Source organism: Pseudomonas nabeulensis (assembly GCF_004682045.1).
In the GTDB taxonomy this organism is placed as follows: Bacteria; Pseudomonadota; Gammaproteobacteria; order Pseudomonadales; family Pseudomonadaceae; genus Aquipseudomonas; species Aquipseudomonas nabeulensis.
The window spans coordinates 1-49659 of record NZ_QUZT01000052.1; the positions used below are offsets into that span (position 1 = coordinate 1).

52 protein-coding genes are annotated in these 49659 nt (G+C 60.9%); 24 read left to right on the top strand and 28 right to left on the bottom strand.

What is annotated here, in order from left to right; translation table 11 throughout:
- Positions 1–65: 65 nt before the first annotated feature.
- Entirely contained in the window at positions 66–1034 is a 969-nt protein-coding gene (locus DYL61_RS22860; protein WP_135310221.1) for a polyprenyl synthetase family protein, read from the bottom strand.
- A gap of 239 nt (positions 1035–1273) precedes the next feature.
- Here DYL61_RS22860 and rplU point away from each other — a divergent pair, with 239 nt between their 5' ends.
- From rplU to DYL61_RS22895, 7 genes are all read left to right on the top strand, one after another.
- Positions 1274–1588 (top strand): 50S ribosomal protein L21, encoded by a 315-nt coding sequence (gene rplU, locus DYL61_RS22865; RefSeq protein ID WP_007950961.1) that lies wholly within the window; start codon positions 1274–1276, stop codon positions 1586–1588.
- A gap of 34 nt (positions 1589–1622) precedes the next feature.
- On the top strand, positions 1623–1880 hold the full coding sequence (rpmA, locus tag DYL61_RS22870) for a 50S ribosomal protein L27 (RefSeq protein ID WP_003176049.1): 258 nt from the start codon (positions 1623–1625) through the stop codon (positions 1878–1880).
- Positions 1881–2073: 193 nt separating this feature from the next.
- Positions 2074–3297, top strand: a complete 1224-nt coding sequence (gene cgtA, locus DYL61_RS22875; protein ID WP_135310222.1) for an Obg family GTPase CgtA — start codon at positions 2074–2076, stop codon at positions 3295–3297.
- A 111-nt stretch (positions 3298–3408) separates the two neighbouring features.
- Positions 3409–4527, top strand: a complete 1119-nt coding sequence (proB, locus tag DYL61_RS22880) for a glutamate 5-kinase (RefSeq protein ID WP_105697923.1) — start codon at positions 3409–3411, stop codon at positions 4525–4527.
- A 15-nt stretch (positions 4528–4542) separates the two neighbouring features.
- A complete protein-coding gene (locus DYL61_RS22885) occupies positions 4543–5007 on the top strand; it encodes a CreA family protein (RefSeq protein WP_034100556.1) in 465 nt (154 codons plus the stop codon).
- A 101-nt stretch (positions 5008–5108) separates the two neighbouring features.
- Complete coding sequence (locus tag DYL61_RS22890) at positions 5109–5591, top strand: glutathione peroxidase (RefSeq protein ID WP_135310223.1); 483 nt, start codon at positions 5109–5111, stop codon at positions 5589–5591.
- A gap of 226 nt (positions 5592–5817) precedes the next feature.
- Positions 5818–6921 carry an NADH:flavin oxidoreductase gene (locus DYL61_RS22895; protein ID WP_135310224.1) on the top strand — a complete coding sequence of 368 codons (1104 nt, stop codon included), beginning with the start codon at positions 5818–5820 and terminating at the stop codon, positions 6919–6921.
- On the opposite strand, the gene DYL61_RS22900 is transcribed toward DYL61_RS22895, so the two are convergent.
- A complete protein-coding gene (locus tag DYL61_RS22900) occupies positions 6890–8092 on the bottom strand; it encodes a glycosyltransferase family 4 protein (RefSeq protein ID WP_135310225.1) in 1203 nt (400 codons plus the stop codon). The genes DYL61_RS22895 and DYL61_RS22900 overlap by 32 nt on opposite strands.
- A gap of 54 nt (positions 8093–8146) precedes the next feature.
- Positions 8147–8896, bottom strand: a complete 750-nt coding sequence (gene cysZ / locus DYL61_RS22905) for a sulfate transporter CysZ (protein WP_105697919.1) — start codon at positions 8894–8896, stop codon at positions 8147–8149.
- A gap of 282 nt (positions 8897–9178) precedes the next feature.
- Here cysZ and trxB point away from each other — a divergent pair, with 282 nt between their 5' ends.
- A complete protein-coding gene (trxB, locus tag DYL61_RS22915; RefSeq protein ID WP_135310226.1) occupies positions 9179–10141 on the top strand; it encodes a thioredoxin-disulfide reductase in 963 nt (320 codons plus the stop codon).
- A 125-nt stretch (positions 10142–10266) separates the two neighbouring features.
- On the opposite strand, the gene DYL61_RS22920 is transcribed toward trxB, so the two are convergent.
- Genes DYL61_RS22920 through DYL61_RS22945 form a run of 6 tightly spaced genes read right to left on the bottom strand, consistent with a single transcriptional unit; the run spans position 10267 to position 13195 of the window.
- Positions 10267–10608 carry a HopJ type III effector protein gene (locus DYL61_RS22920; RefSeq protein WP_135310227.1) on the bottom strand — a complete coding sequence of 114 codons (342 nt, stop codon included), beginning with the start codon at positions 10606–10608 and terminating at the stop codon, positions 10267–10269.
- Positions 10601–10897, bottom strand: a complete 297-nt coding sequence (locus DYL61_RS22925) for a DUF1244 domain-containing protein (RefSeq protein WP_065908484.1) — start codon at positions 10895–10897, stop codon at positions 10601–10603. Before DYL61_RS22925 ends, DYL61_RS22920 begins: the two co-directional genes overlap by 8 nt.
- Positions 10898–10912: 15 nt before the next feature.
- The gene (folX, locus tag DYL61_RS22930) at positions 10913–11290 is read right to left on the bottom strand and encodes a dihydroneopterin triphosphate 2'-epimerase (RefSeq protein WP_105697916.1); all 378 of its coding nucleotides are present in this window, start codon (positions 11288–11290) and stop codon (positions 10913–10915) included.
- Positions 11291–11292: 2 nt separating this feature from the next.
- Positions 11293–11847, bottom strand: coding sequence for a GTP cyclohydrolase I FolE (gene folE, locus DYL61_RS22935; protein WP_135310228.1), 555 nt, complete (start codon positions 11845–11847; stop codon positions 11293–11295).
- 20 nt (positions 11848–11867) lie between these two features.
- Entirely contained in the window at positions 11868–12578 is a 711-nt protein-coding gene (gene folM, locus DYL61_RS22940) for a dihydromonapterin reductase (protein WP_135310229.1), read from the bottom strand.
- A 56-nt stretch (positions 12579–12634) separates the two neighbouring features.
- Positions 12635–13195, bottom strand: a complete 561-nt coding sequence (locus tag DYL61_RS22945) for an antibiotic biosynthesis monooxygenase (protein WP_135310230.1) — start codon at positions 13193–13195, stop codon at positions 12635–12637.
- A gap of 209 nt (positions 13196–13404) precedes the next feature.
- On the opposite strand from DYL61_RS22945, the gene DYL61_RS22950 reads away from it, so the two are divergent.
- On the top strand, positions 13405–14364 hold the full coding sequence (locus tag DYL61_RS22950) for a MerR family transcriptional regulator (protein WP_135310231.1): 960 nt from the start codon (positions 13405–13407) through the stop codon (positions 14362–14364).
- Positions 14365–14366: 2 nt separating this feature from the next.
- Here the strand turns inward: DYL61_RS22950 and DYL61_RS22955 are convergent, their stop codons facing one another.
- Together DYL61_RS22955 and DYL61_RS22960 are read right to left on the bottom strand one after the other, a co-directional pair.
- Positions 14367–14972 (bottom strand): hypothetical protein, encoded by a 606-nt coding sequence (locus DYL61_RS22955; protein ID WP_105697911.1) that lies wholly within the window; start codon positions 14970–14972, stop codon positions 14367–14369.
- 59 nt (positions 14973–15031) lie between these two features.
- A complete protein-coding gene (locus DYL61_RS22960) occupies positions 15032–15499 on the bottom strand; it encodes a PAS domain S-box protein (protein ID WP_135310232.1) in 468 nt (155 codons plus the stop codon).
- Between the two features lie 130 nt (positions 15500–15629).
- On the opposite strand from DYL61_RS22960, the gene DYL61_RS22965 reads away from it, so the two are divergent.
- Entirely contained in the window at positions 15630–16085 is a 456-nt protein-coding gene (locus tag DYL61_RS22965; protein ID WP_105697909.1) for a flavodoxin, read from the top strand.
- Here the strand turns inward: DYL61_RS22965 and DYL61_RS22970 are convergent.
- A complete protein-coding gene (locus tag DYL61_RS22970; protein ID WP_135310233.1) occupies positions 16066–16962 on the bottom strand; it encodes a LysR family transcriptional regulator in 897 nt (298 codons plus the stop codon). The genes DYL61_RS22965 and DYL61_RS22970 overlap by 20 nt on opposite strands.
- A gap of 98 nt (positions 16963–17060) precedes the next feature.
- Between DYL61_RS22970 and DYL61_RS22975 the strand changes: the two genes are divergently transcribed.
- The 4 genes from DYL61_RS22975 (at position 17061) to DYL61_RS22990 (ending at position 19943) form a co-directional block, all read left to right on the top strand.
- Positions 17061–17432 carry a CidA/LrgA family protein gene (locus tag DYL61_RS22975; protein ID WP_105697934.1) on the top strand — a complete coding sequence of 124 codons (372 nt, stop codon included), beginning with the start codon at positions 17061–17063 and terminating at the stop codon, positions 17430–17432.
- On the top strand, positions 17422–18108 hold the full coding sequence (locus DYL61_RS22980; RefSeq protein WP_105697907.1) for an LrgB family protein: 687 nt from the start codon (positions 17422–17424) through the stop codon (positions 18106–18108). The genes DYL61_RS22975 and DYL61_RS22980 overlap by 11 nt, the downstream gene beginning before the upstream one ends.
- A gap of 150 nt (positions 18109–18258) precedes the next feature.
- A complete protein-coding gene (locus tag DYL61_RS22985) occupies positions 18259–19041 on the top strand; it encodes a class II aldolase/adducin family protein (protein ID WP_135310234.1) in 783 nt (260 codons plus the stop codon).
- Positions 19041–19943 (top strand): alpha/beta fold hydrolase, encoded by a 903-nt coding sequence (locus DYL61_RS22990; RefSeq protein WP_135310235.1) that lies wholly within the window; start codon positions 19041–19043, stop codon positions 19941–19943. Before DYL61_RS22985 ends, DYL61_RS22990 begins: the two co-directional genes overlap by 1 nt.
- 148 nt (positions 19944–20091) lie before the next feature.
- Here the strand turns inward: DYL61_RS22990 and DYL61_RS22995 are convergent, their stop codons facing one another.
- The 4 genes from DYL61_RS22995 to DYL61_RS23010 form a co-directional block, all read right to left on the bottom strand.
- Positions 20092–21774, bottom strand: a complete 1683-nt coding sequence (locus tag DYL61_RS22995) for a ShlB/FhaC/HecB family hemolysin secretion/activation protein (RefSeq protein ID WP_135310236.1) — start codon at positions 21772–21774, stop codon at positions 20092–20094.
- Between the two features lie 186 nt (positions 21775–21960).
- Positions 21961–23544 (bottom strand): collagen-like triple helix repeat-containing protein, encoded by a 1584-nt coding sequence (locus DYL61_RS23000; RefSeq protein ID WP_135310237.1) that lies wholly within the window; start codon positions 23542–23544, stop codon positions 21961–21963.
- Positions 23545–23845: 301 nt separating this feature from the next.
- On the bottom strand, positions 23846–24694 hold the full coding sequence (locus DYL61_RS23005; RefSeq protein WP_135310238.1) for a MaoC family dehydratase: 849 nt from the start codon (positions 24692–24694) through the stop codon (positions 23846–23848).
- Positions 24695–24696: 2 nt separating this feature from the next.
- Complete coding sequence (locus DYL61_RS23010; RefSeq protein WP_135310239.1) at positions 24697–26040, bottom strand: 3-oxoacyl-ACP reductase; 1344 nt, start codon at positions 26038–26040, stop codon at positions 24697–24699.
- Between the two features lie 113 nt (positions 26041–26153).
- Here DYL61_RS23010 and DYL61_RS23015 point away from each other — a divergent pair, with 113 nt between their 5' ends.
- Together DYL61_RS23015 and DYL61_RS23020 are read left to right on the top strand one after the other, a co-directional pair.
- On the top strand, positions 26154–27431 hold the full coding sequence (locus DYL61_RS23015; protein WP_135310240.1) for an acetyl-CoA C-acetyltransferase: 1278 nt from the start codon (positions 26154–26156) through the stop codon (positions 27429–27431).
- A gap of 124 nt (positions 27432–27555) precedes the next feature.
- On the top strand, positions 27556–28455 hold the full coding sequence (locus tag DYL61_RS23020; protein WP_135310241.1) for a PA4780 family RIO1-like protein kinase: 900 nt from the start codon (positions 27556–27558) through the stop codon (positions 28453–28455).
- Between the two features lie 163 nt (positions 28456–28618).
- On the opposite strand, the gene cueR is transcribed toward DYL61_RS23020, so the two are convergent.
- From cueR to DYL61_RS23035, 3 genes are all read right to left on the bottom strand, one after another.
- Positions 28619–29020, bottom strand: coding sequence for a Cu(I)-responsive transcriptional regulator (cueR, locus tag DYL61_RS23025; protein WP_135310242.1), 402 nt, complete (start codon positions 29018–29020; stop codon positions 28619–28621).
- Positions 29017–31218, bottom strand: a complete 2202-nt coding sequence (locus tag DYL61_RS23030; protein WP_135310243.1) for a heavy metal translocating P-type ATPase — start codon at positions 31216–31218, stop codon at positions 29017–29019. Before DYL61_RS23030 ends, cueR begins: the two co-directional genes overlap by 4 nt.
- Positions 31219–31284: 66 nt before the next feature.
- Entirely contained in the window at positions 31285–31665 is a 381-nt protein-coding gene (locus DYL61_RS23035; RefSeq protein WP_105700099.1) for a hypothetical protein, read from the bottom strand.
- Positions 31666–31812: 147 nt separating this feature from the next.
- Between DYL61_RS23035 and DYL61_RS23040 the strand changes: the two genes are divergently transcribed.
- Both DYL61_RS23040 and DYL61_RS23045 read left to right on the top strand, forming a co-directional pair.
- Positions 31813–32004, top strand: a complete 192-nt coding sequence (locus DYL61_RS23040; RefSeq protein ID WP_105700098.1) for a heavy-metal-associated domain-containing protein — start codon at positions 31813–31815, stop codon at positions 32002–32004.
- Positions 32005–32089: 85 nt separating this feature from the next.
- A complete protein-coding gene (locus tag DYL61_RS23045; protein ID WP_135310244.1) occupies positions 32090–33283 on the top strand; it encodes a multidrug effflux MFS transporter in 1194 nt (397 codons plus the stop codon).
- Between the two features lie 8 nt (positions 33284–33291).
- On the opposite strand, the gene DYL61_RS23050 is transcribed toward DYL61_RS23045, so the two are convergent.
- Positions 33292–33474 (bottom strand): hypothetical protein, encoded by a 183-nt coding sequence (locus DYL61_RS23050; RefSeq protein ID WP_105700096.1) that lies wholly within the window; start codon positions 33472–33474, stop codon positions 33292–33294.
- 146 nt (positions 33475–33620) lie between these two features.
- On the bottom strand, positions 33621–34634 hold the full coding sequence (locus DYL61_RS23055; RefSeq protein ID WP_135310245.1) for a zinc-binding alcohol dehydrogenase family protein: 1014 nt from the start codon (positions 34632–34634) through the stop codon (positions 33621–33623).
- A 112-nt stretch (positions 34635–34746) separates the two neighbouring features.
- Here DYL61_RS23055 and DYL61_RS23060 point away from each other — a divergent pair, with 112 nt between their 5' ends.
- The 3 genes from DYL61_RS23060 (at position 34747) to DYL61_RS23070 (ending at position 37982) form a co-directional block, all read left to right on the top strand.
- Positions 34747–35688 (top strand): LysR family transcriptional regulator, encoded by a 942-nt coding sequence (locus DYL61_RS23060; protein WP_135310246.1) that lies wholly within the window; start codon positions 34747–34749, stop codon positions 35686–35688.
- A gap of 122 nt (positions 35689–35810) precedes the next feature.
- Positions 35811–36506, top strand: coding sequence for an ArsR/SmtB family transcription factor (locus DYL61_RS23065; RefSeq protein ID WP_135310247.1), 696 nt, complete (start codon positions 35811–35813; stop codon positions 36504–36506).
- A gap of 105 nt (positions 36507–36611) precedes the next feature.
- Positions 36612–37982 carry an MFS transporter gene (locus DYL61_RS23070; protein ID WP_135310248.1) on the top strand — a complete coding sequence of 457 codons (1371 nt, stop codon included), beginning with the start codon at positions 36612–36614 and terminating at the stop codon, positions 37980–37982.
- Positions 37983–38110: 128 nt separating this feature from the next.
- Here the strand turns inward: DYL61_RS23070 and DYL61_RS23075 are convergent, their stop codons facing one another.
- On the bottom strand, positions 38111–39064 hold the full coding sequence (locus tag DYL61_RS23075) for an adenosine deaminase (RefSeq protein ID WP_105700091.1): 954 nt from the start codon (positions 39062–39064) through the stop codon (positions 38111–38113).
- Between the two features lie 193 nt (positions 39065–39257).
- Here DYL61_RS23075 and DYL61_RS23080 point away from each other — a divergent pair, with 193 nt between their 5' ends.
- On the top strand, positions 39258–40349 hold the full coding sequence (locus DYL61_RS23080) for a calcium:cation antiporter (protein WP_135310249.1): 1092 nt from the start codon (positions 39258–39260) through the stop codon (positions 40347–40349).
- Between the two features lie 124 nt (positions 40350–40473).
- Here DYL61_RS23080 and DYL61_RS23085 read toward each other — a convergent pair whose 3' ends face one another.
- The 6 genes from DYL61_RS23085 to DYL61_RS23110 form a co-directional block, all read right to left on the bottom strand.
- Entirely contained in the window at positions 40474–41832 is a 1359-nt protein-coding gene (locus DYL61_RS23085; RefSeq protein WP_135310250.1) for an 8-oxoguanine deaminase, read from the bottom strand.
- A gap of 250 nt (positions 41833–42082) precedes the next feature.
- On the bottom strand, positions 42083–42769 hold the full coding sequence (locus DYL61_RS23090) for an SDR family oxidoreductase (protein ID WP_135310251.1): 687 nt from the start codon (positions 42767–42769) through the stop codon (positions 42083–42085).
- A gap of 37 nt (positions 42770–42806) precedes the next feature.
- Positions 42807–43388 (bottom strand): IMPACT family protein, encoded by a 582-nt coding sequence (locus DYL61_RS23095; protein ID WP_135310252.1) that lies wholly within the window; start codon positions 43386–43388, stop codon positions 42807–42809.
- A gap of 12 nt (positions 43389–43400) precedes the next feature.
- A complete protein-coding gene (locus tag DYL61_RS23100; protein WP_105700086.1) occupies positions 43401–44060 on the bottom strand; it encodes a TetR/AcrR family transcriptional regulator in 660 nt (219 codons plus the stop codon).
- Between the two features lie 87 nt (positions 44061–44147).
- On the bottom strand, positions 44148–45542 hold the full coding sequence (locus DYL61_RS23105; protein WP_135310253.1) for a uracil-xanthine permease family protein: 1395 nt from the start codon (positions 45540–45542) through the stop codon (positions 44148–44150).
- 80 nt (positions 45543–45622) lie between these two features.
- The gene (locus tag DYL61_RS23110) at positions 45623–46543 is read right to left on the bottom strand and encodes a LysR family transcriptional regulator (protein WP_105700084.1); all 921 of its coding nucleotides are present in this window, start codon (positions 46541–46543) and stop codon (positions 45623–45625) included.
- A 125-nt stretch (positions 46544–46668) separates the two neighbouring features.
- On the opposite strand from DYL61_RS23110, the gene aptA reads away from it, so the two are divergent.
- Together aptA and DYL61_RS23120 are read left to right on the top strand one after the other, a co-directional pair.
- The gene (gene aptA, locus DYL61_RS23115) at positions 46669–48018 is read left to right on the top strand and encodes an omega-aminotransferase AptA (protein WP_105700083.1); all 1350 of its coding nucleotides are present in this window, start codon (positions 46669–46671) and stop codon (positions 48016–48018) included.
- A 39-nt stretch (positions 48019–48057) separates the two neighbouring features.
- Positions 48058–49551: a CoA-acylating methylmalonate-semialdehyde dehydrogenase gene (locus tag DYL61_RS23120; protein ID WP_124528143.1), complete on the top strand. Its 1494-nt coding sequence runs from the start codon at positions 48058–48060 to the stop codon at positions 49549–49551.
- Positions 49552–49659 lie beyond the last annotated feature (108 nt).

Sequence of the window (49659 nt, forward strand, 5' to 3'; positions counted from 1 at the left end):
CCGTGTTGCTCCTGTCATCTCTTAACTGACTGGCATTAGGGCAAGCCCCTTCCCACAGGTATTTCTTAGTGCGTACGGGCTACCGCAAACTCACTCAGCTCAACCAAGGCATCCCGGTATTCGCTGGCTGGCAAAGCTTCGAGGCAGGTAATCGCACGCGCCACGTAATCCCGCGCCAGTTGTGCGGTGTACTCCAGGGAGCCCGAGGCCTCCACGGCGTCCCGAATGGCCTCCAGGTCTTCGATCCCGCCTTTCTGGATCGCCTTGCGCACCAGTGCCGCCTGTTCCGGCGTGCCTTCGCGCATGGTGTAGATCAGCGGCAAGGTCGGCTTGCCTTCGGCCAAGTCGTCACCGACGTTCTTGCCCAGGGTTTCGGCGTCGCCACGGTAGTCGAGCAGGTCGTCCACCAGTTGGAATGCCACGCCCAGGTGATCGCCAAAGGTGCGCAGGGCTTCGGCCTGTTCGGCGGTGGCGCCACACAGCGCAGCGGCACTATGGGTAGACGCTTCGAAGAGCATCGCGGTCTTGCCGCGAATCACTTCCATGTAGGTTTCTTCGGTGGTGCTGGCGTCGCGGACCTTGGACAGTTGCAGCACTTCGCCTTCGGCGATGATGCGCGTGGCCTGTGAAAGAATCTTCATCACCGGCATCGAGCCCAGCTCGACCATCATTTCGAACGAGCGCGAATACAGGAAATCGCCCACCAATACGCTGGGAGCGTTGCCCCACATGGCGTTGGCGGTCTCGCGGCCACGGCGCATGCCGGACATGTCGACCACGTCGTCATGCAGCAGGGTGGCGGTATGCAGGAACTCGATGGTTGCAGCCAGCAGGCGCAAGTCATCGCCTTCGCGCCCCAGGGCCTTGCCACACAGCAACACTAATAAAGGACGCAGGCGCTTGCCGCCCGCCGACGTAATATAGTCGCCAATTTTGGAGACCAGCGGCACTTTGGAAGTCAGCTGCTTCTTGATGATGCCGTCGACGGCGCTAAAATCGTCCGCGACCGCGCGGTAGAAAGCTTGGGGTTGCATCAGCGACAGACGCTCCAGAAGGGTTGCGCGGCATGCTAGGACCCTGACCCCCGGGTGTCAAGGCGCGATGGACGGCTACTTGCAACCCTACAAAGCCTTGCGTACAATCGCGCACCCTGAACTTCCTGGGCAGCACCTGCCTTACGCAATTGCATTCGGGACGTCCATCCCATGCAGCCATGCCAGCCAATACCTTTTCTTATAAAGCGCTGGGTGAGCAGGATTATCGGAGAAATACCATGTCGTACGCAGTAATTGTTACTGGTGGCAAGCAATACAAAGTCGCCCCAGGTGAATACCTGAAGATCGAGAAACTGGAAGTCGCTACTGGCGAATCCGTTACTTTTGATCGCGTTCTGTTGGTCGCCAATGGCGATGACGTGAACATCGGCGCTCCAGTTGTTGCTGGCGCTACCGTTGTGGCTGAAGTGATCTCCCAAGGTCGTCACGATAAAGTCCGCATCATCAAGTTCCGTCGTCGTAAGCACCACATGAAGCGTATGGGCCACCGCCAGTGGTACACCGAGATCAAAATCACCGGTATTCAGGCTTAATTTCAGCCTAATTCCTCACTAGGAGAATTGACTCATGGCACACAAAAAAGCTGGTGGTAGTACCCGTAACGGTCGCGACTCAGAAGCCAAACGCCTTGGCGTTAAGATGTATGGCGGCCAGAAAATCATTCCGGGCAACATCATCGTGCGTCAGCGCGGCACCCAATTCCACGCCGGTTACGGTGTAGGCATGGGTAAAGATCACACCCTCTTCGCGAAAATCGAAGGCGTGATCAAGTTTGAAGTAAAAGGCGCTTTCAACCGCCGTTACGTGAGCGTTGTCGCAGCTTAATTGCGAGATCGCTGGAAAAGCCCTGTCTTGCGACGGGGCTTTTTCGTTTGTGGAGTGAGTCTCTTGCAAAGCTGTTTGTGATGGGCTCAGGCGCTGGATTTGCGGTCGCTGATTGAGGTCGCTGCGCTCATTTTTGCAAGAGTCTTATGTCTTGGTTTCTTAAGCTCGTCCATGCGACGAGAGGCGTTTTGTTATGAAGTTCGTTGATGAAGTTTCCATCCGAGTAAAAGCAGGCGACGGCGGTAACGGTTGCATGAGTTTCCGTCGCGAAAAATTCATCGAAAACGGTGGTCCCAACGGCGGTGACGGTGGTGACGGCGGTTCCATCTACATGATGGCCGACGAAAACCTCAACACCCTGGTCGACTACCGTTACACCCGGCACTTCGATGCCGAGCGTGGCTCCAACGGCGGCAGCACCGACTGCACCGGTAAAAAAGGCGAAGACTTGGTACTGCGCGTACCAGTCGGCACCACGATCATCGACTCGGCCACCCAGGAAGTGATTGGCGACCTGACCAAGGCCGGCCAAAAACTGATGGTAGTGCAGGGCGGCTGGCACGGTCTGGGTAACACCCGATTCAAGTCCAGTACCAACCGTGCGCCGCGCCAGACTACCCCGGGCAAGCCGGGCGAGCAGCGTGACCTCAAGCTGGAAATGAAAGTACTGGCGGACGTGGGCCTGCTGGGCCTGCCGAACGCCGGTAAAAGTACCTTCATCCGCTCGGTCTCGGCCGCCAAGCCGAAAGTCGCCGATTACCCGTTCACCACCCTGGTGCCAAACCTGGGCGTGGTCAGCGTCGATCGCTGGAAAAGCTTCGTAATCGCCGACATTCCCGGCCTGATCGAAGGCGCTTCCGATGGCGCCGGCCTGGGGATTCGCTTCCTCAAGCACTTGTCCCGCACCCGTTTGCTGCTGCATCTCGTCGACATGGCGCCGCTGGATGACACCAGCGCACCGGACGCCGCCGAAGTGATCGTCAGCGAACTGACCAAGTTCAGCCCGTCCCTGGCCGAGCGTGATCGCTGGTTGGTACTGAACAAGTGCGACCAGATCCTCGAAGAGGAACACGAGGAACGCGTCAAGGAAATCGTCGAGCGCCTGGAGTGGGAAGGCCCGGTCTACGTGATCTCGGCCATCGCCAAAGAAGGCACCGAGCGCCTGACCCGCGACATCATGCGCTACCTCGAAGACCGTGCCGACCGCCTGGCGGCCGACCCGGTATTCAAGGCAGAACTGGCCGAACTCGACCAGCGCATCGAAGACGAAGCCCGCGCCCAGTTGCAGGCGCTGGACGACCAGCGTGCCCTGCGCCGCAGCGGCGTGAAGTCGGTCCATGACATCGGTGACGACGATTGGGACGAAGAAGACGTGGATGATGAAGATGGTCCGGAAATCATTTACGTGCGTGACTGATCCGTTGCAGTAAACTTGAACGCCGCTCTCTTTAGAGCGGCGTTTTAGTATCCGGGTTTAACGTTATGGGCCGCGCTGGGTCGCGCAGCCCTCACTCTAAGGTTGAAGATGATGCGGAGCAAAGTCACAGGTGCGCAGCGCTGGGTCGTGAAGATCGGAAGTGCGCTGCTGACGGCGGATGGCAAGGGGCTGGATCGCGCAGCCATGAGCGTCTGGGTGGAGCAGATGGTGGCCTTGCACGAGGCCGGTGTCGAGTTGGTGTTGGTGTCGTCCGGGGCAGTTGCTGCCGGGATGAGCCGCCTCGGCTGGACCGCGCGACCCAGCGCGATGCACGAACTGCAAGCCGCTGCCGCCATCGGCCAGATGGGCCTGGTGCAAGCCTGGGAATCCAGCTTTGCCGAACATGGCCGCCACACCGCGCAGATCCTGCTGACCCACGACGACCTGTCCGACCGCAAGCGCTACCTCAACGCCCGCAGCACCCTGCGCGCGCTGGTGGAGCTCAAGGTTATCCCGGTGATCAACGAAAACGACACCGTGGTCACCGACGAAATCCGCTTTGGCGACAACGACACCCTGGCCGCGCTGGTGGCCAACCTGGTGGAAGCCGACCTGCTGGTGATCCTCACCGACCGCGACGGCATGTTCGACGCCGACCCGCGCAACAACCCCGACGCCCAGTTGATCTTCGAAGCCCGCGCCGATGACCCGGCGCTGGACGCGGTGGCCGGCAGTGTTGGCGGTGCCCTGGGCCGTGGTGGCATGCAGACCAAACTGCGCGCAGCACGCCTGGCTGCGCGTTCCGGCGCCCACACCATCATCGTTGGCGGGCGCATCGAGCGCGTGCTGGACCGCCTCAAGGCCGGTGAGCGCATCGGTACGTTGCTGTCGCCGGAGCGGGGCATGCTGGCGGCGCGCAAACAATGGCTGGCCGGTCATTTGCAAACCCGTGGCACCCTGGTGCTGGACGATGGCGCGGTCTCGGCCTTGTCCCAAGGCAACAAGAGCTTGCTGCCGGTCGGCGTCAAGTTGGTACAGGGCAGCTTCCGCCGTGGCGAGATGGTGGTGTGTGTGGCACCCGACGGTCGCGAAATCGCCCGCGGCCTGGCCAACTACAGCGCCCTCGAAGCACAGAAAATCATTGGCCAGTCGTCTGACGCGATTGTGAGCCTGTTGGGTTATATGGCGGAGCCGGAACTGGTGCACCGCGATAACCTGATCCTGGTCTAACCAAAGGAATACCCGATGCGCGTAATGAAGGGATTACTCGGCCTGCTGTTGGCCATGCCGTTGTTGGCGTCTGCCGAAGAAGTCGGCCAGGTGTCGACGGTGTTCAAGTTCGTCGGCCCCAACGACCGAATCGTCGTTGAAGCGTTTGACGATCCGAAGGTCGACGGTGTGACCTGCTACCTGTCCCGCGCCAAGACCGGCGGCGTCAAAGGCGGCCTGGGCCTGGCCGAAGACCGCGCCGAAGCCTCGATCGCCTGCCGTCAGGTTGGCCCGATCCGCTTCAAGGGCGAACTCAAGGACGGCGACGAAGTATTCAAGGAGCGCACCTCCCTAGTGTTCAAGACCATGCAGGTGGTGCGCTTCCTCGACAAGAAGCGCAACACCCTGGTTTACCTGGTGTACAGCGACCGCCTGATCGAAGGCAGCCCGCAGAACGCAGTGACGGCGATTCCGATTTTGCCCTGGCCGACCGCTCAGTAACTTGCAGGCGGGTTTTGCAATCGGCGTCTATGATTGCACGCTTGCGGGTTGTACTCTCGGTGAGCCGCTTTGCTAAGAACATGGGATATCTGGAGTTCGTCATGAGTGCTTTCCACGACCTGAAACTCAAAGCTTTGGACGGACAAGAGCTGCCGCTGGCGCCTTTCAAGGGGCAAGTCGTGCTGGTGGTGAATGTGGCTTCCAAGTGTGGTTTGACCCCGCAATATGCGGCGTTGGAAAACCTTTACCAGCAGTACAAGGACCAGGGGTTCACCGTGCTTGGCCTGCCATGCAACCAGTTTGCCGGGCAAGAACCAGGCACTGAGGATGAGATCCGTGAGTTCTGCAGCCTTAACTACGGCGTGACCTTTCCCCTGGGCAGCAAACTCGAGGTCAATGGCCCTGATCGCCATCAGCTTTACCGTTTACTGGCGGGTGAGGGGGCGGAGTTTCCAGGGGATATCACCTGGAATTTCGAGAAATTCCTGCTGGGCAAGGATGGCCGTGTGCTGGCGCGTTTCTCCCCACGCACTGCACCGGACGATCCCGCTATCGTCCAGGCCATCGAAAAAGCCCTGAGCTGAACCTATCTCCTTGTGGCGAGGGAGCTTGCTCCCGCTGGAGTGCGAAGCGCTCCCAGCATTTTGGGGCCGCTACGCAGCCCAGCGGGAGCAAGCTCCCTCGCCACGAGTTTGCTTCAATCGAAGACTCTTGCTTTTACCCCTTAATCACCCAGATCAATAGTGCTGTTCAGCCCTGCATGAGCTCCATATTATCCACGTCATAAACTCGCCTTCGTGGAGCCTACCCATGCCTGTCCAAGCCTTGTTCAAACCCTTCCAGCTCGGCGCATTGCAGCTGTCGACCCGTGTAGTCATGGCACCCATGACCCGTTCGTTCTCGCCGGGTGGCGTGCCTAATTCCAAAGTCATCGAGTACTACCGCCGCCGCGCTGCGGCAGGTGTGGGCTTGATCATCACCGAAGGCACAGTGGTCGGCCATCAAGCCTCCAACGGTTACCCGAACGTTCCCCATTTCTACGGCGAGGCCGCGCTGGCCGGTTGGAAGAAAGTCGTCGATGCAGTGCACGCCGAAGGCGGCAAGATCGTCCCACAACTGTGGCATGTGGGCAGTGTGCGTCGCATCGGCACCGAGCCTGACGCCAGCGTGCCCGCCTACGGCCCGATGGAAAAACTCAAGGATGGCAACGTGGTCGTCCACGGCATGACCACCCAAGACATCCAGGACGTGATCAACGCGTTCGCCCAAGCCGCCAAGGATGCCCAGAGCATTGGTATGGACGGCGTGGAGATCCACGGCGCCCACGGCTATCTGGTCGACCAGTTCTTCTGGGAAGGTAGCAACCAGCGTACCGACGAGTACGGCGGCAGCCTGGCCAACCGTTCGCGTTTTGCTATCGAACTGATCCAGGCCACGCGCGCCGCCGTTGGTCCGGACTTCCCGATCATCTTCCGTTTCTCGCAATGGAAGCAGCAGGACTACACCGCGCGCCTGGTGCAAACCCCCGAGGCGCTGGGTGCGTTCCTCAAGCCGTTGTCTGATGCCGGCGTGGATATTTTCCACTGCTCCACTCGCCGTTTCTGGGAGCCGGAGTTCGAAGGTTCCGACCTCAACCTGGCCGGCTGGACCCGCCAACTCACTGGCAAGCCAACCATTACCGTGGGCAGCGTCGGCCTGGACGGTGAGTTCCTGCAATTTATGGTCAATACCGACAAGGTGGCGCAGCCGGCCAGCCTGGAGAAACTGCTGGAACGCCTGAACAATGATGAGTTCGACCTGGTGGCGGTGGGCCGTGCCCTGCTGGTGGACCCGGAATGGGCGGTGAAAGTACGTGAAGGCCGCGAGGGCGACATCCTGCCATTCAGTCGTGAGGCGTTGACGAGCCTGGTGTAAGGGGCAAAAGGGCGGGCACCGGGTGCCCGTCCTTGCACACGCCGCGCAACTGCCGTTCGAACTGCTCGATAATCGCCGGCCAGCCCTGGCGGCTGGCATGCTGGCGTGCGTTGAGGCGCATGCGGCGCAAGCTTTCGGCGTCCTCCAGCAGCCAGTTGGCGGCATCACAAAAGGCGTCCTCATCGCCTGGCATCGCCAGCACACCGTTATAGCCGTGGCGAATATGCTGGGTTGCAGCGGCCTGGTCATAAGCCACCACGCCCAGGCCCGAGGCCATCGCTTCCAGCACCACATTGCCAAAGGTTTCGGTGAGGCTGGGGAACAGGAACACATCGCCTGATGCGTAATGTCGCGCCAGTTCCTCGCCGCGCTGGGTGCCGCAGAACACCGCGTCGGGCAGCTCCTGTCCCAGCTGCTTACGTTGCGGGCCGTCACCGACGATGATCAGTTTCAGCTGGCGCTGTGGATAAGTACTTTGCAGCGAGTCAAAACAACGCTTGAGCAGGCCCAGGTTCTTTTCCTGCGCCAGCCGGCCGACATGCAGCACCGCAATATCCTCGTTGCCCAAGCCCCAGCTTTCCCGCAGTGCATTGTCGCGTTTGGCGGGGTGGAACAACTGGCTGTCCACCCCGCGCGCGAGCAAGTCCAAGCGCTCGAAGTGTCGGCGCTCCAGCTCCAGGTGCTGGCTGGCACTCGGCACCAGGGTCAGGCTGGAGCGGTTATGAAACCAGCGCAGATAGTGGGTCACCACCCGGCTCAGCAAGCTCAGGCCGTATTGATTCGAGTACTGCTGGAAATTGGTGTGAAAGCCGCTCACCACACCGATCCCCAGGCGTCGCGCGGCGCGCAAGGCTGATAGACCCAGTGGTCCCTCTGTGGCGATGTACAGCACATCCGGACGCTGGCGGGTCCAGCGCCGCAGCAACTTATGCATCGATGACTGGCCCCATTGCAGGCCGGGGTAACCCGGCAGTGGCCAGCCACGACAGAGCAACAATTCATCGTCGCTGGGACGGCTTTGGTCTGCGTTCTGGCGCGGGCGCACCAGTTCTACCTGATGACCGCGTGCGCGCAAGCCGTCGCACAGGCGACCAAGGGTATTGGCCACCCCGTTGATCTCTGGCGGGAAGGTTTCGGTAATCAAGGTGATGTGAAGCGAGGCTGTCGTCATGACCCACAGTGTCGCTGTGGGCCATGTCGTCATTGTGTCATTGGGATGATGGATTTATGACTTGGCCAGCGTCTCGGCACCTTGCTCGCGCACCCAGAACAACGTCGCCCCGGCCACCGCCGCTGGCATCATCAGCAAGTTCACCACCGGCACCAGCAGCACCAGGTAGACGATGCCGCCGAAGCTCATGCTCTGCCAGCGTTTCTGGCGCAGCCAGGCGAGCATTTCGTTCCAGCCCAGTTTGTGGTTGTCCGCCGGATAGTCGATGTACTGGATCGCCATCATCCATACGCCAAACAACAGCCACAGCGGTGCGGCGATCAGGTTGACCACCGGAATGAATGACAGGATAAACAGGCCGATGGCCCGTGGCAGAAAGTAGCCCAGCTTGCGCATTTCCCGCGCCAGGGTACGCGGGACCATGGCGATCAGCTCGCCCCAGCTGAAGGCCGGAAAATCATCGGTGCCACGCACCACCACTTCGACTTTCTCCGAGAGAAAGCCGTTGAACGGCGCGGCGATGATGTTGGCGAGCATGGTAAAGGTGAAAAACACCATCAGCACCACCAGCACAACGAACAAAGGCCACAGCAGGTAATTCAGAAAGCCCAACCAACTCGGCAACGTCGGCATCAAGGTATCGACCCACAGGCTGAACTGATGGCCGGCGAAATAGATCAAGCCGACGAACAGCACCAGGTTGATCACCAACGGCAGCAGCACAAACAGGCGCAGGCCTGGGCTCAACACCAGTTTGAGGCCTTCACGCAGGTATTGCGGGCCGGAAAGAGCGGGGGCGGGCATGGAGGACTCCGAGCAAAGGGACGAACGCGCCGACCTTACCGGCTTTGAACCGTGGGTGAAAGCGGCGACATCAGTGGTAACAAAGGCGTCGATCAACCACGCCGACTGCATAGAGACCACCTATGAGCTGGATTGTTATTCCGTATTTCCTTAATCTTGCCCCCCTCTATACGCTGCACCCATTATTTTCAGGGCCTGCGAGTTAAAGCCTTCCCCAAGTGCTTCGTGGTCCCTTTTTTATTCCAGCCGCCTTGTGGTCCGGGCGGTCGACAGGAGTGAGTCATGTCTGATACCCGTCATTCGCGAGTGATTATTCTCGGTTCCGGCCCTGCCGGTTACAGCGCTGCGGTCTACGCGGCCCGGGCCAACCTCAAGCCGTTGCTGATCACCGGCATGCAGGCGGGGGGTCAATTGACCACCACCACCGAAGTCGACAACTGGCCGGGCGACGTCCACGGCCTGACCGGCCCGGTGTTGATGGAGCGTATGAAAGAACACGCCGAGCGCTTTGAAACCGAGATCGTCTTCGACCACATCAACAAGGTCGACTTCTCCAAGAAGCCTTACAGCCTGACCGGCGACAGCGGCGTGTACACCTGTGACGCACTGATCATCGCTACCGGCGCCAGCGCTCGCTACCTGGGCCTGCCATCCGAAGAAGCGTTCATGGGCAAGGGCGTTTCCGCTTGCGCGACCTGCGACGGTTTCTTCTACCGCAACAAGCCAGTGGCAGTTGTCGGTGGCGGCAACACCGCTGTGGAAGAAGCGCTGTACCTGGCCAACATCGCCAGCACCGTGACCCTGGTTCACCGCCGCGAAACCTTCCGCGCCGAGAAGATCCTGATCGACAAGCTCCACGCCCGTGTGGCGGAAGGCAAGATCATCCTCAAGCTCAACGCCACCCTGGATGAAGTCCTGGGCGACAACATGGGCGTGACCGGTGCTCGCCTGAAAAACAACGATGGCAGCTTCGACGAGCTGAAAGTCGACGGCGTGTTCATCGCCATCGGCCACACCCCGAACACGTCGCTGTTCGAAGGCGTGCTGGACGCCAAAGACGGCTACCTGGTGGTGCAAGGCGGTCGTGAAGGCAATGCCACGGCGACCAACCTGGAAGGTATCTTCGCTGCCGGTGACGTGGCTGACCACGTGTACCGCCAGGCCATCACCTCGGCCGGCGCCGGTTGCATGGCGGCACTGGATGCCGAGCGTTACCTCGATGGCCTGCAGAACGCATCGTTCTAAGCAACACCGCAAAACAAATGTGGGAGGGGGCTTGCCCCCGATAGCGGTGGGTCAGTCACTGATATTTAGACTGACACACTGCAATCGGGGGCAAGCCCCCTCCCACATTTTGATTTATGCCCGGCTTAGGATTTGCGGGTCAGCGGCTGTGCGGTGAACTTTACACCGGCCAGTCCATGGGCGATCAATGCCCGGATATTGCCGTGGTCGCTGCCTTCCGGCGTCGCCACTACCGAACGGTAATGCTCCCCAAACGCCAGCAACGCTTCCTGGTCGCTCAACCCTTCCAACAAGGCCAAACCCAAGGTCTTGCACGACCCTTCGTTTTGCCCGGCAGCGTTTTCCACGCCACCATTGGTAAAGGCTTGCGGCTGGTAGTCATAACCTGCGGCAATAAAAGCCAAAGTATCGGCAAACACATGTTCGCCGCTGTTCAGGCTGGCACGCAGGGCTTTCAAATCAGTCATGGGTTTTTCCTTTGGCGAACGCCGCCTGTTGGTCGGCGCTGGCTTCTTTCTGGTATTGGGCTTTCCACTCGGCGTACGGCATGCCGTACACCACTTCGCGGGCGTCATCGAGGCTCAGCTCGATATGGCGCTCATCGGCCTCGGCCTTGTACCACTTGGACAAGCAGTTACGGCAGAAACCGGAGAGGTTCATCAGGTCAATGTTCTGCACATCCTTGCGGCTGTCCAGGTGGGCCACCAGCCGGCGGAAGGCGGCGGCTTCGAGTTCGAGGCGTTGTTGGTCGTTCATAGGGCTCACGCAGGTTCAGGATTGACGGCTGGCCGCCAGGGTAATTGACACCGATTCGGCAAAGCGCAGCGCATGGGGCTTGTCCACTTCGACTTCGGCGTACAGCACTGATTCATTGCTCATCACCAGGTCCAGCAGTTCCTGGGTCAGGCGCTCCAGCAGCGCAAAGCGGTTGCCTTCGACGTGGGCAATGATCGCCTTGGTGATGGTGCGGTAGTTCAGCGCATGGTCGATATCGTTGTCGCGCACGGCTTCCTGGGCGGCATACAGGATGGTCAGGTTGATCAGCACGTCCTGCTTGTTGAGGATCTCGTCCTCGTTGATGCCGATATAGGTGCGCAGGCACAGGTCCTTGACCCGGATGCGCGCCATGCCTGGTTGAAGTTGTGGCATTGCTACTTGCTCCGTCCGATCAGTTGCAGGAACTCCATGCGCGTGGTGTTCGACTCGCGGAACGCGCCGAGCATCACCGAGGTGTTCATGGTTGAATTCTGTTTCTCCACGCCGCGCATCATCATGCACATGTGCTGGGCTTCGATCACCACCGCTACGCCGGCCGCCTGGGTCACGGACTGGATGGCGTCGGCGATTTGCCGCGTGAGGTTTTCCTGGATTTGCAGGCGCCGCGCATACATATCGACGATGCGCGCCAGCTTCGACAGGCCCAGTACTTTACCGGTCGGAATATAGGCGACATGGGCCTTGCCGATAAAGGGCAGCAGATGATGCTCGCACAGCGAGTACAACTCGATGTCCTTGAGGATCACCATTTCGTCATTGTCGGAGGTGAACAGTGCGCCGTTGACGATCTCGTCCAGGCTTTGTTCATACCCGTGACACAGGTACTGCATCGCCTTGGCGGCACGCTTGGGCGTGTCGAGCAGGCCTTCGCGTTCCGAGTCTTCGCCCAGGCCTTTGAGAATCTCGCGGTAGTGGTGGGGCAGGGTCATACAACATCCTCACAAACGGCTTACTTGATATGCCGCCCGCCGTTGACGGTCAGGGTGGTACCGGTGACATAAGGGTTATCCAACAGGTAGCGCACGCTCTGGTAGATCACTTCCGGGCCTGGCTCAATGCCCAACGCCGACTTGGCCAATACCTTGGCGCGATAGTCCGCGTCGTCGCCCTCGTTGAACATCACCATGGCCGGGGCAATGCCGTTGACCTTGACCGACGGCGCAAACTGCGCGGCAAACGACAGCGTCAGGCTGTCGAGCCCGGCCTTGGTGGCGCAATAGGCGATGTGCTGGCGGCTGCCCTTGCGCACCACGTCATCGCTGATATGCACGATGTCGGCGGGGCAGGAGCGTTGCAGCAAGGGTGAACAATGCAGGTTGATCAGGTACGGCGCAAGCAGGTGCACGCTGAACATGTCGGTAAACGCGCGGCTTTCTTCGCCAGGTGTTTCCGCGATCCAGGCTGAGGCGTTGTGGATGATCGCGCGCAAACTTTGGGTGTGGGTGTTCAGCTCGGCGATAAACGCCAGGATCCCGGCCTCGCTGGAAAAATCGGCAAACACCCCGATCGCGCCGCGTTCGCGCAGGGCCTGCACGCCAGGGCGTTCACTGCGGTAACTGAAAATCACCGGGTGCCCATCGTCCAGCAGGCGCTGGGCACAGTGCAGGCCGACACGCTGGCCGGCGCCGGTGATCAGGATCGGGGCGTTCGTTGCAGTCATGGGGGGCTCGATTCGCTGGCAGGCTCAAATCATACCAGCGACCGGCCCCCCTGTACTCACGCGGCGGCTTCGGTGGCCTTGCGTGGTGTGGGGGCGGGGTGCAGCCAGTTGGCCAGCAGGTGGGTCGACAGCGGGATGAACAGGTAGACCATCAGTGGCGTAAGGGCCAGGGTGCTGACGAACACGCGGGGGACCAGCTCCAGCTCACCGAGCAGTGGCCCCAACACAAAGTTGAAGATCAGCGACACCGGGAAAAACGCCAGCCAGATGGCCACGGCTTGTTTCCAGCGTGGCGGGCGTGCGCCGGCGGCGCCAAACCAGCCATCGATACCACTCACACGATGTTCCGACGGGTCGGCAAACAGCTCGCTGCCACGGCTCAGCCAGGCGCTGCGGGAGGCGGAGAACTCCCAGGCATGCAGGGTCTTTTCATCGGCAAAGCGGAAAATAATCTGGAATTCATCATCATCGGGCGGCGGGGCGAGTACGCCTGAACCCAGGTAGCCGGGAAAGTCGGTGGCCAGTTGCTCGCCTTCGCGCAGCCAGGCCATCAATTCTTCGTAGCGACCCTTGGCCACGCGGCGCGCAACCATCAGGGTGACGGGAGAGGTAGACATTATGTATCTCCAAATACGGGTGCGCTGGACCGGGTAGGTGGCGCACGAACATAGCGGCGGGGTGGTGCCGCTATGAAAAAACAGGCAAGGATTATTCCTGTTTTACAGAAATACGCCAGTGGCATTGGTCCGAAGACGGCCGGCCTTGAAAAAGACAGGTCTAAAGGCGTTAAATGGGGCCCCAGTTGCCGTTGGTTTTTTGGTCTCCAATGCCCGTCATTACTGCTCCGACTGATAGTTCTTCGCATCTGGAATCAACTGATCCCGATGAGCTGTTCCCCATTCGTGAAGTCTCCAGATTGACAGGCATCAATCCTGTCACCTTGCGTGCCTGGGAGCGTCGTTATGGGCTAATCCAGCCCACACGCACCGAAAGTGGGCACCGTCTCTACTCCAAGTCCGATATTGAAACCGTCCATCGCGTGCTCGATTGGATCGAACGGGGTGTGGCCGTCAGCAAAGTGGGCAAGATCCTCGCCCGTGACGATCAACAGGCCCAAGCGGTACGCGCCGAGCGTGACGTGCTCGGCGACACTGAGTGGTCCCAGTGGCAGGCGCGGTTAAGGCAGGCCATCAGCGCCTTTGATGACCGTCGACTGGAGAGCCTGTACGGTCAGATTTTTGCGACCTACCCCCTCAGCGTGGCGTTCCAGGACATCCTGATGCCCCTCTGGCAAGAGCTGTTGCGTCATCAAGGGCGCTTTGGCCAGGCCAGTGAGTGGCTGTTTTTTGATGCCTTCCTGCGCGTTCACGCCTGGCAGCGCTTGCAGTTGGCCAGTGATTCGTCGCTGCCACGGGTCTTGTTGGCGCCCATGCCGGGCGAGTGCCGCAAACTGGAGTTGTTGGTGGCCGCCTTATTGATGAGCCGGGATGACTTGGCCGTGAAGGTCCTGCCAATGGGCCAACCGTTTGATGAGTTGACGCTGGTCTGTGAAAAGACCCAGCCCCAAGGGTTGATCGTCTTTTCCAACCACTCGCCCAGCCATGACCTGGCTGAGCGCCTCAATCGCCTGGGGATGACACTCAACTGCCCGTTGTTCCTGGCGGGTGATGCTTCGGAATTGGTCCAGGGCAACCTGGCCGGTTCCTCAATCGGTTGCCTGGGCAATGAGGGGCGGATGATGCAGCGTCGCTTGCAACAATTCTTGAGCGGCGGGCTGGATACCTGATCTCAAGCGTGCACTTCGGGGTGTACCAGGCGGTGTTGATGCAGGATGAACTGGCGCAGGCGCTCGGTTTCGTCCGCATCTGCCTGGCTTAGCCGATAGGCAAACAGGCCGCGCGCGGTTTCACGCTCGAAGGTCCCGCGCAGCGCAATGCGCTCGTAGCCCGATGGGCTGAACCACAGCGAGAAGGTCTTGGGTGGTTTGACCCGGCCACGAATCTCCAGCAGCACGCCCTTGAACGACACTTCATGTACCCACAGCGCACTGGCGTGGCCCTTGATGTTTTCCAGGGCCACAGGTGCCTCGAGTGCCAGGCGCCAGGGGCGGATCATCGGGCCGTCTTCGAAAATCGTCGGCACACCCAAACGCAGGTGCACCGCATGAAACTCGTCTTCCACCAGGTGCAGGGGGAAGGTGAGTTGCTGGTTGTCGAACTGCGCCTGGATGGTGACGTGGTCGTGGGCGGCCAGCCGGGTGAGCAAGTCGCGGAGCTGCGCGCCGCCGTTGACGGTCAGGCTCGACGACGCGTCCCGCAGGTTGAGCTGCGGGTTGTGGTGCATCATCTGAATGAAATCCAGCTCGTCCTGCGTCAGAAGTGCGTCGCGTTGCATCGCTCTTGCTCAATGGAGGGGTGTTAAAATGCCATTATCCCCTCTAATGACCGTATTTTCTAAATTTTGTTAGATCCACTCGTCGCTTTGAGTGCCGCCAACTCGGCCTTGAGCTGGGCCAATTCGGTCTCTAGTTGCGCCACGCGTTGCTGGGCCTTGACCTGCAAGGTCACATCTTTTTGCACGCCGACGAAATACGTCTGTTTGTCCGCCTCGTTGTACACCGATGACAACGACAACTCGTTCCAGAAATGGCTGCCGTCCTTGCGGTAATTGCGCAGGATTTCGCGGCAGGCACCGCCACTTTCCAGCGCTTCTCGAATCGCCATCAGGGCCGGCTGGTCGCGGTCGCCGGACTGTAGGAAACGGCAATCCTGATAGAGGATCTCATCCAGGGTGTAGCCCGTCAGCCGTTCGAATGCCGGGTTGACGTAAATCAGCGGCTTGTCCTTGCCCTCGCGTTCGGCGACGACGATCCCGTCGTTGGAAGCATTGACGACCAGTTGCATCAGCTTGGCGTTAATCATTGAGCGGTCCATGGCTTGTTTTTAGGAACCTGGAGTTTATGGCAAGTGTTGAATGTTGCGCGGCGCGTACCGAAATATTTGCCCCAGCTGCTAATATCCCACGCTTTCGCTCAACTACAGGATCAGATTGATGAAAGTCGCCATCCTTTCCGGCTCGGTCTACGGCACGGCAGAAGAAGTTGCCCGCCATGCCGCCGGTATCCTCACTGCGGCCGGTTTCGAGGCCTGGCACAACCCCCGCGCGACGCTGGCGGATGTGCAAGCCTTTGCCCCGCAGGCGTTCCTGGCGGTGACCTCCACCACCGGCATGGGAGAGCTGCCCGACAACCTGCAACCGTTGTATTCGACCCTTCGCGATCAATTGCCCGCTGCCTTCCGTGGCCTGCCCGGTGCGGTGATCGGCCTGGGCGACGCCAGCTACGGCGACACCTTCTGCGGCGGTGGCGAACAAATGCGCGAGCTGTTCGGCGAGCTGGGTGTGCGCGAAGTGCTGCCCATGCTGCGCCTGGACGCCAGCGAAAGCGTGACCCCCGAAGCCGATGCCGAACCCTGGTTGGCCGAACTGGTCACTGCACTGCGCGGTTGACCGGACACTCACGCAGCAACGCCAGCCAGGCCTGGGCGGCTTTCGACAGATAGGCGCCCTCACGCCAGATAAACGCAATGTCCCAGCGCAGGTAGTCAGGCGCCTTGAGCGTCAGGCGTACCACCCCCGGTCGCACCAGCCCACGGGCGACCACGCTGGGCAACAGCACCACGCCTTGGCCCGCCGCGACCAGCGCCACCAGAAAATCCGCCTGGCCACTGCGCCCGACTTCCCTGGGGGTAAAGCCCAGCCCTTGGCAGGCCTGCAGCAGCCGGTCGTTCAGCACAAAACTGCGTTGGTACATCAAGAACGGCGTGTCGGCCAATTCTTCCAGGCGCACTTGGGCGTTTTCCGCCAGTGGATGGTCCATCGGCAGCAGGGCGTCCAGCGGTTCGTCGCAGAAGGCTTGCCAGGCGAAGGCCGGGTCGCTGGGCATCAGGCTGCCGCCCACATCCAGTTCGCCGTTGAGAATCGCCTGTTCAATGGTGCGACTGCCGCCTTCCAGGAGCTGAATAGTGACCTTGGGATAGCGCCGCCGATATTCGGCAAACAACCCTGCGAACAACGTATCGCCCGCCAGCAACGGCAAGCCCAGGCGCAGCTCGCCGCGCGTCAGTTGCTGCATATCGTCCAGCTCGCTGAGTAATTCGCCCTGCAAGCGCAGCATGGCTTCGGCACGTTGCAACACCACCTCGCCCGCAGCGGTCAGGCGGATCTGCGAACCCGTGCGTTCCAGCAACGGAGTGCCCAGGCTCTGTTCCAACTGCGCCACTTGCTTGCTGACGGCGGACTGGCTGATATGCAGGGTCTTGCCCGCTTGGGTAAAACCGCCCCGGTGGATGACTTCGACAAAGCTGCGCAGCTGTTTGAATTCCATGATCACAATTCCAGTTTGGAATGGCTGGCAGTCTAACAATTCGCTGTGGGGATGGGAGGCGGCCCATTAAAATGAGTGCCTGCGAGGACCCAAAGCCCATGAAACGTTTCACCCGTTTGTTGATTGAATTGGTTGTGCTGCTGGCTATCTACCAGCTCGGTTGCCAACTGGCCGTCTGGCTGGCGTGGCCGATCCCGGGCGGCGTAGTGGGGTTGGGATTGCTGCTGGCGAGCTTCGCCACCGGCCTGGTCAAGCCGGCGGCCCTGCAATTGGGCGCCGGTGTGTTGATGGCCGAAATGTTGCTGTTCTTTATTCCCGCGCTGATGAGCCTGTTGGACTACGGCGGCCTGTTGCGCAATGACGGCTGGCGCATTCTGCTGGTGATTGGCTTGAGCACGTTGGCCGTGATGCTGGTGACCGCGTTCACCGTGGAATTGGTGTGCCGTTGGAGGCTGCGCCGTGAAGCTTGAGCTGATGCCGGTGTTCTGGCTCGCCCTGACTCTGGGCGCATACGTGTTCAGCCGCTGGATCTACCGCCGCACCGGGCGCTATCTGCTGTCGCCACTGATTCTGGTGCCCGTGTTGCTGCTGGCGGTGGCCGTGCCGATGAACACCGCCTACGCCGAATACGCGGCGGACACCCATTGGCTGATGCTGGTGCTGGGCCCGGTGACCGTGGCATTCGCCGTGCCGATCTGGCAACAACGTCGCTTGTTGGCGCGGCACTGGTCGGCGTTGCTGCTGGGGATGGTCGCGGGCAGTGTGGCGTCCATCGGCACCTCGTTTGGCCTGGCCAAGGCGTTGGCGCTGGACAGTTCGGTAACGATGTCCCTGGTGCCGCGCTCCATCACCACGCCGTTCGCCATGCCGGTCTCGTCCGACCTCGGCGGCGTACCGGAACTCACCGCCGTGTTCGTGATGTTCACCGGGGTCTTCGGCGCCATGCTCGGCGGTGTGCTGCTTAAATGGCTGCCGCTGCGCACACCCCTGGCGCGCGGTGCGTTGTTTGGCGTGGGCGCCCATGGTGCGGGCGTCAGCCGGGCGCGGGAAGTGGGCGGCGAGGAAGGCTCGGTCGCGGGCCTGGTCATGGTCCTGACCGGCCTGCTCAACCTGTTCGCCGCGCCTTTATTGGCGGCGCTTCTCTGACGCGGTTTACACAGATTTAAACTATTCTCAACGCTGACTCGTACGGTCATCAAGCTGGCTGCCAAGGCAACTACGGCAGTCAGGGCGTCTGACTAGACTGGCCCATCACTTAAAAAAACAATAAGAACGTGCGCCAAGGAGGTCATTGCCGTGAGCCTAGCCCCGGTTCTATCGTCACAAAATATCAAGGATCAGGTCAGCGCTGCCGAGTGGCAGACCCGCGTCGACCTGGCGGCCTGTTATCGCCTGGTGGCGCTGCATGGCTGGGATGACCTGATCTTCACCCATATCTCGGCCAAGGTGCCGGGCACCGAAGATTTCCTGATCAACCCCTACGGGCTGATGTTCCACGAAATCACCGCGTCGAGCCTGGTCAAAGTCGACCAGGCTGGCAACAAGCTGATGGACAGTCCCTACGAGATCAACCCGGCGGGCTACACCATCCACAGCGCGATCCATGAAGTGCGCCACGATGTGACCTGCGTGCTGCACACCCACACCGCATCGGGCGTTGCCGTGGCGGCGCAGAAACAGGGGGTGTTGCCCATCAGCCAGCAATCGATCTTCGTGTTGTCGAGCCTGGCGTATCACGCCTATGAGGGCGTGGCGCTGAATCACGAAGAGAAGGCCCGCTTGCAGGCCGATCTGGGTGAAAACAATTTCCTGATGCTGCACAACCACGGCCTGCTGACCTGCGCCGGCACCATCGCCGACACCTTCCTGATGATGTTCACCTTCCAGCGCGCCTGTGACATCCAGGTTTTGGCACAAAATGGCGGTGCGGAGTTGATCCCTATCGGGCCGCAGATCCTGCAAGGCGCCAAGGCCATGGTGGCCGCCGTCACCAAAAGCGCACAAGGCATGGGCGGCGCGCTGGCCTGGCCGGCGTTGCTGCGTAAATTGGACAGCCTCGATCCTGGGTATAAAACCTGATGCCACTCGCCGAGATCCCCCTTCGAGCCTGGCGCAAGCGTGGCCAGGATTTTGTCTTTCGTGGCCGTACCATTCGTTACTGGGTGGCGGGGCAGGGCGAGCCATTGTTGCTGATCCACGGCTTCCCCACCGCCAGTTGGGACTGGCATTACCTGTGGCAACCCTTGGCCCAGCGCAATCTGGTGATCGCCTGCGACATGCTGGGTTTTGGCGACTCGGCCAAGCCGTTGGACCACACGTATTGCTTGCTGGAACAGGCTGATTTGCAACAGGCGTTGCTGGAACACTTGGCAGTGGACCAGCCGGTGCATGTGCTGGCCCATGACTACGGCGACAGCGTCGCCCAGGAACTGTTGGCCCGGCACTATGAAGGTCGCTTCCAGATGGCCAGTTGCGTGTTTCTCAACGGTGGGCTGTTCCCCGAAACCCATCGCCCCGCGCTGGTGCAAAAACTCCTGCTCAGCCCCTTGGGTTGGATGATTGGCCGCGCGTTCGGCCGCAATGCCCTGTCCAACAGCTTTAGCCAGATCTTCGGTCCCAACACTCGGCCGAGCGAAAGCGCCCTGGATGATTTCTGGAGCCTGATCAACGGCAACGACGGCACGCGGATCCTGCACAAACTGATTGGCTACATCCCCCAGCGTCGGCGCCTGCGTGATCGTTGGGTGCAGGCGATGCAACGGGTTGAGGTGCCGCTGCGGGTGATCGACGGTGAAGTCGACCCGATTTCCGGTGCCCACATGGTTGAGCGTTACCGTGCGTTGGTGCCCCATGCCGATACGGTGCTGCTGGCCAATATCGGCCATTACCCGCAAATCGAGGCGCCGGTGCAGGTGCTCAAGCATTATTGGGCGTTTCGCGAGCGGATCGATCAGGCTGTGATGTGTAGGGCGTACATGTAGTGAGCGGGCTTGCCCCGCGCTGGGGGGCGAAGCCGCCCTAAACCCTGGTACCGCGGTGCTCCATACAGACCGCGTTGGATGGATTTGGGGCGGCTGCGCCACCCAGCGCGGGGCAAGCCCGCTCACTACAAGGCTTTGTGCAGTGGGGTCAAAGCTGGTAGCTGAAACTCAGCGAATACCGCGGCCGCCGGTCGAAGTTATCCAGTGCCACATCCGACATTGGTTTGGCCGCTTCCAGCGCAATGTTGTAGTACTTGGCATCGCCAAAGCGCAGGCCCACGGCGGCCGAGGACAGGTCGTTGCCTTTGACGGGCAGGTCGTTGTACCAGGTCTTGGCTCGGTCGAAGACCACGTAGGGTTGCAGGATCTTCACCCACTCGCCGGCGCGGTTGTAGCTGTAGTTGACCTCGTAGGCCGCCCCCCAGCCCTTGTCGCCCGAGCCTTGATCATCCGGGTAGCCTCGGGCGAAGTTCTGCCCGCCGAAGGTCGCGCGTTCGCTGTCGGGCAAGTTGTCATTGCTCCAGTACAACGCAGCGGACAGCACACCCTGCCATTTGTCGAAGAACTTATTGCTCTGCACGCCGGACAGGCGCACGCGGAAAAAGTCCAGGTCGGGCTTCAGGCCGCCGAAGTCGGAACGGGTCGTGGCGCCCATGCCATTGATGCCTTGGTACACACCCGCGCTGAGGATGCGCAGCTGGGTGGTGTCGGCCTTGCGCCAGTCACCTTCGACGGCAAGGGCTCGCAGGTTGGTTTCCAGGTCGAAGCGCTGCGGGAAGCCTTCGAGTTTATAGCGGGTGGTCTGGTCGACCGCATACAGGCGCGTCCCCAGGCTCAACGACTCAAGCGGTGAGGCAATGAACGGGTGGGTGAGGCCCACGGAGTATCGGTCGATTTCCTGGTGCGGCGTGAGTTCGAAGCCATCGCCCAGTTGCAGGCTGGTACGTGGGTCGGCGCGATAGCGTTCGCCCGACAGCACCACTTGAGTGCCCTCGCTGTTGATGAACTGGCTGTAGGCCGCACGGTAGTAGTGTTCCTTGTCGTTACCCGGTGGAAACAAGCCGCTGATGCTCAACTGCTCGCCCATGGACGTCCACGAATTGCTGGTGGCCGTGAGCAACGCCTGGGTGCTGCCACGGCTGGATTCGGTGAGGCTCATGCTGGTGGTGAATGGCTTGCGGCTGGCGGTGATCTGCATATGGGTGCCGCCGTCGGTGGTGCCGGGCGGTGGCACCTGGGCCTGCAGGGTCACCCCGGGAATCGCGCCCATCAGCGTGGTGTAGCGCTCGAAGGTCTTGCGGGTCAGGGGGCGTTCGGCCTTGAGCTTTTCCGCCAGTTTGTCGACGTAGGCCGAGACGGAGCCGATATCGCCCTGCACTTGGTAATCGCGGATATAACCCTCCACCAGCACCACGTGCACCAGGCCGCCTTCGAAGGTTTGTTGCGGCAGGAACGCGTAGGACAACAGGTAACCGTCCTGTTGGTAACGCCGGGTGATGTTGCGCGTGGCTTCGATCAGTTGCGCCAGGTTGGTCTCATGGCCGATCAAGGGTTCGAAGACCTGGGCCATTTCCTTGAGCGGGTACACCGTGCCGCCGTCGATCTGTAGCTTGCGGATGGTCACTTTGGTGTCCATCAACAAGGGTTGCCCTGCGGTCGGTGATGGCGTGGGCAACTGAGTTTCTGGAGCAACCGGGCGGTAGGCGTCGGCGGGCAGGTTGGGCACCGGCAGGGTGCGGATGGTGTCGTTGCTATTGAGGAAGCTGGGTAGGGTATCGGCGCAAGCGTAGGTACTGAGGGTAAGCAACAACAACGGCGTCAAAGCGCGCATAGGACACTCCATGGTCGAAACTGCAGCAGCGTTTTGCAGGTGCCCGCCGGGCTCTGGGGCGCGGTTCGGGGGTTTGCTGGGGCTTTGCAGGCGCCCATAAAAAAGACGAGAGGCTTATTTAAGGTCTCTCGTCTCAACCAAGCGTAGGCGCTGTAGGTGAGGCCGTCTAATCGGCCAGGTGCAATTCTATTTTTTGCCGGTCAGGCCACCGAGCACGCCGCCCAGCAGACCACCGTTAGTGCTGGTGCCGGCACTGGCCCCGGCGGAGGCAGATGCGCTACCTCCCAGGTTCAGGCCGCCACCGAGCAAACCACCCCCGGTGCTGGTGCCGCCGGTGACCAGGCCACCGACCGAGGCTACGGTGCCGCCGACTGCGCTGACGGTGCCGCCCAGGGCATTGGTGATCGGGTTGGCGTTGGCACCGGTGATGGCGCCGCCGAGGTTGCTGACCGCGCCGCCGACGTTGGTTACCAGGCCGTTGACCGGAGCGCCCAGGCCAGTGGCCCCGCCGATGTTTTGGGTCAGGCTGGTCACACCGCTGGTGACAGGATTGAGAGCCGTGCCAATGTTAGTGGTCAATGCGGCAATCGGTGCACCCGCTGCAGTGTTGGGGACGCCGCTGCCACCCAGTAGAGTGCCCAGGGATGCCACGGTATTGCCTGCGTTGCCGCCGGCGACGCCAGTGGCACCGACCACGCCGCTGGTGCTGCCCGCAGTCAGGCCGCTGCTGGCGCCGCCGATGATGCCGCCGAGCAGTTCAGGCAAGCCCAGTTGATTGGTGCCGCCACTTCCGCCAGTGCCGCCTGTGGTTGGGTTGACGTAGCCGCCAGCCGTGCCGACAACGGTGCCGACGCCATTGAGCACGTTACCGACTGCGCCGGTGACAGGGTTGCCGCTGCCACCCGCACTGGCAACTTGATTGCCGAGGCCGTTGACGGTATCGCCGACTTTATCCAGCAGGCCGCCTACAGGGGCGCCAAGGCCGGTCGCGGAGCCGACTTTACCGGTGGTGTTTTCCAGCAGGGACACCACCGGCACCAGGACTTTCGAGCCGACGGCGTCGGTCACCGAACCTAGTGGGCCGGTGGTGCTGGCGGTGCTCAGGGTGTCGCCGAGCATGGTCACGGCATTGCCGACCTTGCCCACCACGCCGCCAACTACCGGTGCGACGCCGCCGACAACCGGTACGCCGCCCAACAAGGTCGCGACGTTATTACCGGTGACGGTCACCCCATCGCCAAGGTCAGCCACGCCGTTGGCCACGCCAGCGACGGTTTTGCCCAGTGCATTGCTATCTGTTCCCAGCGAGCCCAGGCCGTCCGACAGACCGGTGCCGATGCTGCCGACGGCGGTGCCGGTCGCGGTGACCAAGCCACCTGCGGTTGCGCCAACGATGGGCAGGCTGCCGAGGGTGGTACCCAGGCTGCCGACGGTGCCGCCGACGCCGGTCACGGTATTGCCGAGGGTGTCGACAACCGTTGCAGTGACCAGCGGAGTCGTGGTGGTGCCAGGGTCAGTGACGCCGCCACCTGTTCCACCGCCTGTGCCGCCACCTGTTCCACCACCTGTGCCACCGCCGGTACCACCGTCCGTGCCGCCACCGGTACCGCCGCCGGTGCCACCACCCGTACCGCCGCCTGCGGCTGTATCAGTCGAAGCCGAGCCACCACTGTGATGCCCGCCGCCGCCGCTGCTGCAACCACCGAGCGCCAACGCTACTGCCAGGGCCAATACGCTACTTGCTTTCCAAAACACGATTTGAGTTTTCATGATTGAGATCCTTGCACCTGTACAACCTGGGTTGTCTTCAAACACTCCCTACTTCTTGGGGTAGGGATGTGTTTGTCCGTGAGGTCATATGAATCCCGGGCGCGCTTTCCCACCATTCTCAACTTGGTATTAACGATTTATATACGGGTGTTGAATCACCGCTTTGGGACTAATACCAACGGTGTAAAGAGAGGATGTATCAAGATGTATATATATTAAAAATCAATAGGTTAAATAAAATAGCGGGCTTGAAAAAGCCCGCTATTACTTAGGGTGTATATATACAATTAATCAGTATGTTTCAGGCGATGGGCTGCCACGTGCCTGCCATATGTTCAATATCACCACTGCCCTTGAGCAGTAATTCGCCACTGGAACCGGCGGCGCTGGCCAGTAACCTGACTTCGCTGGGCAGCCGCACCGGCTTGCGAAACGCCACGGCAATTTCAATATTGGCGGCGGGCAGGTGTTCGCCCAACGCGGCAAGGGTGTGCGCCTTGTTCCACAGCCCATGGGCGATGGCCTGGGGGAAGCCAAACAGCTTGGCGGTGAGGGCGCTGAGGTGGATCGGGTTGTAGTCGCCGGAGACTCGCGCATACCGGCGACCGATATCGGCGGGGGCGTGCCAGCGGGTCAGTTCGCTGACGTGGGTGGGCGTGGGTTGCGCGTCATCCGTGGCTTCACCTGGCAGCTTCACGCCACGGCAGAGCATGCGGCTCTCTGCTTCCCAAAGCAGGCCGAGGGAATCTTCGGCCGTGGTCACCAAATCGAACGTCGCGCCCTTGGGGTGCGGCTTGAGGTTCTGCGCATGCACGCCAACGGTCAGCTCGCTCACACCACCGAGCGGGCGGTGGATGCGAATGCGGTTGCTCAGGTGGATCAACCCCAGCAGCGGGAACGGGAAGGTTTTGTCGGTGAGCAACTGCATCTGCAAACCGAAGGCGAGGATATGGGGGTAGGTCGGCGGCAGGATCGGGCTGTCGGCAAACCCGCAGACCTTGCGATACGCCGCCACGGCCTCGGGGTTGATCGGCACCCGGCAGCGCAAGCCTTGTTCGGGCAAGGTGTCGCCGGTGATCTTGCGCTTGACTGCTGCGCGCCAATACAGCGGTAGCAACGACGGCGGTGTACCTAAGGTTTTCCATTCCATGTTTACGCTCCCAAAAGACTTTGCCCACACACCCGCAGGGCTTGTCCGCTGATTGCGCCGCTACCCGGTTGACCGAGCCAGGCCACGGCCTCGGCAACGTCTTGCGGCAAACCGCCCTGGCCCAGGGAACTCATGCGGCGCCCGGCCTCACGCAGGGCGAATGGAATATGCGCGGTCATCTGGGTTTCGATAAAACCGGGCGCGACTGCGTTGATGCTGATGCCGCGCTCTTTGAGCAACGGTGCCCAGGCGTGTGCCAGGCCAATCAATCCGGCCTTGCTCGCCGCATAGTTGGTTTGCCCGCGGTTACCGGCAATGCCGCTGATGGACGCTAGCAGCACCACGCGAGCGTTGTCGTGCAGGGTGCCGCTGTCCAGCAGGGCTTTGGTCAGCACTTGCGGAGCGTTGAGGTTCACCGCGAGCACCGCGTCCCAGTATTCCGGGGTCATATTGGCCAGGGTTTTGTCGCGGGTAATGCCCGCGTTGTGCACCAGCACGTCGAGGCCATCGGGCAGGTGTTCGATCAACTGGCTGGCGGCATCTTCGGCGCAGATATCCAGCACCACCGTGCGTGCACCCAGGCGTGCAGCGAGGGCTTCGAGGTCGGCCCTGGCTTGGGGCACGTCCAGCAGAATCACCTCGGCCCCGTCGCGGGCCAGGGTTTCGGCGATGGAGGCGCCAATGCCACGGGCGGCGCCGGTGACCAACGCCTTGCGCCCGGCCAACGGGCGGGTCCAGTCCTCGACGGGCGTGGCGCAGGCCTCCAGGCGAATCACCTGGCCAGAGATGTAGGCGCTTTTTGGTGAGAGGAAGAAGCGCAATGCGCCTTCAAGCTGGTCTTCGGCGCCGTCGCCCACATAGAGCAATTGCAGCACGCCGCCGTTGCGCAGCTCCTTGGCCAGGGAGCGACTGAACCCTTCGAGGGCGCGTTGGGCACTGGCGGCGAATGGGTCGCTGAGACTTTCAGGCGCACGGCCGAGGATCACCAGGTGCGCGCTGTTATCCAGGTTTTTCAGCAGCGGTTGGAAGAACTCGCGCAGTTGCTTGAGCTGGTCGGTGTGCTGCAGGTCGCTGGCGTCGAACACCACGGCCTTGAGCTTGGGGCCGTGACCGGGAATCCACGTCGACGTTTCGCCGCCATAGCTGTAGGTCGCATCTGTCAGTTTGTGGGCAAACGCCTGCACCTTGACTACCAGCGCACCACCGCCCAGCAGCAGTGCGCCTTCCACCGGGCGCAGGCGCCCGGCTTGCCAGCGTTCCAGGCGTACCGGCGACGGCAGGCCAATGGCGGCGACCAGGCGATGGCCGAGGCTTGAGTTGGCGAAGTCGATATAACGGTCAGACATGGAACGCTCTCCGAAGGCTGGGGTTCAAAGGGTTGACCACCCCGGGGCGGTAGTCGTTCGATCAGCCTAGGCTAGGCTCACAGATTCAGCCCACAACAAACAGGGAGCATTCCATGACTCAATTGCGCCGCGTAGCGATCATCGGCGGTAATCGCATTCCTTTTGCCCGCTCCAACGGCCCGTACGCCACGGCGAGCAACCAGGCAATGCTGACGGCGGCGCTCGAAGGCTTGATTGAACGCTATAACCTGCACGGCCTGCGCATCGGCGAGGTGGCTGCCGGTGCGGTGCTGAAACACTCCCGTGATTTCAACCTGACCCGTGAATGTGTGCTGGGCTCGCGCCTGTCGCCGCAGACCCCGGCCTATGACATTCAGCAGGCCTGCGGCACCGGGCTTGAAGCGGCGTTGCTGGTGGCCAACAAGATTGCCCTGGGCCAGATCGAGTGCGGGATCGCCGGCGGCGTGGACACCACGTCGGACGCGCCCATCGGTGTGAATGAAGGGCTGCGCAAGATCCTGCTGCACGCCAACCGCAGCAAATCCATGGCGGACAAGTTGAAAGTGCTGCTGCAACTTCGGCCCCATCACCTCAAGCCGGAACTGCCGCGCAACGGCGAGCCCCGCACCGGATTATCCATGGGCCAGCACTGCGAGTTGATGGCGCAGACCTGGCAGATCCCCCGCGCCGAGCAGGATCAGCTGGCGCTGGAGAGTCACCAGAAAATGGCCGCCGCCTACACCGAAGGCTGGCACAACGATTTGCTCACGCCGTTCCTGGGCCTGACCCGCGACAACAACCTGCGCCCGGACCTGACCCTGGAAAAACTCGCCGCGCTCAAGCCTGCGTTCGAACGCAGCGAAAAAGGCACGCTCACCGCCGGTAACTCCACGCCGCTCACTGACGGTGCGTCGTTAGTGTTGCTGGGCAGTGAGGCGTGGGCCCAAGAACGTGGCTTGCCCATCCTGGCCTATCTACGTGATGGCGAAGCGGCGGCGGTGGATTTCGTCAACGGTGCCGAAGGCCTGCTGATGGCGCCGGTGTACGCCGTGCCGCGTTTGTTGGCGAGGAATGGTCTGACACTGCAAGACTTCGATTACTACGAGATCCACGAAGCCTTCGCTGCCCAAGTGTTGTGCACGCTCAAGGCCTGGGAGGATGCGGATTACTGCAAGACGCGCCTGGGTCTGGATGCGCCATTGGGGTCCATCGACCGCGCTCGGCTGAATGTGAAGGGCAGCTCACTGGCGGCCGGGCACCCGTTCGCCGCCACCGGCGGGCGCATCGTCGCCAACCTGGCCAAGTTGCTGGAGGCGGCGGGCAAGGGCCGGGGGCTTATTTCCATCTGTGCGGCGGGCGGGCAGGGGGTGACGGCGATCATTGAACGCTGAAACTGGCATATTGGATGCATTCTTAAGCGATCAACGGTCGGTAGCCCCTCCCACCGGCGAGCCGATTGCCGTATAACGAGTGCCATACGCGTATTTGGTAATAAAGGACCCACAATAAAAGCTGATGAAGACTCCTAAACGCATTGAACCCCTGATCGAAGACGGTCTGGTCGACGAAGTGCTGCGCCCTCTCATGAGTGGTAAAGAAGCAGCTGTTTATGTGGTGCGCTGCGGCAATGAATTGCGTTGCGCCAAGGTTTACAAGGAGGCGAACAAACGAAGTTTTCGTCAGGCGTCCGAATACCAGGAAGGCCGTAAGGTCCGTAACAGCCGTCAGGCCCGTGCCATGGCCAAGGGCTCCAAGTTCGGTAAGAAAGAAACCGAAGATGCCTGGCAAAACGCCGAAGTGGCGGCGTTGTTCCGCCTGGCCGGTGCGGGCGTACGCGTGCCCCAGCCGTTCGACTTCCTCGAAGGCGTGCTGCTGATGGAACTGGTGGCCGACGAGTACGGCGATGCCGCACCGCGCCTGAACGACGTGGTGCTGGAGCCTGATCAAGCACGTGAATACCACGCCTTCCTGATCTCCCAGATCGTGCTGATGCTGTGTACCGGCCTGGTGCACGGCGACTTGTCCGAGTTCAACGTACTGCTCACGCCAACCGGCCCGGTGATCATCGACCTGCCCCAGGCGGTGGATGCGGCGGGCAACAACCACGCGTTTAACATGCTGGAGCGGGACGTGGGCAACATGGCTTCCTACTTCGGACGCTTTGCCCCGGAGTTGAAGAAGACGAAGTACGCCAAGGAAATGTGGGCGCTTTACGAAGCCGGCACCTTGCACCCGGCCAGCGTGTTGACCGGTGAGTTCGATGAGCCGGAAGAGCTGGCGGATGTGGGCGGCGTGATCCGCGAGATTGAAGCGGCGCGGCTGGATGAAGAACGTCGCCAGGCGATTCGGGCAGCGGATGATGCGCCACAAAGCAAAGTCCCGGACGAGCCACCGCCACCGCCGTGGATGCAGTGATCTTCAGGCCAACTCAGACCTAAAGAGTCAGTGGAGATCAAAATGTGGGAGGGGGCTTGCCCCCGATTGCAGTGGGTCAGTTGGAGATGAAGTAACTGAACCACCGCTATCGGGGGCAAGCCCCCTCCCACATTTGGTTTTGCATGTATTCAGATAGATTCCATCAGGCGCAGCAAACGCCCGACGCCAACTCCTTGAGAATCGGGCAATCCGGCCGATCATCCCCCTGGCAGTGCTCCACCAGATCCTGCAACGTATCGCGCAACTGCCCCAGCTCGAGGATTTTCTGGTTCAGTTCCTCGATATGCTGGCGCGCCAAGGCCTTCACATCGGCGCTGGCCCGTTGCCGGTCTTGCCACAAGGTCAGCAGCTTGCCGACTTCTTCCAATGAAAAGCCCAAATCCCGTGAGCGTTTGATAAAGGCCAGAGTGTGCAAGTCATCCTGACCGTACACGCGGTAACCACTGTCGGTACGGTGTGCAGCCTTGAGCAAACCGATGGATTCGTAGTAGCGAATCATCTTGGCGCTCAGCCCGCTGTGGCGGGCGGCTTGGCCGATATTCATGGGCGTTGATCCTCCAAATCCTTGGGTTTCCAGGTCTTCAACAACAATGCATTGCTCACCACGCTGACGCTGGACAAGGCCATTGCCGCGCCCGCCAGTACCGGGTTGAGCAGGCCGAAGGCAGCCAGGGGGATGCCGATCAAGTTATACACAAAGGCCCAGAACAGGTTCTGGCGGATTTTTGCGTAGGTCTTGCGGCTGATCTCCAGGGCGGCCGGGACCAGGCGTGGGTCGCCGCGCATCAGGGTGATGCCGGCGGCGTGCATGGCCACGTCGGTGCCACCGCCCATGGCGATGCCGATATCGGCGGCCGCCAGAGCCGGGGCGTCGTTGATGCCGTCGCCGACCATGGCCACTATCCCGGTTTTTTTCAAGTCGGCGACCGTGGCGGCTTTGTCGGCAGGCAAGACTTCGGCGTGCACATCGTCGATGCCCAATGCTTCGGCCACCACGCGGGCGCTGCCGCGATTGTCGCCGGTGAGCAGGTGGCTGCTGATGTGCTGGGCCTTGAGTTGCTCAACCGCTTCCAGCGCGCCGGGCTTGAGGGTGTCACCAAACGCGAACAGCCCCAACACACGGGGTTGTGCGCCTTGTTCGATCAGCCAGGACAAGGTGCGGCCTTCGGCTTCCCAGGCGTTGGCGGATTCGGCCAGGTCGCCAGGGTTCAAGCGGCTTTCCTCCAGCAGGCGGCGGTTGCCCAGGGCCAGTTGCCGACCGTCCAGGGTGCCGGCGATACCACGCCCCGTCAGGGATTGGCTGGCGCTGACATCGGCCACGCTCAGTCCCTGTTCTTCGCACGCATCCAAAACCGCCTTGGCCAGCGGGTGTTCACTGCCGCGTTGCAACGCACCGGCCTGTTGCAACAGCAAGGCGTCGTTGCCATCCACCGCGACTTGATGGGCGATCTTCGGCGCGCCGGAGGTGAGGGTGCCGGTCTTGTCGAAGACCACGGCGCTCACTTCATGGGCGCGCTCCAGGGCTTCGGCGTCCTTGATCAGGATGCCGTAGCGAGCGGCAACGCCGGTGCCGGCCATGATCGCGGTCGGCGTGGCCAGGCCCAGGGCGCAGGGGCAGGCGATCACCAATACGGCAACGGCGTTGATGATTGCGGTCTCAAGCGACGCGCCGTACAGCCACCAGCCCACCAGGGTGATCAGCGCCAGTACCAGAACCGCCGGAACGAACACCTGGCTGACTTTATCCACCAGCTTCTGGATCGGCGCCTTGGCGGCCTGCGCGTCTTCCACCAGGCGGATGATCCGCGCCAGTACGCTTTCGGCGCCCAGGGCGAGCGTGCGTACCAGCAAGCGGCCCTCGCCATTGATGGCACCGCCGGTGACCTTGTCCCCTGGTTGTTTCGGCACCGGCAGGCTTTCCCCGCTGATCAAGGCTTCGTCGGCATGGCTTTGGCCGTCCACCACTTCACCGTCCACCGGGAAGCGCTCGCCGGGCTTGACCATGACCAGGTCACCCAGCTTCAACGCAGTGATCGCGACCTCTTCTTCGCGGCCTTCGATGACTCGAATCGCCCGCTCCGGCCTTAGTGCTTCAAGGGCACGAATGGCACTGGCCGTCTGGCGCTTGGCGCGGCTTTCCAGGTATTTGCCCAGCAGCACCAAGGCGATCACCACCGCCGAGGCTTCGAAGTAAAGATGCGGCATGCTGCCGGCGGGCGCGGTCAGCCATTCATAAATACTCAGGCCATAGCCCGCGCTGGTGCCGATGGCGACCAGCAGGTCCATATTGCCCGCCCCGGCGCGCACGGCTTTCCAGGCGGCTATATAGAAGCGGGCACCGAAGATGAATTGCACGGGGGTCGCCAGGGCGAATTGCACCCAGGCCGGTAGCATCCAGTGCAGGCCGAAGGGTTCCACCAGCATGGGCAGCACCAACGGCAGCGCCAGCACGATTGCCAGCAATAAAGCCCAGCGCTCGCGGTGCAGGCGCTGGGCTTGGTTGGCATCGGTGGCGGTTTCGCTTTGGGGCAGGCTGGCGGTGTAGCCCGCCTTGTCGACGGCGGCGATCAGCACGCCGGGGTCCATCCGGCCCAGCACTTCGACATGGGCGCGTTCGTTGGCCAAGTTGACGCTGACGCTTTGCACCCCCGGCACCTTGCCCAGCGCGCGTTCGACGCGGCCGGCACAGCTGGCGCAGGTCATGCCGCTGATGGGCAGGTCAAAGGTGGTCGATCCATTCATGGGGCAGTCCTCCAGAAGACGTTGCCCCTAGGATCAACCTTGACCTGTGGGGAAGGTCAAGCGCCTTTAATATTCCAGCGCGGCGGCCTTGAGGTACATGCCGTCCGGTCCTTGGGCAATGCGCAACTTGCGCACATCCCCGGCCTTGAGCGTGATGTTCTGCGCCGGAGGCGCCAGCATGCCCGGCAAGCAACCAGGGGATTGGCCCGGCAGCAGTTTCAGGCGCAAGGACAGGTTGCCCGCCGGCAAATTGAACGAAGTGGCTTGTTCCTGGAACAGCCGGCCCGCCAACTGGTCATTGAGGTACAGGCCGATTTCGCAGTTGGTGGGGACTTCCAGGCGTTCGCGGGAAATGATCAGCACCGCGTAGTCTTCCGCCGCGCTGACGACAGGCGCAGCGGCAGACAAACTCATCAGGCCCGCAAGGGCAAAAATCGACCAGCGCATGGCGAATGCTCCATGGTTCGTATCCAAGATGGGTGAAGCTTGGCCGACCCGGCCTGCGAATACCAGCCCGGCCGAAGATGACAGAACTTGACCTTGCCATCGTGGCAAGGTCGACAGTGCACCCAACCTCATCAAAGGAGTCATGTCATGCAAGTATTCAACGTTGAAGGAATGACCTGCGGCCACTGTGTTCGGGCCGTGACCCAGGCAGTGCAGAGCCAGGACCCGGCAGCCGAAGTGAAGGTTGACCTGGCGGCCAAGCAAGTCAGCGTGCAAAGCCAGCTGAGCGCCGAAGTGATTGCCGGGCTTATTCGCGAAGAAGGCTACACCGTCGTCTGATTTTTAATAGTTAGCGAGCTAACTTAATGTTCAAGGCACCCAAGCGCGGCTAGACTGTCGGGCTGCTGTCCTACTTGGGTGCCTGATGAACCTCCGCATTATTTTGATCCTGGGCGCCTTGAGCGCCTTTGCGCCGTTGGCGATCGACTTTTACCTGCCGGGTTTTCCGGCGATGGCCGCCGCGTTTGCCACCGACGAAAAACACATCCAGCGCACGTTGGCGGTGTACTTCGCGGGCCTGGCTATCGGCCAGTTGATCTACGGCCCGCTGGCCGACCGTTTTGGTCGACGCGTGCCGCTGCTCAGCGGCGTTACCTTGTTTACCTTGGCGTCGTTTGCCTGCGCCTATGCGCCGTCCCTGGAATGGCTGACCGGCGCGCGCTTCGTGCAGGCCCTGGGCGGCTGTGCGGGCATGGTGATTTCCCGCGCGGTGGTCAGTGACAAATGTGATGCCGTGGGTTCGGCCAAGGTGTTTTCCCAGTTGATGCTGGTGACCGGCCTGGCGCCGATCCTGGCACCGCTGGCGGGCGGGGTGATGGTTGGACTATGGGGCTGGCAGTCGATCTTCCTGGCGCTGACAGTGTTCAGCGTGATGGCCGCCATCGCTGTGGCGGTCGGATTGCCGGAAACTTTCCCGGCCCATCAGCCGCGTCAGCCGCTGTCCGGTTCGCTGCGCCGCTACGGGGCGCTGTTGTCGGACCGGGTGTACCTCGGTTACGCCCTCACCGGCGGTATTTCGATTGCCGGGATGTTTGCCTATATCGCCGGTTCCCCCTTCGTGTTTATCCAGCTCTACGGCGTGCCTGCCGAGCATTACGGTTGGCTGTTTGGCTCCAACGCCGCGGGCTTTATTTTGGTGGCACAGGTCAATGCGCGTTTGCTCTCCAAGCGTGGCCCGGCGTTTTTGCTGTCACGCAGCGTGTGGGTCTACCTGGCGGCGGCGCTGACATTGCTCGGCATCGCCGCATTGCGCACCGAGGCGTTGTGGCCGTTGCTGGTACCGCTGTTTATCTGCATCGCCAGCCTGGGTTGCATCCTGCCCAACACCTCGGCATGTGCCATGAGCGGGCAGGGCGCACGGGCCGGGAGCGCTTCGGCGCTGCTTGGCTGCATTCAGTTCGGCGTGGCAGCGGGAGCGGCGTCGCTGGTGGGTGTATTGCACGACGGCACCGCGATGCCGATGGCGATGGTCATCAGCCTGTGCGGTGTGTTGGCGGTGACGATTGCGGTGTCGACCCAGCGCCTGCAACGGGCAAGGGCCGCGCAGGCGCAGGTCTAGGACACAGATCAGCCAGCGGCAGAACGTTGCTGGCTGAGAGGGAAGCGGTGGGGCGCCTGGATGCGGGCTTGCAGGGTGTCGGCAAAGGCGCGGGCCTCGGCCTCGGTGCGGAAGGTGAACGCGTCGCCGTCGAGACGAACCTGCCATTTGTTGCCCGGGGATTTTGCTAACGCTTTTATCAGGATCTTCATTGCTGACCTCCTTACGTAAAAGAAACGCGGCAAAGGCGGCCAATATAAACCCGAATACGTTCACAAATATGACGAAGATCAACTCTCGGACTAGCGGTGTCGTCCATTACCCACATGAATAATGGACGACACTGACAGCGGTTTTGTCAGAACCCTTCCAGCACGATCTTGCCCTTGGCCTTGCCGCTTTCCAGCAGTGCGTGGGCACGGCGCACGTTCGCGGCATTGATCACACCGAAGTGCTCGCCCACGGTGGTTTTCAAGGTGCCGGCGTCGATCAGCTCGGCCACGCGGTTGAGCAGGTTGTGCTGTTCGATCATGTCCGGGGTCTCGAACATCGAGCGGGTGTACATGAATTCCCAATGCAGCGACAGGCTCTTGCGCTTGAGCTTGCTCACGTCCAGCGCCTTGGGGTCGTCGATCAGCGCCAGCTTGCCTTGGGGTTGCAGGGCTTCCACCAGTTGGTCCAGGTGAAGGTCGGTCTGGGTCAGGCTGGCAACGTGAGTGACCTGCGCCTGCCCGGCGGCTTTCAGCGCTTCGCTCAGCGGTTGGCTGTGGTCGATCACCAGGTCGGCGCCCAGTGCCTTGGTCCATGCCTGGGTTTCCGGGCGCGAGGCGGTGCCGATTACTTTCAACGCGGTGAGTTGGCTGGCCAACTGGGTCAGGATTGAACCCACGCCCCCGGCGGCGCCGACGATCAGTAGGCTTTGACCTTCATCCTGTTTGCCTTCACGCACTTGCAGGCGTTCAAACAACAGTTCCCAGGCGGTGATAGCCGTCAGCGGCAATGCTGCCGCGTCGGCAAAACCGAGGCTTTTTGGCATGTGGCCGACGATACGTTCGTCCACCGTGTGCAGTTCGCTGTTGCCGCCCGGACGTACCAGGGAACCGGCGTAGAACACCTTGTCGCCGGCCTTGAACAAGGTCACTTCGCTGCCGACGGCTTTGACCACCCCGGCCACGTCCCAGCCCAGCACCTTGGCGGCGCCGTTTTCCGGGGCGACGTTCTGGCGCACCTTGGTGTCCACCGGGTTGACCGAGATGGCTTTGACTTCCACCAGCAGGTCGCGTGGGCCGGCAACCGGTTCCGGCAATTCGATGTCTTGCAGGGCGTCGGGATTGCTGATGGGCAGGGATGCGTAGTAGGCAATGGCTTTCATGAGGGCTCCAGATCAAAACGGGTTGGGCAGATCATTGGCTATTTCCTACGAGGATAAAAGCGGCTAAAACAGCAGGCTGTTTCAATAATTTTTTGATAATTGGTGAAGATGCATGCTGCGTTTTGACGATTTGCAGTTGTTTGTACGCGCTGCTGACCTGGGCAGTTTGTCGGCGGCGGCGCGGGTGATGGACCTGTCGCCCGCCGTGGCCAGCGCCGCGCTCAAGCGCATCGAACACCAGTTGGGTGCCCGTTTGCTGGCGCGCTCCACCCGCAGTCTGCGTTTGACGGCTGAAGGCGAAGGTTTTTTGCAGTACGCCCGCGCGGCGTTGAGTTCACTGGATGAGGGGCGCCGTTTATTGGCCAGCGGCCAGGACCATGTCAGCGGCGTGCTGCAACTGTCGGCCCCTTCGGATTTTGGTCGCAACCACCTGTTGCCGTGGTTGGACGAGTTCCAGCGCGACCATCCGCAACTCTCCGTGCGGCTCTTGCTGGGCGATCGGATCGCTGACCTGTTTCGCCAGCCGGTGGATATCGCCCTGCGCTACGGCGAGCCCGAGGATTCCAGTTTGATCGCACTGCCCGTCGCACCGGACAACGTGCGCGTACTGTGCGCCGCGCCCAGTTACCTTGCACGTCACGGAGAGCCTCGGCACCTGGAACAACTCGCTCAACACAATTGCCTGCTCTATATGCTCGGCAGCCGAGTGCATGACCACTGGACCTTTCACGACGGCAGACGGGACGTCAGTCTGACCGTCAGTGGCGACCGATTCAGCGACGATGCCGATGTGGTGCGCCGCTGGGCGGTGGCCGGGGTGGGCATTGCCTATAAATCCTGGCTGGATGTCAGCAGCGATGTGCTGGCCGGCCGCTTGCGCGTGGTCCTGCCGGAACTGCGTGGCGAGCGTACGCCGCTCAATCTGCTGTGTGCCCACCGTGCCCAGTTGAGCAAACCCATCAACCTGTTGCGGGAAATGCTCGTGTCCCGCTGTACGACATTGACCGCGCAGTGGCCGGAGCGACTGCGCGCTGGCCATTTGCCTTTTGCATAAACGGAAGTTTCACTCAATACCTGTCCCTATCTGCGCTGTAGGACCACGCGGAACCGGCGTTTTGCGCTCCTATACTTTGTCGCCAATCACCGCAGACAAACGATTTAACAGGGAGTGAACAGATGGAAGAAGCACCTTGCATCAGTCAGATCGCCAGTTTACTTGCCGAGCCCAAACGTGCCGCCATGCTTTGGGCCTTGATGGACGGTTCTGCCAAGTCGTCCGAGGAATTGGCAAGGTTCGCCGGGTTGACGCCGGCATCCGCCAACGCTCACCTGGCGCGATTGACCGGCAGCGGCTTGCTGCGTACCGAAGGCCAGCGTAGCGAGCGGCTGTTTCGCATGGCAGCCCCGGATGTCAGCGCTGCCATCGATGCCTTGGCCAGCACAACAGTGGCCAGTGCCATACGCAGTGCGCCGGACGCTGCGCAACCGGTATTGGCGGCGCCGTCGTCATTGCGACGCGCCCGGTTGTGTCATGGTCATCTCGGGGGCGAGTTGGCGGCCGGGCTGTATCAACAAATGTTGGCGGCGGGGTGGATCGAGCGTTACGACCAACGTGTTGAGGTGACGGTCAAGGGCGCACAGCACTTGGCGGGCCTGGGGATTTTCATCCAAGCGCTGGCAAGGCCATTGGTGTGCAATTGCTTCGACTGGAGCCAGCGGCATCCACACCTCGGCGGTGCGCTGGGTGCGGGGTTGCTGCAACTGTTTTTACAGTCGAACTGGATCTCCGTGATTCATGGCTCGCGAGCGCTGGAAATCAACGATGTCGGTGAGTTGGAAATCGCTCGATTGGCCACGCCCGAGCAAGCTTAGCTGCCGTGGCGTCGCTCACAGTTTCGATCAGGTCGCATCCAGCAATAACGTGGGATAGCCATGCCGCACACTCGCCAAGGGGATTTTTCACACGGGGGATGCGGCATGGGTATGCAAGGCTATAGCGCAGCGGAACGGCTGGAACGGTTGCCCATCAGCGGCTACCACCGAATCATTTTCATCATCATTGCCCTGGCGTTTTTCTTCGACTCCATGGACTTGGCGATGATGACCTTCCTGTTGGGCTCGATCAAAACCGAGTTCGGGTTGAGCACGGCCCAGGCCGGGTTGCTGGCCAGCTCGAGCTTTTTCGGCATGGTGGTGGGCGCGTCCTTGTCTGGGATGCTGGCCGACCGCTTCGGCCGAAAACCGGTGTTCCAGTGGAGCATCGTGTTGTGGGGCATCGCCAGTTACCTGTGCTCCACCGCGCAGACGGTGGAAACGCTGACGCTGTTCCGCATCCTGTTGGGAATCGGCATGGGCATGGAGTTTCCGATTGCCCAGTCGATGCTGTCCGAGTTGATTCCGGCCAAGGGCCGTGGGCGGTACATCGCCCTGATGGACGGCTTCTGGCCGTTGGGTTTTGTGGCGGCGGGGGCGCTGTCGTATTTCTTGCTGCCGGTGATTGGCTGGCGTGACATCTTCCTGGTGTTGGCGGTGCCGGCGGTGTTTGTGCTGGCAATACGGTTCTTTATCCCGGAGTCACCGCGCTGGTTGGAACAGGCCGGGCGGCATGACGCGGCGGACAAGGTCTTGCAGGGCATTGAGCAGAAAGTCCGTGACTCCATCGGCCGTAACGACCTGCCGGAACCGATCCGTTTGCCACGGGTGGAGAGCACGCCGGGCAATTTCTTCTCGGCATTTCAGCAGCTGTGGTCGGCGCAATACCGCCAGCGCACGCTGATGATCTGGAGCGTGTGGTTCTTTGCTTTGCTGGGCTTTTACGGGCTGACCTCGTGGTTGAGCGCGCTGTTGCAGCAATCGGGTTTCGCTGTGACGCAGTCGGTGTACTACACGGTGATCATTTCCCTGGGCGGGATTCCCGGCTTCCTGATGGCGGCTTGGCTGGTCGAGCGTTGGGGGCGTAAACCGGTGTGCGTCGTGACGCTGCTGGGCGGCGGGGTGATGGCGTTTCTGTATGGGCAGAGCGCGGTGTTTGGCGGCAACGTGGGCTTGTTGATCACGTCGGGCCTGTTGATGCAGTTCTTTTTGTTTGGCATGTGGGCGGTGTTGTACACCTATACGCCAGAGCTGTATCCCACGTCGGCACGGGCGACGGGGTCCGGGTTTGCCTCGGCGATTGGCCGGGTCGGCTCGTTGTTGGGGCCGTTGGTGACCGGGTTGGTGTTTCCGATTACCGGGCAGGGTGGGGTGTTTGCTTTGGGCGCGCTGTGTTTTGCGGTAGCGGCGCTGGTGGTGTGGGTGTTTGGGATGGAGACGAAGGGCAAGACCTTGGAAGAACTCACCGAGGTTTAACAGACAGCCTGGAGTAAATGTGGGAGGGGGCTTGCTCCCGATGGCAGTGGATCAGTCAATAGATCTGTGACTGATATACCGCTATCGGGAGCAAGCCCCCTCCCACATTTTGAACCGGGTTTAGCCAGTTACGGCTTTACCAACCGCGCATCCAGGCTGTTCTGCGCCAGGCGTTTGGCCTGGTCCTGGGTCATGCCCAGTGCGGTGTGCAGCGCGTGGAAGTTCTCGGTGACATAACCGCCGAAGTACGCCGGGTCGTCCGAGTTCACCGTGACTTTCACACCACGCTCAAGCATATCGAGGATGTTGTGCTGGGCCATGTCGTCGAACACACACAGCTTGGTGTTGGACAATGGGCACACCGTCAGCGGGATCTGCTCATCAATGATGCGCTGCATCAAGCGCTCGTCTTCGATAGCACGCACGCCATGGTCAATCCGCTGGATTTTCAGCAGGTCGATGGCTTCCCAGATGTATTCGGGCGGGCCTTCTTCACCGGCGTGGGCCACGGTCAGGAAGCCTTCGTGACGGGCGCGGTCGAACACACGTTGGAACTTGCTCGGCGGGTGACCCATTTCCGAACTGTCCAGGCCCACGGCCACGAACGCGTCACGGAACGGCAGCGCCTGGTCCAGGGTTTTTTCGGCCTCGGCTTCGCTCAAGTGGCGCAGGAAGCTGAGGATCAAACCGCTGGTGATACCCAGTTTCTGCTCGCCATCCTTGAGTGCTGCGGCGATGCCGTTGAGCACCACTTCGAACGGCACGCCACGGTCGGTGTGGGTCTGCGGGTCGAAGAAGGGTTCGGTGTGGATCACGTTCTGTTCTTTGCAGCGCAGCAGGTAGGCCCAGGTCAGGTCGTAGAAGTCCTGGGACGTGCGCAGCACATCGGCGCCCTTGTAGTACAGGTCGAGAAACTCTTGCAGGTTGTTGAAGGCATAAGCCTTGCGCAGGGTTTCGACGTCGTTCCACGGCAGCGCAATCTTGTTGCGCTCGGCCAGGGCAAACAGCAGCTCAGGCTCCAGCGAACCCTCCAGGTGCAGGTGCAGTTCAGCCTTGGGCAGGGCGTTGAGCCAATCGTACATTTTTAAAATCTCATCAGGTGCAATGGCGGCATTCTACAGGCCATGGCTGAAATAATTGGCAAAACCTGACCAGCAGGATCGTTTTGCTTTTATTCATGCAAGGGCCGCGTGAACTAAGGTGTAACGAAACGTTAGCAACGTGCCGTAGTCTGTACCCCATCAATGACTGATTAGCTGTTTGATAAGGCCCGGAATGCTCACATCCCTCAAGCAAGAAAAATTCATGCTGCTGGCGCTGATTGCCGCCATCGCCGCGTACCCGTTGGAGCACTGGATGCTCAACAGCGGGCAGGGCGTGGCGCTGCTCGGTGGCGTAGTGCTGATCGTGTTTATCGTGGTGGCGTCGATGCGCGTGGCCCATCACGCCGAGCAATTGGCGGAAAAGGTCGGAGATCCTTACGGCACCATGATCCTCACGCTGGCCGCCGTGCTGGTGGAAGTGGTGATCCTGGCGATCATGATGAGTAACGAGCCGTCGCCTACGTTGGTGCGCGACACGATTTATTCGGCGGTGATGCTCGATATCAACGGCATCCTCGGCCTGGCTGCGTTGATGGGTGGCATTAAACACGGCGAACAGTCCTACAACGACGATTCGGCGCGCAGCTATAGCGTGATGATCCTCACCGCCATGGGCGTGTCGATGGTGGTGCCGGAATTTATCCCCGAGGCCGACTGGAAAATTTATTCGGCCTTCACCATTGGCGCGATGGTGGTGTTGTACACCTTGTTCCTGCGCATGCAGGTCGGGCCTCACAGCTATTTCTTCAGCTACAGCTACCCGGAGAAGCGCCGCAAGAAACAGCCGGAAGAAGAGCCGGCGCCGCCGGTGAACCTGGCGTTCTCCATCGGCACGTTGGTGTTTGGCGTGATTGTGATTGGCGCATTGGCCGAGGTGATGTCCAAGACCTTGGACCTGGGCCTTGAAGGCACGGGCGCACCGCCGGTGATCACTGCGGTGGTGGTCGCAGCCATTTCGGCAGCGCCCGAGATTCTGACCGCATTGCGTGCTGCGTTGGCTAACCGTATGCAATCGGTGGTGAATATTGCATTGGGCGCATCGTTGTCGACGGTGATCCTGACGGTGCCGGTGATGGAGGCCATGGCACTTTACACAGGCCAGCCGTTCCAGATGGCGATGACGCCGGTGCAGACGGTGATGGTGTTTATTACGCTGATTGTGAGTGCGATCAACCTGAATGATGGTGAGACCAATGCCATTGAAGGGATGACGCATTTTGTGTTGTTTGCGACGTTCATTATGTTGTCACTACTCGGTCTATAAGCATCGTAGAAACAAATGTGGGAGGGGGCTTGCCCCCGATAGCAGTGGATCATCCAATGAAGCTATTGGCTGACACACCGTCATCGGGGGCAAGCCCCCTCCCACATTTAGAGCAGTGTCAGGCTCAAGTCCCTGCGATCAATGCTCTAGCCGCTTGCGTGTGATCGGCGATCAAACCTTTCAAGTCCAGGCCCTCGACCTGGCCATCAATCACCCGCCATTTACCTGCCACCATCACCCGATCCGCACGATCCGCACCGCAGAGCAACAGTGCCGAAATCGGATCATGACTGCCCGAGAACCGCAGTTCATCCAGCTTGAACAGCGCCAGATCAGCCTGCTTTCCTACGGCCAACTCACCGATATCTGTACGCCCCAGTAACTGCGCCGAACCTTTCGTCGCCCAGCCCAACACGCCTTCGGGTGTGATCTTCTGCGCACCGTAACGCAGGCGCTGGATATACAGGGCCTGGCGGGTTTCGAGGATCATGTTGGACGCATCGTTGGACGCGGAGCCATCCACCCCCAGCCCGATAGGCGCCCCGGCGGCGAGCAGGTCCAAGGTCGGGCAGATGCCGGAAGCCAAGCGCATGTTCGAACTTGGGCAATGGCAGATACCCGTACCGGCGGCACCCAGTCGGGCGATTTCATCCGGGTTGAAGTGAATGCCATGGGCCAGCCAGGTACGCGGGCCGAGCCAGCCGACGCTGTCGAGGTAATCGACGGTGCGCAGGCCGAAACGCTGTAGGCAAAAGTCTTCCTCGTCGAGGGTTTCTGCCAGGTGCGTGTGCAGGCGCACGTCGAGTGTGTCGGCCAGTTCGGCGCTGGCGCGCATGATTTCCGGGGTGACAGAGAACGGCGAGCAGGGTGCCAGGGCAATCTGGATCTGCGCGCCGTCGCCACGTTGGTGGTATTCGTGGATCAGGCGTTGGCTGTCGTCGAGGATCACCTGGCCTTGTTGCACGGTCTGTTGCGGTGGCAGGCCGCCATCGGCTTCGCCCAGGCTCATGGAACCGCGAGTGAGCATGGCGCGCATGCCCAGGTCGCGCACGCTTTGCACCTGTACATCGATGGCATTTTCCAGGCCGTCGGGGAACAGGTAATGGTGATCGGCTGCGGTGGTGCAGCCCGAGAGCAGCAATTCGGCGAGTGCCACTTTGGTCGCCAGGGCGAGTTTTTCCGGGGTAAGGCGTGCCCAGACCGGGTACAGGGTTTTCAACCAGGGGAACAGCGGCTGATTGACCACCGGCGCCCAGGCGCGGGTCAGGGTTTGGTAGAAATGATGGTGGGTGTTGATCAGGCCCGGCAGCACCACATGCTCACGGGCATCGAACGTTTGCGCGCAAGGCTGTGCGGGTTGCTGTCCCAGGCCGAGCACTTCGGTGATCACACCGTCTTGCAGCACCAGGCCGCCACGGGCGTCGAGGCCATTGGCAGTGAAAATCGCGAGGGGGTTTTTTAACCAGATACGGGTCGCAGGCATTGGCCGGCTCCTCTGAATGATGGGTTCAGGTTTGCCAGCTCAGTGTTGCCCTGTCTGCTGATCCAGGGTCGCCGGTGAGGGCGAGGGCTTAGATTACGTGTAGTTCTGAGTCTCGTCCATCTATAGGAAAGTTGGCGCAATCTATGTGGGAGGGAGCTTGCTCCCGATGACGGTGTGTCAGCCAATAAATTTATTGACTGATCCACAGCAATCGGGGGCAAGCCCCCTCCCACATGTTGTTCCGGGCGGGTTACCAGGCGATGGTGTCGCCCTTGTAGTCCACGAAGTGATGGCCGCCTTTGCCGGTGTAGGCATTCACCTGGTCCACCAGGCCACGCACGCTGGTGTCGACGTCGATATGGGCATTCTCGCCGCCCATGTCCGTCTTCACCCAGCCCGGATGCAGCGACAACACGGTCAACTTTTGATCACCCAATTGGGTAATGAAACTGTTGGTCATGGAGTTGAGCGCTGCCTTGCTGGCCTTGTAAAGCGCCAAATCCGAACCGTCGGGGATGGTTACGCTGCCCAATACCGAACTCATAAAGGCCAGCACGCCGCTGTCTTTACGGATCTGCCCGACAAAACGCTGAGCCAGGTTGATTGGCGCCACGGCATTGGTGAAGAACAATTGGCCAACTTCCGCGAGGGTGGCGTGGCCAGGTTCCTGGTTGGCCGGGCCCTTGACGCCGGCATTGACGAACAGCAGGTCGAAGGTGCGGTCTTTAAGGCGCTGGCTCAGGGCGATCACGGCTTGTTGATCGTCCATGTCGAGTTTCTCGATCTGCACCGGGCCAACGGCTTTCAGCGCGTCGGCCTTGCTTGAGTCACGCACGGTGGCGGTCACGTCCCAGCCGTCCTGGAGCAGTTGCTTGACCAGGCCAAGGCCCAGCCCGCGCGAGGCGCCGATGATCAGTGCGGTTTTTGGCGTAGACATGAAAAGCTTCCTTTGGAGTCGCGGTTCAGTAAGGGTTTCAACGTTGCAGCAGGATACGCCCACGGCTGAGGTCGGCAAGTTGGGTTTGTAAGATTTCGATATGCGCTTCGCCCAGAGCGAGTTGCAGTTCGACGCCATTGGCGGTGAAGGTTTCCTCCACCACCAGCCCACCCAATTCGAAAACGCGCAACTTCACCAGGTTCAATTCGGAAAAACCGCAGGCGCAACTCAGCAGCACGCGGCTGATCAACTCGATGCGGTCGGCATTCTGTAGACATTTATTGGCACCGCCACCGTAGGCACGGGCCAGGCCACCAGTACCCAATTGGATGCCGCCGTACCAGCGAATCACCAGCACCGCGACCTGATCAAAACCTTGCGCCTCGATGGCCGCCAGAATCGGCCGCCCGGCGGTGCCACCCGGCTCGCCATCGTCATTGCTGCGGTATTGGTCCGCCAGTTTCCAGGCCCAGCAATTGTGCGTGGCGTTCAGGTCGCTGTGTTGCTCGAAAAACGCCTGGGCGTCCTGCGGGCTGGTGATCGGGGCGGCGAGGGTGATAAAGCGGCTTTTGCGTATTTCTTCACGAAATTCGCAAAGGCCGGTGAGCGTGAAAGACATAAATCGCTTCGTTTATAGGGCGGGCTTGATGCCACAGCCTTTGAGAATGATGTGGATCAGGTTGGTGCCGGCGTCTTCCATGTCCTGCTTGGTCAGCTTGGTGCGACCGGTGACGCGGCAGATCTGCGTGGCAAAGTCGGCGTAGTGCTGAGTGCTGCCCCACAACAGGAAGATCAGGTGCACGGGGTCGATGGGGTCCATCTTGCCGGCGTCGATCCACGCCTGGAACACCGCGGCGCGGCCGCTGAACCAGGCGCGATAGTCCTGGCTGAAATATTCGGTAAGGCATTCGCCACCGCTGATGATCTCCATGGCGAAGATCCTGGAGGCTTGGGGCTGGCGCCGCGAGAATTCCATTTTGGTGCGGATATAGCGGGTGAGGGCGACAGCGGGGTCATCCTCGGCACTCAGCCCGTTGAAGGTGCTGTCCCACAATTCGAGAATATTGCTGAGCACCGCGATATACAGGCCCAGCTTGTTGGTGAAGTAGTAATGCAAGTTGGCTTTTGGCAGCCCGGCGCTGGCTGCAATGGTATTCATGCTGGTGCCTTTGTAGCCATGGCGCGCGAATTCGTCTTCAGCAGCCTGGAGAATCGCTTGTTCGTTCTTCTGCCGAATGCGGCTGGCGGGTTTTCCGGTGGGGTTGCTGTGGGCAGGAACTTCGAGGCTCATGGAGGTTTCCGTGCTGATCGATAGAGACGACGTGTGCACAGATAACCCACCCTCAAGCCTCAGACAAGCCCCGACGCAATAAAACCGTCAAAGCGGTTCGAGTGTGTCGCTTTCCGATGCGTGGTTTGCGGCAACGCTGCCGGCCTTGGCCTCTGGTAATAACAGGCACAGCACAATGGCTGTCAGGCCGCCGCTGGTGATGGCCGAATCGAACAGGTTTTGCACCAATGTCGGCATCAAGTGCAGCAGGTTCGGTTGGGCGGCGATACCCAGGCCCACGCCGAAAGAGGTGGCGATGATCAGCATGCTGCGCCGGTCCAACGGCGCCTGGGCCAGGATCCGCACGCCGGCGGCGGCTACGCTGCCGAACATCACCAGGGTTGCGCCGCCCAGCACCGGTTTGGGGATTTGCTGCAGCACCGCGCCAATCAGCGGAAACAAGCCGAGGCAAAACAGCGCCACGCCGATATATAACCCGACGTAACGGCTGGCAACCCCGGTGAGTTGGATCACACCGTTGTTCTGCGCGAAGGTGGTGTTGGGGAAGGCGCTGAAGGTGGCGGCAATCATGCAACTGACGCCGTCGCCAAGTACGCCGCCCTTGAGTCGGCTTATATAAGAAGGGCCGCTGATGGGCTGGCGGGCGATCATGCAATTGGCGGTAAGGTCGCCGACGGTTTCGATGCTGCTGATCAGATAAATCAGCGCGATGGGTAGGAAAGCGCTCCAGTCGAAGTTGAAACCGAAACGAAAGGGAATCGGCAGGCTGACCAAGGGCAGGTCCGGCAGGGCTTGGGGCACGAGCTTGCCGCTGAACCAGGCGGCCAGGCTACCCAGGGCCAGGCCGATGATGATCGCGGAAAGTCTTACCCACGGTGTGTTGGAGCGGTTGAGCAGGATGATCGTCAACACCACGAACACACCCAAGGCCAGGTTGGTGGGGGCACCGAAGTCGGGGGCGTTGAAACCGCCGCCCAAGTCGGTGATCCCCACTTTGATCAAGCTGATGCCGATCAGGGTGATGACAATCCCGGTCACTAACGGCGTGATCACCCGGCGCAGTTGGCCGATAAAGCGGCTCAGCACGATCTGCACCACCGCCCCGAAAAAGCACACGCCGAAGATCATCGCCATGATGTCTTCCGGGCTACCGCCGCGTTGCTTTACCAGAAACCCCGCCGACAGCACCGCGCCGAGAAACGCAAAGCTGGTGCCTTGCAGGCAGATCATCCCGGCACCAATACCAAACGGCCTGCGTGCCTGAATGAACGTGCCGACGCCGGAAACCATCAACGCCATGCTGATCAGGTAGGGCAAATGAGCGCCTAGGCCCAGGGTGGAACCGATGATCAGTGGTGGAGTGATGATGCCGACGAACGCGGCCAGCACATGTTGCAATGCGGCCAACAGCGCGGGGGCGGGTTTGGGGCGGTCGTTGAGGCCGTAGATCAAGTCGCTGTTGCTGGAGGATTCTGGTGGCATGGCGGGCAAGCTCAAGGTCGATGTCCTTGGGGTCTTGCAAAAAACTGTCCAACTGCTCAGCTTTTTGTTGCTGGGCCGTATTAGCGGGTGGCCGCAAGGCTTTCCAGAAAACTTTCCAGCACCAAATGGGGGCGGCGGCCCTTGCGCGTGACCGAAGCGAGGCTTAAATCGTAAAAGCGTGTAGCCGGTTTCAGCGCACGCAGTCGTCCTTGTTGTACCCAGAGGCTGGCGTAGTGGTCGGGCAGGTAGCCGATATAGCGGCCGGTGAGGATAAGGAACGCCATGCCTTCACGGTCCGAGGCGCTGGCGGTGCAGTTGAGTGCCTGATAGTGGGCCTGGATGTCGGCGGGCAAGCGGAAGGTGGGGGCGATGGCGTCCTGGCTGTCGATGCGCGTGTCGTCCAGTTGCTTGTTGTCGGCGTAGAACAGCGGGTGGCCGACGGCGCAATAGAGCAGGGAGCGTTCGCTGTACAGCGGTTGATATTCCAGTCCCGACAATGCGCTGGCTTGCGGAACAACGCCGACGTGCAGCCGGCCGTCGAGTACGCCTTGTTCGACTTCGTTGGGGGCGATCATGCGAATCTGAATTTGCACGTCTGGACCGCGCTCCTTCAACTGCGCCAGTGCATGGGTGATGCGCATGTGGGGCAGGGTGACGAGGTTATCCGTGAGGCCAATGATCAACTCGCCACGTAAATGCTGGTGCAGGCCATTGACCTCTGTGCGAAAGCTTTCCAATGCACTTAATAGTTGCAAGGCGGATTGATAGACCTCGCGGCCCTCTTCGGTCAGGGAGAAACCGGCGCGACCGCGCTGGCAAAGCCTCAAGCCTAGACGTTGCTCCAGGTCGCTCATTTGCTGGCTGATGGCCGAACGGCCGATGCCGAGGACGGTTTCCGCCGCCGAGAAGCCGCCGCATTCCACCACACTGCGAAAGATGCGCAGCAGGCGAATATCGAAGTCGCTGACTTGGGCCAGGGGATCGGTTCGACGGCTGCTCATAGTTTAGTGAAGGCCTGACTGAAGGTTAGAAGAGTTGAATTTCACCGACTTTATCGCCGTGGCAATTTAGCTGCAACAACGCTTTTCAATCCCGACGCTGCCTTTTGCCCTGCGAGGTTTTGCTGATGAACATGCCCGAAAACGCCCCATCGTCCCTGGCCAGCCAACTGAAGCTGGACGCGCATTGGATGCCGTACACCGCCAACCGTAACTTCCAGCGTGACCCGCGCCTGATCGTGGGGGCGGAAGGCAGTTGGTTGATCGATGACAAGGGGCGCAAGGTCTACGACTCGTTGTCGGGCCTGTGGACCTGCGGGGCCGGGCACACGCGTAAAGAGATCCAGGAAGCAGTTGCCAAGCAATTGGGCACCCTGGACTACTCGCCGGGCTTTCAATACGGTCATCCGTTGTCCTTCCAGTTGGCGGAAAAGATTACCGACCTGACCCCTGGCAACCTGAACCACGTGTTCTTCACCGACTCCGGTTCCGAGTGCGCTGATACCGCGGTGAAAATGGTGCGCGCGTACTGGCGTCTGAAAGGTCAGGCCACCAAGACCAAGATGATTGGTCGCGCTCGTGGGTATCACGGCGTGAACATCGCCGGGACCAGTCTGGGCGGCGTGAACGGTAATCGTAAGATTTTTGGTCAGGCTCTGATGGATGTTGACCATCTGCCCCATACCTTGCTGGCGAGCAATGCGTTCTCTCGTGGCATGCCGGAACAGGGCGGCATTGCCTTGGCCGACGAGCTGCTCAAGCTGATCGAACTGCACGATGCTTCGAACATTGCTGCTGTGTTTGTCGAGCCAATGGCCGGTTCCGCTGGCGTGCTGGTGCCGCCGCAGGGTTACCTCAAACGTCTGCGTGAAATCTGCGACCAGCACAACATCCTGCTGGTGTTCGACGAAGTGATCACCGGTTTCGGTCGTACGGGCTCGATGTTCGGTGCCGACAGCTTCGGCGTGACGCCTGACCTGATGTGCATCGCCAAGCAAGTCACCAACGGTGCAATCCCGATGGGCGCGGTGATCGCCAGCAGCGAGATCTACCAGACCTTCATGAACCAGCCGACGCCTGAGTACGCGGTGGAATTCCCCCACGGCTACACCTACTCGGCTCACCCGGTGGCGTGTGCTGCTGGCCTGGCGGCATTGGACCTGTTGCAGAAGGAAAACCTGGTGCAGAGCGTAGCCGAAGTCGCACCGCACTTTGAGAATGCGCTGCACGGGTTGAAGGGCAGCAAGAACGTGATCGACATCCGTAACTACGGGCTGGCCGGCGCGATCCAAATTGCCCCGCGTGACGGCGATGCCATCGTGCGTCCATTCGAAGCGGGTATGGCCTTGTGGAAGGCTGGTTTCTACGTGCGTTTTGGCGGCGATACCTTGCAGTTCGGGCCAACCTTCAACAGCAAGCCGCAGGACCTGGATCGTCTGTTCGACGCGGTCGGCGAAGTGCTGAACAAGATCGACTGATTTCTCCTTCTATATAGAACAATTTTTCAGGAGCCCTGCATGAGCCTTATCCAACATTTGATCAACGGCGAGTTGGTCAATGACAGCGGCCGTAGTGCCGACGTGTACAACCCGTCTACCGGTCAGGTGATCCACCAGGTGCCGTTGGCCAGTCGCGAAACGATTCAACAGGCGATCGATTCTGCCAAGGCGGCTTTCCCGGCATGGCGTAATACCCCACCGGCCAAGCGTGCCCAGGTAATGTTCCGTTTCAAGCAATTGCTGGAGCAGAACGAAGCGCGCATCTCGCAGTTGATCAGTGAAGAGCATGGCAAGACGCTGGAAGATGCGGCAGGTGAATTGAAGCGTGGGATCGAGAACGTTGAGTATGCGTGTTCGGCACCGGAGATTCTGAAGGGCGAGTACAGCCGTAACGTAGGACCAAACATCGATGCGTGGTCGGATTTCCAGCCGTTGGGCGTGGTGGCCGGTATTACCCCGTTCAACTTTCCGGCAATGGTGCCGTTGTGGATGTATCCGCTGGCAATCGTCTGCGGTAACTGTTTCATCCTGAAACCATCGGAGCGTGATCCAAGTTCGACGCTGCTGATCGCGCAGTTGTTGCAGGAGGCCGGTCTGCCTAAAGGTGTACTGAGCGTGGTGCACGGTGACAAGGGCGCGGTGGATGCGCTGATCGAGGCACCGGAAGTCAAAGCGCTGAGTTTTGTGGGTTCGACGCCTATTGCCGAATACATCTATTCCGAAGCGACCAAGCGTGGCAAGCGCGTACAGGCTTTGGGCGGAGCGAAGAACCATGCGGTGTTGATGCCGGATGCGGATCTGGATAACGCGGTCAGTGCCTTGATGGGCGCGGCGTACGGTTCCTGTGGTGAGCGTTGCATGGCGATTTCGGTGGCCGTGTGCGTGGGTGATCAGGTGGCGGATGCGTTGATCGCCAAGCTGGTGCCACAGGTCAAGGCCTTGAAGATCGGTGCCGGCACATCTTGCGGTCTGGATATGGGGCCGTTGGTTACCGGTCAGGCTCGGGACAAGGTCAGTGGCTATATTGAGGACGGTGTCGCGGCAGGGGCAGAGTTGGTGGTCGATGGCCGTGGCTTGAGCATTGCCGGGCATGAGGAGGGCTTCTTCCTGGGTGGCAGTCTGTTCGATCGCGTGACGCCTGAGATGCGTATCTATAAGGAAGAGATCTTTGGGCCGGTGTTGTGCGTGGTTCGGGTGAACAGCCTGGAAGCGGCGATGCAACTGATCAACGACCACGAATACGGCAACGGTACCTGCATCTTCACTCGCGATGGTGAAGCGGCACGCCTGTTCTGTGATGAGATCGAAGTGGGCATGGTGGGCGTTAACGTTCCACTGCCGGTGCCGGTGGCGTATCACAGCTTTGGTGGATGGAAGCGTTCGCTGTTTGGCGACTTGCATGCCTATGGCCCGGATGGCGTGCGTTTCTATACCCGTCGCAAGGCGATTACCCAGCGTTGGCCGCAACGGGCCAGCCATGAAGCGTCGCAGTTTGCGTTTCCTAGCTTGTAAGCGGCGTTGAAAGCCGGCCCTTTGGGGCCGGCTTTCGTCTTTTTGGGGTATTTCTGACTTATATGACAGAAATATGAAGAAAGGCGTTGACGGCAGATTTCATGTGTC

What these genes read in the sequence shown, in the direction of transcription:
- DYL61_RS23085 (WP_135310250.1), bottom strand. Translation starts at nt 41,832, where the DNA reads ATGCCTGCGACCCGTATCTGGTTAAAAAACCCCCTCGCGATTTTCACT.
- DYL61_RS23000 (WP_135310237.1), bottom strand. Translation starts at nt 23,544, where the DNA reads ATGAAAACTCAAATCGTGTTTTGGAAAGCAAGTAGCGTATTGGCCCTG.
- cueR (WP_135310242.1), bottom strand. Translation starts at nt 29,020, where the DNA reads ATGAATATCGGCCAAGCCGCCCGCCACAGCGGGCTGAGCGCCAAGATG.
- DYL61_RS23050 (WP_105700096.1), bottom strand. Translation starts at nt 33,474, where the DNA reads ATGAAGATCCTGATAAAAGCGTTAGCAAAATCCCCGGGCAACAAATGG.
- DYL61_RS23055 (WP_135310245.1), bottom strand. Translation starts at nt 34,634, where the DNA reads ATGAAAGCCATTGCCTACTACGCATCCCTGCCCATCAGCAATCCCGAC.
- DYL61_RS23095 (WP_135310252.1), bottom strand. Translation starts at nt 43,388, where the DNA reads ATGTCTTTCACGCTCACCGGCCTTTGCGAATTTCGTGAAGAAATACGC.
- DYL61_RS23010 (WP_135310239.1), bottom strand. Translation starts at nt 26,040, where the DNA reads ATGTCTGACCGTTATATCGACTTCGCCAACTCAAGCCTCGGCCATCGC.
- cysZ (WP_105697919.1), bottom strand. Translation starts at nt 8,896, where the DNA reads ATGCCCGCCCCCGCTCTTTCCGGCCCGCAATACCTGCGTGAAGGCCTC.
- DYL61_RS22890 (WP_135310223.1), top strand. Translation starts at nt 5,109, where the DNA reads ATGAGTGCTTTCCACGACCTGAAACTCAAAGCTTTGGACGGACAAGAG.
- DYL61_RS23105 (WP_135310253.1), bottom strand. Translation starts at nt 45,542, where the DNA reads ATGCCACCAGAATCCTCCAGCAACAGCGACTTGATCTACGGCCTCAAC.
- DYL61_RS22955 (WP_105697911.1), bottom strand. Translation starts at nt 14,972, where the DNA reads ATGCAACGCGACGCACTTCTGACGCAGGACGAGCTGGATTTCATTCAG.
- DYL61_RS22970 (WP_135310233.1), bottom strand. Translation starts at nt 16,962, where the DNA reads ATGGAATTCAAACAGCTGCGCAGCTTTGTCGAAGTCATCCACCGGGGC.
- DYL61_RS22925 (WP_065908484.1), bottom strand. Translation starts at nt 10,897, where the DNA reads ATGAACGACCAACAACGCCTCGAACTCGAAGCCGCCGCCTTCCGCCGG.
- DYL61_RS23040 (WP_105700098.1), top strand. Translation starts at nt 31,813, where the DNA reads ATGCAAGTATTCAACGTTGAAGGAATGACCTGCGGCCACTGTGTTCGG.
- DYL61_RS22960 (WP_135310232.1), bottom strand. Translation starts at nt 15,499, where the DNA reads ATGATTAACGCCAAGCTGATGCAACTGGTCGTCAATGCTTCCAACGAC.
- DYL61_RS22860 (WP_135310221.1), bottom strand. Translation starts at nt 1,034, where the DNA reads ATGCAACCCCAAGCTTTCTACCGCGCGGTCGCGGACGATTTTAGCGCC.
- DYL61_RS23110 (WP_105700084.1), bottom strand. Translation starts at nt 46,543, where the DNA reads ATGAGCAGCCGTCGAACCGATCCCCTGGCCCAAGTCAGCGACTTCGAT.
- DYL61_RS23015 (WP_135310240.1), top strand. Translation starts at nt 26,154, where the DNA reads ATGACTCAATTGCGCCGCGTAGCGATCATCGGCGGTAATCGCATTCCT.
- aptA (WP_105700083.1), top strand. Translation starts at nt 46,669, where the DNA reads ATGAACATGCCCGAAAACGCCCCATCGTCCCTGGCCAGCCAACTGAAG.
- DYL61_RS22945 (WP_135310230.1), bottom strand. Translation starts at nt 13,195, where the DNA reads ATGTCTACCTCTCCCGTCACCCTGATGGTTGCGCGCCGCGTGGCCAAG.
- DYL61_RS22895 (WP_135310224.1), top strand. Translation starts at nt 5,818, where the DNA reads ATGCCTGTCCAAGCCTTGTTCAAACCCTTCCAGCTCGGCGCATTGCAG.
- DYL61_RS23090 (WP_135310251.1), bottom strand. Translation starts at nt 42,769, where the DNA reads ATGTCTACGCCAAAAACCGCACTGATCATCGGCGCCTCGCGCGGGCTG.
- DYL61_RS23030 (WP_135310243.1), bottom strand. Translation starts at nt 31,218, where the DNA reads ATGAATGGATCGACCACCTTTGACCTGCCCATCAGCGGCATGACCTGC.
- DYL61_RS22990 (WP_135310235.1), top strand. Translation starts at nt 19,041, where the DNA reads ATGCCACTCGCCGAGATCCCCCTTCGAGCCTGGCGCAAGCGTGGCCAG.
- DYL61_RS23120 (WP_124528143.1), top strand. Translation starts at nt 48,058, where the DNA reads ATGAGCCTTATCCAACATTTGATCAACGGCGAGTTGGTCAATGACAGC.
- DYL61_RS22950 (WP_135310231.1), top strand. Translation starts at nt 13,405, where the DNA reads ATGCCCGTCATTACTGCTCCGACTGATAGTTCTTCGCATCTGGAATCA.
- DYL61_RS22995 (WP_135310236.1), bottom strand. Translation starts at nt 21,774, where the DNA reads ATGCGCGCTTTGACGCCGTTGTTGTTGCTTACCCTCAGTACCTACGCT.
- rpmA (WP_003176049.1), top strand. Translation starts at nt 1,623, where the DNA reads ATGGCACACAAAAAAGCTGGTGGTAGTACCCGTAACGGTCGCGACTCA.
- DYL61_RS23005 (WP_135310238.1), bottom strand. Translation starts at nt 24,694, where the DNA reads ATGGAATGGAAAACCTTAGGTACACCGCCGTCGTTGCTACCGCTGTAT.
- DYL61_RS23065 (WP_135310247.1), top strand. Translation starts at nt 35,811, where the DNA reads ATGGAAGAAGCACCTTGCATCAGTCAGATCGCCAGTTTACTTGCCGAG.
- DYL61_RS23070 (WP_135310248.1), top strand. Translation starts at nt 36,612, where the DNA reads ATGGGTATGCAAGGCTATAGCGCAGCGGAACGGCTGGAACGGTTGCCC.
- DYL61_RS23075 (WP_105700091.1), bottom strand. Translation starts at nt 39,064, where the DNA reads ATGTACGATTGGCTCAACGCCCTGCCCAAGGCTGAACTGCACCTGCAC.
- folM (WP_135310229.1), bottom strand. Translation starts at nt 12,578, where the DNA reads ATGACTGCAACGAACGCCCCGATCCTGATCACCGGCGCCGGCCAGCGT.
- DYL61_RS23060 (WP_135310246.1), top strand. Translation starts at nt 34,747, where the DNA reads ATGCTGCGTTTTGACGATTTGCAGTTGTTTGTACGCGCTGCTGACCTG.
- folE (WP_135310228.1), bottom strand. Translation starts at nt 11,847, where the DNA reads ATGACCCTGCCCCACCACTACCGCGAGATTCTCAAAGGCCTGGGCGAA.
- trxB (WP_135310226.1), top strand. Translation starts at nt 9,179, where the DNA reads ATGTCTGATACCCGTCATTCGCGAGTGATTATTCTCGGTTCCGGCCCT.
- cgtA (WP_135310222.1), top strand. Translation starts at nt 2,074, where the DNA reads ATGAAGTTCGTTGATGAAGTTTCCATCCGAGTAAAAGCAGGCGACGGC.
- proB (WP_105697923.1), top strand. Translation starts at nt 3,409, where the DNA reads ATGCGGAGCAAAGTCACAGGTGCGCAGCGCTGGGTCGTGAAGATCGGA.
- DYL61_RS23100 (WP_105700086.1), bottom strand. Translation starts at nt 44,060, where the DNA reads ATGAGCCTCGAAGTTCCTGCCCACAGCAACCCCACCGGAAAACCCGCC.
- DYL61_RS23035 (WP_105700099.1), bottom strand. Translation starts at nt 31,665, where the DNA reads ATGCGCTGGTCGATTTTTGCCCTTGCGGGCCTGATGAGTTTGTCTGCC.
- DYL61_RS22975 (WP_105697934.1), top strand. Translation starts at nt 17,061, where the DNA reads ATGAAACGTTTCACCCGTTTGTTGATTGAATTGGTTGTGCTGCTGGCT.
- folX (WP_105697916.1), bottom strand. Translation starts at nt 11,290, where the DNA reads ATGCCACAACTTCAACCAGGCATGGCGCGCATCCGGGTCAAGGACCTG.
- DYL61_RS23020 (WP_135310241.1), top strand. Translation starts at nt 27,556, where the DNA reads ATGAAGACTCCTAAACGCATTGAACCCCTGATCGAAGACGGTCTGGTC.
- rplU (WP_007950961.1), top strand. Translation starts at nt 1,274, where the DNA reads ATGTCGTACGCAGTAATTGTTACTGGTGGCAAGCAATACAAAGTCGCC.
- DYL61_RS22900 (WP_135310225.1), bottom strand. Translation starts at nt 8,092, where the DNA reads ATGACGACAGCCTCGCTTCACATCACCTTGATTACCGAAACCTTCCCG.
- DYL61_RS22920 (WP_135310227.1), bottom strand. Translation starts at nt 10,608, where the DNA reads ATGACTGATTTGAAAGCCCTGCGTGCCAGCCTGAACAGCGGCGAACAT.
- DYL61_RS22885 (WP_034100556.1), top strand. Translation starts at nt 4,543, where the DNA reads ATGCGCGTAATGAAGGGATTACTCGGCCTGCTGTTGGCCATGCCGTTG.
- DYL61_RS23080 (WP_135310249.1), top strand. Translation starts at nt 39,258, where the DNA reads ATGCTCACATCCCTCAAGCAAGAAAAATTCATGCTGCTGGCGCTGATT.
- DYL61_RS23045 (WP_135310244.1), top strand. Translation starts at nt 32,090, where the DNA reads ATGAACCTCCGCATTATTTTGATCCTGGGCGCCTTGAGCGCCTTTGCG.
- DYL61_RS22965 (WP_105697909.1), top strand. Translation starts at nt 15,630, where the DNA reads ATGAAAGTCGCCATCCTTTCCGGCTCGGTCTACGGCACGGCAGAAGAA.